Below are 55,593 nucleotides of genomic sequence, written 5' to 3' on the forward strand. Positions count from 1 at the left end.
GCCAGTTCGGTGAACGTCCCGTTCTGCGTCACGACATGCGGCGCACCGGGAGCGTGGTCGGGCTTGGCTGAAGGGGCCTGTGGTCCGGCATTGCCGGTCAAGGCCAGCAGGAAGCTGGTCGGCAGGATCACGTCGCCGGTCGCGAATTTGAGGCTGGTCGTGACCGGGACGACGCTGTCCGTGAAGTTCGTCGTGAGCTTGGTGTTGGGATTGTTGTTGTCGGTAAACTTCAGCGCGAAGACGTCCGAGATCAGCTTCTGCGCATCGGTCGACAGCTGCGCCGACGAGACGAAGCTGACGCTGCCCTGGCCGTTCACGATCGTCTGGGTGCCGGCCTGATCGACGGTTGCGATCGGATTGAGCGTCGTCTTGTCGAACAGGATGTAGGAGCCGGTGGTGCCGTCAGGCTCGACAAGCACCTGGAATTTGGCGGGCGGCACGCCACCCGAGCCCTGCACGTCGAAATCAATTTCGACCAGCACGGCGGTGCCGCGAATGCCCATGGTGGCGACCGGCGTATCGACCTTCATGTCGCCATGCTTGGCGGTCGCGCCGGCAACGAACGAGATGGTGCCCGAGACGAGGCTCATCAGCGACGAATTGCTCGACCCGTTCGGGTCGTAGATCATCTCGTTCAGCACCATCTTGGCGTTCGGCCCGAGACCGAACACGGTGCCGTCGACGAAGGTGATGCCGAGCGTCGAGTCGCTGCCGGACTGCACCACGTCACCCTTGTTGACGTTGTCGCCCTGGTTGAGGACGATCGCAACGCCGTTACGGACGGCGGTGGCGCTGCCCGTCAGCTTGGTGACGTGGCCGATGACCTTGGCCGGCTCCGCAGCACCGCCGGCCTGGGCATATTGGGTGTAGCCGGTGAGCGCGTTGACGAGGTCGCCGGTGAGATGCGCGCCTTCAGGCGATGCCAGGGCTGCGCGTTTCTCGCCCTTGAAGTAGTCGTGCAGGACGAGTTCCCGATCGTCCTTCGAGATGACGAGGTCGAGCCCGGTCCGCTTGAAGTCGCCGGTGAACAGCAATTGCCCGTCGTCGACGGTGATTGCGCCGGGCGGCGCATGCGTGGAAACGCTGTCGACGTGTACCGATCCGCGGACATAAGCGTCCACGCTCGGCGAATGGCCGTCGAATTTCCCAACAAAGTTCACTGCGGATCACCGCACGAGGGTTAATATTGGTAAAATATCCGAATGATTACGCCTGCATATCATCGGATAAAGCTTGGCGAAACCATCCTTTGCTTTCGCAAGGTGCTCTGGCCGCGCGGTTTGAGCAGGTGTGACTTGGCTCACGCTCACTACAGAGATGTAGTTCGAATCTACCTGACGGTACCATGAGATGGTATTTTGGCCAAGATGCGTACTGAGCCACGTATTCGTGGTATTCACCGGCATTTCTTTACTTGCCTTTATTTCCCCACAGCCCCGAGAGGGCATTTCACCCGATTTTTCCGGCCAAAGCTGTGACTTGGCTTACAAATCGCAGCAATCCTGTGCCCGGACTGGCTGGGTTAACCAGAAGGCAAACATGAGGCGTTTCGCAGTGGAAAAAGGTTCGCCGGTTCGTTTCACAAACCGGTAAAGTTTTCGGGACCCCGGGCAGGCCCCCTTCAGCCTGCTGTCCGGATTCCCCACATCTTAAGTCGATTCGAAGGGATCGTTGGCCATGCTCACGCATGAAACGATCTGGTCGCGTGTGCGGTGTAGTGTCCACCCGCCGATGAGCGGACAGGGGGTGTCACATGGGAATGTCGCTTCGCTCATTCGCACTGCGCGCCGTGACGCTGGGCATTGGCCTGGCCTTGGCTGCGCCAATTGCCGAGCTCAATGCCGCCTCGCTGCTTTCGCCCGGCCCGGCATCGGTGCTCAGGAAATCAACCGAACCGTTCGGCCTGTCGACCAGCCTGCTTGCCGCAGGCGGCCTGCACGACAAATGGCTCGGCGTGCAGCGCCAGCTCGCCGGCGAATTGGTGCAACTGGCAGCCTGCGAGAGCGACCGCATCGGCTGCGCATCGCCGGAGGCGCTGCGGTTCCTGGCGATCGTCGATGCCGGACGGGCGCGCAATGGCCGCGCCCGGCTCGGCGAGATCAACCGCGCCATCAACCTCGCGATCCGCCCAGGCAGCGATCTCGCGACTTATGGCGAGCCCGACGTCTGGGCCACGCCGCTTGCCACCTTCGCCCGCGGCAGCGGCGATTGCGAAGACTACGCGATCGCGAAATTCGTGGCGCTCGCCAGGGCCGGCGTCGCACCAGAAGATCTGCGGATCGTCGTCATGCATGACCTGCTCGGCGGCGAGGACCATGCCGTGGTCGCGGCCCGGCTCGACGGCCACTGGCTGATGCTCGACAATCGCCGCATGGCGATGATCGAGGACAGCGATATCAGGAGTTTCCGGCCGACCTTCGTGATCGACCAGACCGGCGTCAGCCGCTACGTCGATGCACCGCTGGTCACCGAGGCCGCGTGGCGGCCGGCGGAGCGGCCGGCGGGGCGGGTGAATTGAACCGAGCCTTCAAACACGTTCCGTCATTGCGAGCCACCCGGTCGGCGCGCAGCGCCGCCGGATGACAGGCTCCGCGAAGCAATCCATCTTCCGCGGGGGATGGATTGCTTCGTCGCTTTGCTCCTCGCAATGACGGGAGCTAAGTCGTCCGTCGAACGCTCAGAACATCAAATTGTCCTTCACCAGAACCCAGCGGCCGCCCTTGACCTGCTGCACCTGGGTGATGGTGTTGGCGAGATGATCGGTCTTGGAGAACTTGGTCGGCGGCGAGTTGAAGATGTCGAGGAACTTGTCGCCTGACTCCAGCGCATCCAGCATCTTCTGGCCGGTGAGATCCTTGCCCGCCTTCTGGGCGTAGAAGGCGAAGGTCATCACCGCGTTGTAGCCGATGATCGCCTGCGTGTTGGCTTCGGAGTTGAACATCTTCTTGTAGTTGACCAGCCAATCCTTCACCTTGCCCTTGGCGGTGTCCTCATAGGGAATCTCGAAGCCTGAGGCTGCGTAGAGCCCTTCGACGGCGTCCTTGCCGAGCGCCGGCACTTCGAGCACGTTGGTCGGGGTGGCGCCGAGGAAAGTGACGTCCCAGCCGAGCTTCTTGGCCTCATTCATCGCGCCGATGGTCTCGCGGATCACGGTGCCCAGCACGACGAGGTCGCAGCCGTCGGACTTCATCTTGGCGACCTGCGCCGAGAAATCGGAGGCGCCGCGCTTGTAGCTCGTGATCGAGGCCGGCTGCACCTTCATTGCAGCGAGCTGCTGGGTGAAGCCGTCAAGCACGTTTTTGCCGTACTCGTCGTCCTGATGCATGATGCAGGGCTTCTTGAAGTTCTTCCAGTCCATCATGTATTTGAGCGCGGCACGCGTGCTCTCGACATAGGGCAACAGGTTGTTGAACTTGAGCCGCTCCTGCGGCTTGGCGGGATCGAACTTGAAGGTGAATTCGGCGGCGGTCAGCGGAAACAGCTGCAGCACGCCGGCGTCGAACAGGATGTCCTGCGCGGCAAGCACGGTCGGCGAGCCCATTGGGCCGATCATCGCGAACACCTTGTCGCGCTCGACCATCTTCTGCGAGGCCAGCACGGCCTTCTTCGGATCGTAGCCGTTGTCCTCCAGGATCATCTTGATCTTGCGGCCGTTGATGCCGCCACTGGCGTTGATTTCCTCAACCGCCATCTTCATGCCGTTCGACACCGGGACGCCCCAGACCTTGATCGGGCCGGACAAGTCCTGATGCGTTCCGATCACGATCTCGGTCGGCGAGATGCCTTCATTGGTGACCTTGGTCTGGGCTGCGGCCGGCAGACAGGTCAGCGCCAGCGCGCTCACCGCAAGGCCCAGCGCCTTCAGCGATTTCGACATTGCAGTCTCCTCCTCAACATGGCCCATGGTGCGCGAAGGGTCGGGCCTGCTCGCTCCTTCGCCTATTCCTGCTTCGGCTAAGCGACCGCGCGTTCGCCATACATGGCGTCGATCTCGGCCGCGTAGCGCTTGTTCACAAAGCTGCGCTTCAGCTTCATGGTCGGCGTCAGCTCCTCGTCCTCGGGCGTCAGCTGGCGCTCGATCAGATAGAATTTCTTGATGGTCTCGACGCGCGCAAACTTCGCGTTGACCGCCTCGACCTCGCGGTGGATCAGGTCCTGGATCTCGCGGGCCCGGCACAGGCTCGCGTAGTTGGTGAAGGGGATGTCCTGGTCCTGGGCGTATTTCTCGACATTCTCCTGATCGATCATGATCAGGCAGGTGAGATACGGTCGCTTGTCGCCGACCACGACCGCGTCAGAGACATAGGGCGAAAACTTCAGCTGGTTCTCGATCTCGGACGGCGTCACGTTCTTGCCGCCTGACGTGATGATGATGTCCTTCATCCGGTCGGTGATCTTGACATAGCCTTCATTGTCGATCGCGCCGACATCGCCGGTGTGCAGCCAGCCCTTGGCGTCGATCGTCTCGGCGGTCTTCTCCGGCTGGTTGAGATAGCCCATGAACAGGAAGTCGCCCTTGATCAGGATCTCGCCCTTCGGGCAGATCATCACCTCGCCCCAGGGCGCGGCCTTGCCGACCGAGCCGAGCTTGATGCGGTCCGCCGGCATCAGGGTCGCGACGCCGCAATTCTCGGTCTGGCCGTAGACCTCGCGCATATCGATGCCGAGTGCGAGGTACCAGCGGATCAGATCCGGTGAGATCGGCGCGGCGCCAGTCAATGCGATCCGGCAGCGATCGAGCCCGAGCATGCGGCGGATGTTGCGGAACACCAGCCAGTAGGCGGCGCTGTTGGCAAGCCGCAGCGACAGCGGCGGCGTCTCGCCCTCCAACCGGCACTCGGTCATCCGGTTGCCGATCGCAAGCGCGCGGGCATACATCCAGTTCTGGAACGGAGTCGCGTCCTTCAACGCGATGGTGATGCCGGAATAGAACTTCTCCCAGATCCGCGGCACCGCGAGGAACGCGGTCGGCTGCACCTCGCGCAGATTGTCCGGCACCGTTTCCGGGCTCTCGGCGAAATTCATCACCGAACCCAGCGCGAGCGAGATGTAGTAGCCGCCGACCCGCTCGGCGACATGGCAGAGCGGCAGGAACACCAGCCGCTCCTCGCTGTCGGTCGAGGGGTAGAGATCATTGGCGTGGCGCATCTGGTGCGTCACGCTGCGGTTGGAGTGCATCGCGCCCTTGGGCGGCCCCGTGGTCCCCGAGGTGTAGACCAGGATCGCGAGATCGGAAGCGGTGCGGCTGCCGGTCATTTCATCCCACAAGGCGTCGTTGCCCTGCGCATGATTGCGGCCGAGCGCGGTGAATTCGGCGAGCGACAGCACCATCGGATCGGAGAAGCCGGAGAGCCCCTCCATGTCGAACACGACGACCTTTTCCAGCGTCGGGCAGCGCGAGCGGCAGGCCAGCACCTTGTCGAGCTGTTCCTCGTCCTCGACGAAGATCATCCGGGTGCGCGAGTCATTGACGAGATATTCGACCTGCGCCGCGGAGTCGGTCGGATAGATGCCGGACGAGACGCCGCCGGCGCACAGAATGCCCATGTCGGCATAGACCCATTCCGGCACCGCGTTGGCGATGATCGAGGCGACGTCGCCGGGGCGGAAGCCGGTCGCGTGCAGGCCGAAGGCGATATCCCTGGAGATCTGCAGCCATTCGCGCCAGCTGGTCGGCTGCCAGATACCGAACTTCTTCTCGCGGATCGCGGGCCTGTCGCCACGCGTTTGCACCGCGAGCAGAAAGCTCCGCGCGATCGTGTCGGCAACTGTCAGCACCACTGGTCCTGCCATCCGCGCTCCCTCCTCTGCCGCCTGCCTCACGCGCCGGGTTGTTGTGCCGGTCTTGTTCGCGAGCCAAGCTTGAAATCTAGCTCCAACCCTCTTTCAAAGCAGCGTCGACTTTCGTCGACGCCAACCCTCTGCAACGCCAACCTTCAACGCCACGTCTTCTTCTTTTTCCAGCGCCGCTCGCCCCGCGCGCCCGCTTCCTTGGCGCCGAGATAGAACTCCTGGATATCGGGTGAATTCATCAGCCGCTCGCAGGTGTCGTTCATGACGACGCGACCGATCTCCAGCACATAGCCGTAATGCGCCGTCTCCAGCGCGATCTTGGCATTCTGCTCGACCAGCAGGATCGACATGCCCTGCTCCTCATTGACGCGGCGGATGATGGTGAAGATCTCCTTCACCAGGATCGGCGACAGCCCGAGCGACGGCTCGTCCAGCAGCAAGAGCGTCGGCCGGTTCATCAATGCGCGTCCGATCGCAAGCATCTGCTGCTCGCCGCCGGAAAGCTGGCCGGCCGGCTGGCCAAGCCGCTCCCGCAGCCGTGGAAAATAGCCGTAGACGCGTTCGAGGTCCTGCGCCACACCGTCGCGGTCCTTGCGCAGATAGGCGCCCATCATCAGGTTCTCGCGCACCGAGAGGAACGGAAACACCTCGCGCCCCTCCGGCACATGGCTGAGGCCGAGCCGCACGATCCGGTCGGCCTCCATGCGCTGGATCGGCTTGCCGAGGAATTCGATCGTGCCCTTCTGCGGGTCGAGGATGCCGGAGATGGTCTTCAGCACCGTGGTCTTGCCGGCGCCGTTGGCGCCGAGCAGCGTCACGATCTGGCCGCGCGGCACCTCGAGGCTGATGCCGCGGATCGCCATGATCGGCCCGTAATAGCTTTCGATGTTGGAGAGCTTCAGGATGATGTCCGATGTGCTCATGCCATCACCCTCATGCGCCGAGATAGGCTGCGACGACGTCGGGATGGTGCTGCACCTCCGAAGGCGAGCCCATCGCCAGCACGCGGCCGTAGTTCAGCGCGATGACGCGGTCCGAGACCCGGTTGACCAGCGTCATGTCGTGCTCGACCATCAAGACGGTGATGCCGAGCTCGCTCTTCATGTCGCGGATCCAGAACGACATGTCGTCGGTCTCCTCGACATTGAGGCCCGACGACGGCTCGTCGAGCAGGATCAGCTTCGGCTCCGAGCACAGCGCCCGCGCCAGCTCGATCACCTTGCGCACGCCGTAAGGTAGGCCCGAGATCAGCTTGTCGCGGTAAGGCTCGAGATCGAGAAATTCGATCACCTGCTCGACCCGGCGGCGATGCGCCTTCTCGCCGGCGCGGACGCTCGGCAGGAACAGCAGCTCCTGCCAGAGCTGCGTATTGGAATGCCGATGCCGGCCGACCAGGAGATTACTCAGCACGGTCGCGTTCTCGAACAGCTCGATGTTCTGGAAGGTGCGCGCGATGCCGAGCCTGGCGATATCGTAGGCCGGCTGCTGGGTGATGTCCTGATCCTCGAAGAAGATCTTGCCCGAGGTCGGCGGATAGATCCGCGAGATCAGATTGAAGATCGAGCTCTTGCCGGCGCCGTTCGGTCCGATGATCGAGAGGATCTCGCCCTTCTCGACCGCGAAGCTGACGGCATCGACCGCTTTGAGGCCGCCGAAATGCAGCGACAGGTTCTCGGCGCGGAAATAGCTCATCGGTTCCGCTCCGATTTCACATAGATCTTCTGTCGCTTGAACGTTGCGCGCTTGTAGAGCGGGAACAGTTGAAAGAAGAGCTTGATCTTGAGCCAGCGGCCGTAGAGGCCCAAGGGCTCAAACAGCACGAACACCACGATGATGACGCCGTAGATCGCACCCTTCAGCCCGTTGGCGGAGGCAAACGCCGCGACCGCATCCTGAATATGTCCCGCGCGCTCGGTACCGGCGCCCAAGGTGGCCGCAACGCCCGCAATCACGCCGGGCATGTCATCCTTCAGATAGGTCAGAAACGGATCGATCATGACCAGGAAGATCGCGCCCAGCACCGCGCCGTGCAGGCTGAAGGTGCCGCCGATCAGGATCACGATGATGAACTCGATCGAGAGCTGCAAGGTGAACATCTCGGGCGAGATGAAGGACAGCTTGTGGGCGAACAGCACGCCGGCGAAGCCGGTGATACCAGCCGAGATCGCGAACGACTTCACCTTGTAGAGCGCGACATTGATGCCCATGCTGCGCGCCGCGGTCTCGCTATCGCGGATCGCGACGAAGGCGCGCCCGGTCGGCGAGCGCAGCAGATTGAGCGTGCCGACGATGGTCAGCACCAGCACCGCAAGGCAGAGGTAATAGAAGGTCGGGCCATCACGCGACACCGTGGTGCCGAATAGCTGCATGGTCTTGACCCGCATGCCTTCATTGCCGTGGGTCACGCTTTCCCAGCGCGCCATGATTTCCTCGACGATGAAGGCAAACGAGATCGTCGCGATCACGAGATAGATGCCCTGCAGCCGCAGCGCCGGAAATCCGACCAGCGCGCCGACCAAGCCGGTCAACAGCCCCGCGGCGAGGAAATAGACCGGGAACGGCACGTTGAATTGCTGCAGATAGGCCGCGGTGTAGGCGCCGATCGCCAGAAATGCGGCGTGTCCCAGCGAGGCCTGCCCGGTGAAACCGGTCAGGATCAACAGGCCCACGCCGACAGTCGCATAGATGCAGACGAAGACCAGCTGGCTCATCAGATAACTTGAGAGCACGTAAGGCGCGATCAGCAGCACCGCGAGCAGCAGGCCATAGGAATAGACGTAGCCGGAATGCGGAAACAGCCTGATGTCGTCTTCATAGTCGGTCTTGAAGAGAAACCGCATGCGTCCTCCCTAGATCATGATGCGATTAAATCGCATCATGATCTCGTCCTCTCGGTTGAGCATGATCTTGTCGGAAAACCGGCCTCCACTTTTCCGGATCATGCCCTAGACCTTCTTGCGGACGTGAAGGCCGAACAGGCCCTCGGGTTTGAGCAGCAGCACCGCAAGCAGCACGATGTAAGGCGCGACGTCCTTCCATCCCTGCGGCAGGTAGAAGCCGGCCATGCTCTCGATCACGCCGATCAGCACGCCGCCGACCACCGCGCCGGGAATCGAGCCGAAGCCACCGAGCACTGCGGCCGGAAACGCCTTCAGCCCCAGCACCAGGCCGACATTGGAATGGATGAAGGTGATCGGCGCCAGCAGCACGCCGGCGCAGGTCGCCACCGCCGCCGAGATCGCCCAGACGATCGAGACCACGCGCTTCACCGGGATGCCCATGTAATAGGCAGCCAGCATGTTCTCCGAACTGGCCCGCATCGCGGTGCCGAGCGTGGTGCGGTTGAAGAACAGATAGAGCAGCGCACACAGGATGATGGTCGCCGCGATCACCGAGAGCTTGTCATAGGCGAGCACCAGGCTGCCGATCCGCAGGACGCCCTGGCTGAACGGGGTATCGATCTTGAAGTCGTCGGTGCCCCAGATCATGCCAGCCACCGAGCGCAGGAAATAGCCGAGCCCGATCGTCGCCATGATGATGGAGAATTGCGGATAACCGAGGATCGGCCGCACCACGATCCGCTCGGCCAGCATGCCGAACAACGCCATGCAGATCACTGCGCCGGCGAAGCCGACCCAGTAATTCAGTCCCAGCATGCCGATGAATGTGAAGGCGAAAAAGCCGCCCAGCATCATCAAATCGCCTTGCGCGAAATTGACGACCTCGGTTGCCTTGTAGACCAGCACGAAGCCGAGCGCGATCAGGCCGTAAACGCAGCCGAGCGCAATGCCGCTGACGAGCTGCTGAACAAAGTCCAGCATCGTTCCCTCCCCGATGCCCGGCGATTCTTATCCGATCGCTCGTCGCATCCCGCCTTCACGCCCTTGTGTCGGAAGCGCTGAAAGCCGCCTATGTCCGCCTGGGATTGAGCCAAAACACCCGATCCCTGTCAACAAACCGCTGATCCGGCTGTATCATCACATTTACGGAGATATGCCGCAGCACGGACTAATACGGATATCGCGTTCGATTTGCCCCGTGCGATTCACTGCACCGAAACGGTTTTTGTCCAAGTTTGCGCAACCGACGAGCGAAATCCCGGATCGCCACCGCATCATGACATCGGAATTGTCCGCACTCGCCCTGCGAGGGTTAACCAAGCGTTTTGACCGCCCGGCGGTCGACGCGCTCGATCTCACCATCCGGGTCGGCGAGTTCTACGCGCTGCTCGGGCCGAACGGCGCCGGCAAGACCACGACGTTGCGCATGGTGGCAGGACTGTTGCGTCCCGACGCCGGCTCGGTGTCGATCCTCGGCATCGACGCGCTGGCCGATCCGGTCTCAGCCAAGCAGATCATGGCCTGGGTGTCCGACGAGCCGATGATCTATGACAAGCTGACGCCGCTGGAATATCTCGAATTCGTCGCCGGCCTGTGGGGCATCGATCCCCGCACCTCGGAGAAGTCGGCGCGCGACCTCCTGGTGTCGCTCGGGCTCGAACCGCATCTCAACGAGCGCTGCGAGGGCTTCTCCAAAGGCATGCGCCAGAAGGTGGCGCTCGCCGGCGCGCTGGTGCACGATCCCCGCCTGATCATCCTCGACGAACCGCTGACCGGGCTCGACGCGCTGTCGGCGCGTCACGTCAAGGGGCTGTTGCAGGAGCGCGTTCGCACCGGCTGCACCGTGATCATGACGACTCACATCCTCGAAGTCGCCGAGCGCATGGCCGACCGCATCGGCGTGATCGCGGCCGGCAGGCTGATCGCCGAGGGCACGCTCGGCGAGCTGCGCGAGCAGAACGGCCGCAACGACACCACGCTCGAGGACATGTTCATCGCGCTGGTCGATACCGAAGCGGCGGCCGCGTGAGCTCGGTCGCCCATCTCAGCTGGTTCGCCCGCCATGAATTCCGCCTGGCGTGGCGCGAATGGCTGGCGATGATGACCGGCGGTCGGCGAAGGCGCAATCGCGCCGTGATCGGACTTTTGATCTTCGCGGCGATCCTGCATCTGCCGGCCTATGCCGTGGTCAACCGCTATGCGGACTTAAGGTTTCCGCTCGATCCGTCGTCGCTGATCGTGCTGACAGCAACCGTCTTCCTGGCCTGGGCGCTGATGCTGTCGCAGGCCATCGAATCGGTGACGCGCGTATTCTACGCCCGCGCCGATCTCGATCTGATCATGTCGTCGCCGGCCAAGCTCACCAACATCTTCTCGATCCGGATCGCCGCGATCGCGATGACGGTGAGCAGCATGGCGCTGTTGCTGTCGACACCGTTCATCGACGTGCTGGTGTATCTCGGCGGCCCGCGCTGGCTCGCCGGATTCGGCGTCGTACTTGCGATCGGGCTGTCGGCGGCCGCCACCGCAATCGCGGTCACCGCGTTCCTGTTTCGCCTGATCGGGCCGATCCGGACCCGGCTGGTGGCGCAGGTCGTCTCGGCGGTCATCGGCGCGGGCTTCGTGATCGCGCTGCAGGTCGTCGCCGTGCTGTCCTACGGCACGCTGTCGCGCTTTGCCTTCCTGACCTCGGACACCGCGGCACACATTGCCCCCGCGCTCGACAGCCTGCTGTGGTGGCCGGCGCGCGCCTCACTCGGCGATCTCGACATTATGATGCTGCTGCTCGCGGCAAGCCTGGTGCTGCTCGGCGTTGTGATGGCGGCCTTCGCGCCGCGCTTCGCGGACACGGTTGCAAGCGTCGCCGCCAATCCGACAGCGGTCACGCGGGGACGCGCCCGCGCATTCCGCCCCGGCTCGCGGCAACAGGCGTTGCGGCGCAAGGAGCTCGTGTTACTGCGCCGCGATCCATGGCTGTTGTCGCAGAGCCTGATGCAGATGCTCTATCTGCTGCCGCCGGCGCTGATGCTGTGGCGAAGCTTTTCCGGCACGTCGACCGCGATCGTGCTGATCACGCCTGTCATCGTGATGGCCGCGGGCCAGCTGGCCGGCGGCCTCGCCTGGCTGACCATCTCGGGTGAGGACGCGCCCGATCTGGTGGCGACCGCGCCACTGCCGCCGTCACGCGTGACCCGCGCCAAGATCGAGGTCGTGCTGCTCGCAATCGCCGTGGTGTTCACGCCGCTGGTGGCCGCGCTGGCGTTCGCCTCGCTGGCGCAGGCCGCGGTCACGGCGATCGCGATCCTCACCGCGACCGCATCCGCCGCCGCGGTCCAGCTCTGGTTCCGCGCACAGGCCAAGCGCAGCCAGTTCCGCCGGCGCCAGACCTCCTCCCGCATCGCGACCTTCGCCGAAGCGTTCTCCTCGATCGGCTGGGCCGCGACCGCGGCGCTGGCCCTGACGATACCGGCAGCCGCACTCGTCAGTGGCATGATGACCCTGTTGACGCTCGCCATCGCCTGGAAGATCAGCCCGCGGCAGGGCTGAGACCGCGCTTAAGCCTTCATCACCTCGATCACCGCCGCGGCAAATGCCTCCGGCGCTTCCTGCGGCAGATTGTGGCCCGAGCCCGGAATCACGCGATGGTCCAGGCGGTTGGCGTACTTTGCCGCGGTGCGACTGCCGTCGGTCACGAACGTCACGCCATCGTCGGCGCCGTCGAGCGAGATGGCGGGGACGGTGATCACAGGCAATGCGTCGAGCCGCCGCTGCACATCCGCGTATTGCGGGTCGCCTTCGACTACGCCGTAACGATGCCGGTAGCTGTGGATCACGACGTCGACATAATCAGGATTGTCGAACGCGACCGCCGTCCGCTCGAAGCAGGCCTCGTCGAACGTCCAGGTCGGTGACCATTGCGACCACAGGATCCTTGCGATGCCGCGCCGGTTGGCGGCGAGCCCGGCGCGACCGCGCTCGAGCTGAAAGTAATATTGATACCAGAGCGGCACTTCGCGCTCCGGCGGCGCCGGCACCATCGCATGCGCGATGTCCTGGATCATGTAGCCATTGGTGCAGACGAGCCCGATGCAGCGCTCCGGCCACAGCGCGGCGCCGATCGATGCGGCGCGGCCGCCCCAATCATAGCCGGCGAATACCGCACGCTTGATGCCGAGCGCATTCATCAGCGCCATCAAATCGGCCCCGACCGCCGCCTGCTCGCCCGAGCGCGGCGTCGCCTTGTCGCGGAACAGCGTCGGCCCGTAGCCGCGCAGATACGGCACGATGACCCGGCAACCCTGCGCGACCAGGATCGGCGCGACGTCGACAAAGGCATGGATGTCATAGGGAAAGCCGTGCATCAGCATCACGACCGGACCATCCGCCGGGCCGGCCTCGTAATAGGCGATGTTGAGCACACCTGCGTCGACGTGGCGCAACGGCTCGAGCCGCTTGGTCGATGACGCGCGCGGCGTAGGGGCAGTGTCAGTCACGCAGAACTCCCTGATCTCTCATATCTGCGCGGCATGGTAGCGCGTTCCGGCGCAGGAATCGCCTGGATCGTGTTGCAGTCAGCGCCTTGGAGCGATGCGCCGGCCTCATCATGACGGCAAGCCGATTGCGCGATAGTCTCGTATCGGCGGATATCGCCGAAGACGGAACAGGTCATGCTGAGATTGCTCGCCGCGCTCGTCTTGCTGGGATCATTGACCGGCCACGCCGTCGCGCAGGACGCCCAGCGCAGCGAATGCCTGGCAATGGCCAATGCGCCGCCGCGGGCCGTGCCGGTGAACTACCGGCGCATCGCGGCCAAAGCCGACGAGGTCGCGATCACCTATGCCGGCCATTCGACCTATTACATCGACACGCCCGGCGGCGTCCGGATCGCGACCGACTACAACGGCGTCTATCAGACCGGGCGATTGCCTGACGTCGCGACCATGAACCGGGCCCATGCGACACACTACACGCTGTTTCCCGATCCCGGGATTGCCCACGTGCTGCATGGCTGGGGCGAGAACGGCCAGGCCGCGCATTACGCGGAGCGCATCGGCGACGTCTATATCCGCAACGTCACGACCGACATCCGGCGCTATTGGGGCGAAGATGCCGGCGGCGAGATGATCAAGGACGGCAATTCGATCTTCATCTTCGAGGTCGCCGGCCTCTGTATCGGCCATCTCGGCCACCTCCACGTCAAGCTCGACGACAGCCAGTTCGCGGCGATCGGCCGACTCGACATCGTGATGGTGCCGATCGACGGCACCTATACGATGTCGCTCGACGGCATCTCCGAAATCACCAAGCGGCTGCGCGCATCGGTGGTGCTGCCGATGCACCGCTTCGCCACCCCGCTCGACGAGTTCATGCGCTTGATCGGCCAGCAATTCGAGATCGACCGCCGCGACGGCGAGCGTACGTTACGGATTTCGCGCGACACGCTGCCGGCAACGCCGACGGTGATCATCCTCGACGGCGTGTAAAGGCTCTGTTCAAGAAGAAGCAAAACCAACGGGAGTGAAAATCGATGGCCAGTACGTTACCCGCCTCAGCCAGCGGGCTCTATGCCAATCCGCGAGAAGACTGGCTCGCCCAATACACGGAAGAAATCATCGACCCGGCCCGTCCGATCGTCGATCCGCATCACCATCTCTGGGACCGCGGGGGCTTGCGCTATCTGATCGAGGAGATGCGCGACGACATCGCCTCCGGCCACAACATCGTCGCGACCGTCTATGTCGATTGCCGGTCGATGTATCGCGCCGACGGGCCCGAGGCGTTCCGCCCGGTCGGCGAGGTCGAGTTCGCCAACGGCGTCGCGGCGATGGCGGCGAGCGGCGGCTACGGCAAGGCGGCGATCTGTGCCGGCATCGTCAGCCACGTCAACCTACTGATCGGCGACCAGGCCAAGGCCGTGCTGGAGGCCGAGATTGCCGCCGGCAACGGCCGGTTCCGCGGCATCCGCCACTCCTCGGCCTGGGACGAGGACCCCAACGTCGCTCACATGTACGCGAACCGGCCGAAGGGCATTCTGCTCGATTCCACCTTCCGCAAGGGATTCGCCTGCCTGGCGCCGCTCGGCCTCAGCTTCGATGCCTGGCTGTTCCATCCACAGATCGGCGAGCTCACCGACCTCGCCCGCGCCTTTCCCGACACCAGGATCGTGCTCGACCATTGCGGTGGCCCGGTCGGCACCGGCCGCTTCGCCGGCAAACGCGAGGAGACCTTTCCGCTCTGGAAGGCGTCGATCCAGGAGATCGCCAGATGCCCCAATGTCGTGGTCAAGCTCGGCGGGCTGGCGATGTGCCTGCTTGGCTATGACTTCCACCTCCGGGCCCGGCCGCCATCGTCGGAGGAACTCGCCGCCGCCTGGCGGCCCTATGTCGAGACCTGCATCGAGGCGTTCGGCCCGAACCGTTGCATGTTCGAGAGCAACTTCCCACCTGACAAGGGACAGTGCAGCTATCAGGTGATCTTCAACACCTTTAAACGGCTTGCATCACAATATAGCGAAGTCGAGAAGACGGCGTTGTTCTTGAAGACGGCAAAGGATGTCTATCGGCTCGATATCGGGTAAACTTCCGACTCATGGATGACGGCATCACCATCCGGCCGCTCCGAGAGGCTGATGCGGAAGCGGTGGTCGCACTTTACGCAAAGGCAGCTGCGGTGGAACCGCGGCTAGGCCCTGTCACGTTGCCACAGTGGGACCAATTCTTGAAGCTGCCGCAGAACCGCGGCGGCCGCGACTTTCGTGTTGCCGAGCGAGACGGGCAGCTTGTCGGCCTCGCCGAGTCCTCGCTGCGCGACCACGGCGCAGGCCATTCCCGGTTCCTCAAGATCGTCGTGACGCCCGAAATGCGGCGGCGCCGGATTGGGCTCGCGCTGGTCGACGACGTGCTGGCGATCGACACCGACCCCGATCTCACCGTGCAGACGCTGGTGAGCAGCGACTGGCCGGCCGGCATGGCTTTCGTCGCCGCCTTCGGCTTCGTTCATGTCGAGTCGGAGATCGGGATGAAGTGCGTCGAGCCGTTGCAGCCGGCACGCACGCTTGCCGCCGCCCGCGCCACCATCGAGCAGGTCTCGGACGTCACCGCCTGTGCCGGCGAGGTCGCGCGGATCCATAACGCCGCCTACGCCTCCGACGCCGCCTTCCGCCTGTACTCGCCGGAGGAGATGGCGCAGGTCCTGACCGAGACCGGGGTCTGGATCGCATCGGAGGATGGACAGATGTCGGGCTTCTGCCTGACCGAGCCGGAGCGCAACTCGATGTGGATCGAGTCGGTCGCCGTCGACCCGGCGCGGCAGGGACGCGGCCTCGGCCAGCTGCTGGTCTATCGCGTGCTGGCCGCGCACGACGTATCGGTCGATCATCCCTGCTGGCTCAATGTCTCGAGCCGCAACGCTCCCGCACTGAAAATCTACCGCCGCCTCGGCTTCCGGCCCCAGCACGAAAGCTGCCGCTTCCTGGCGATGCGCGGCGACCTGATCGCCGCGCGTGAGCGTCGGTTCAGCTAACGGCGGCCCTTACGCCCACTCGCCCTTGCGGAACACCGGCACGCTGCGACCGTCGGCATGGATGCCGTCGATGTCGGTGTGGGCGGAGCCGATCATCCAGTCGATATGGATCAGGCTCTTGTTGCCGCCCTGCTCGGCGATCTGCTGCGGCGTCAGCTTGTCGCCATTGACGAAGCACTTCGAGTAGCACTGGCCGAGCGCGATGTGCGAGGCGGCGTTCTCGTCGAACAGCGTGTTGAAGAACAACAGCCCGCTCTTGGAAATCGGCGAAGAGTGCGGCACCAGCGCGACTTCACCAAGGCGGCGCGCGCCCTCGTCGGTGTCGAGCACCTTCTTCAAGACTTCCTCGCCGCGCGAGGCCTTGGCGTCGACGATACGGCCATCCTCGAACTTGACCGAAATATTGTCGATCAGCGTGCCCTGATAGGACAGCGGCTTGGAACTGACGACGTGGCCGCTGACGCGGCGGCAGTGCGGCGTCGTGAACACCTCCTCGGTGGGGATATTGGCATTGCAGACGATGCCGTTCTTGGCGGTCGAGGCGCCACCTTCCCATTCATGGCCGTCGGCGAGCCCGATCGTGAGGTCCATGCCCGGGCCGGAGTATTTCAGCGCGTGGAAGCGCTGGCCGTTCAGCCATTCGGTGCGCTCGCGCAGCTTCGCATTGTGCTTGTCCCAGGCCGCGACGGCGCCGTCCTGATCGACCCGCGACGCGGAGAAGATCGCATCCGCAAGCTTCGCCACCGCAACATCCTCGGCATCGTCCGGGAACATCTGCTTGGCCCAGGCCGCGCTCGGATAGGCGATGATGTTCCAGTTGGTGTCGAAATTGACGATCTTCTCCAGCGCCGGCTGGTAGGCGATCGAATTGGCCTTGCTGGCGCGCGCGACCTTGGTCGGATCCTCGCCCGACAGCAGCATCGGATTGTCGCCGACGATCGCCAGCCGCGCGGTGTTGGCGCCGAACGCCTTCGCCATGCCCTCGTACAGCCAACCCGCTGCGCGATCGAAACTCGCGTCGTTGGCGTAGCGGTAGCGCGCCAGCGTGAGCTCTTCGTCCGAGAAGAATGGAGTCACGATACCGGCGCCGGCCTTGTAGGCATGCTCCACCACCCGCCGCACCAGCGGCATCGCCGCCGACGGCGCCGTCAGCAGCAGATCCTGTCCCGGCTGCAGCTGCAGGCCGACCTTGATCGCGACTTCGGCGAGTCGATCGAGCTTTACCGGATCGATCGAGGCGGAAAGATTGCGTTGATGTGCGGTCATGAAGCGCCGTGTCGTTGGAGGAACTCTCTAGGATTCGTAGTCCAATTCGATCCGCATTCGCAAGGTTCCAGCCCGCCGCGTCCGATCACGCGGCAGCGAGCAATTGCCTCGAATTTTACCGCTTCGGCGCGCGTCCGCCTGTTCGGCCTCGGCGCGAACCCTACGCCTCCGGCGGCGCTTCACCGAACACCTCGGCTGCGATCTTGCTGGTCTCGATCGCGGCCGGAATGCCGCAATACATCGCGACCAGCAGCAGCACGTCCTGCACCTGCGCGGCAGTGCAGCCATTGGCCAGCGCGCCCTTGGCATGCACGCGGAACTCGGCGGGTTTGCTGCTTGCCGCGGTGATGCCGAGCATCACGAGGCTGCGGATCTGGTCGGACAGGCCAGAGCGCTCCCAGACGTCACCATAGACATAGGCATTGATGATGTTTTGCAGCGGCGTACCGAAATCGCCCGCAGCCGCCATCCGCTTGGCGACATCGCCCTCGCCGAACATCTTCTGACGCCGGCGCAGCCCGCGCGCATGGAGATCGCTGATGTCCACCATCGTCGTCTGGCTCCCCTGTATGGGCTATTTATACGGATAAATGAGTCGCACCTCAATATTTCGATGGACCAGATGCTTGCGCATCTCGCGCATTTGTCCGTATAAATTCATCAAAACAGACACGGAGGGGACCGGGATGAAGTTACGGCTGGCGCTGCTTGTCGTCCTGCTCGCGGCATTTCCGGTCCTGCCGGCATACGCTGCGGATGACTTCCCGCAACGGGCGATCAAGATCATCGTGCCCTTTCCGGCTGGGGCAGGCCCCGACAATGTCGCGCGGCTGGTCGGCCAGCATCTGCAGGACGCGTTCGGCCAGACCGTGCTGATCGAGAATCGCGCCGGCGCGCTCGGCAGCATCGGCGCCCAGGAAGTCGCCCGCAGCGCGCCCGACGGCTACACGCTGCTGATGGGCACCAACACCACCCATGCCAGCAATGTCGCGACGCTGAAGAGCCTGCCCTACGATCCGGTGAAGGACTTCGCGCCCGTGATCCGCACCACCACGACGGCGATGGTGCTGCTGGTCAACCCGAAGCTTGCGGCGAAGGATCTGCCGCAGTTCCTCAGCTACGCCAAGGCCAACCCCAACCTGACCGCGGGCTACGGCTCCGGCGCATCGCAGATCTCGATCGCGCAGCTGCAATCGCGCGGCGGCCTGTCGCTCATCGCGGCCTCCTACCGCGGCGTACCGCAGGCGATGACCGACGTGATGGCGGGGGTGATCGACCTGACCTTCGGCGATTTCTCGGTCGCGATCCCGCAGATGCAGGGCGGCACCCTGCGCGGCATCGCCGTGACATCCGCGGCCCGCAACGAGCTCACCCCCGGCCTGCCCGCGCTGTCAGAAGCGATGCCCGGCTTCGAGGCCACGATCTGGTACGGACTGTTCGCGCCGGCCGGCACGCCGGAGCCGGTGGTCAACAAGCTTTACGCCGAGTGCGCCAGCTATCTCGCGATGCCGGAGACGAAGAAGAAGCTCGCCGATGTCGGCGTCATCGTGGCGCCGCTGGCGCCAGCGGAGTTCGGCGCCTTCGTCAAGAGCGAGGTCGTGCGCTGGTCGGCCGAAGTCAAGGCGGCCGGCATCCAGCCGCAATAGCGCGAAGTGACGTCGCATCATGGCTCGCGAGACACCTGTTGGCATGATCGGCCTGGGGCTGATGGGATCCGCGCTCTCCGCGCGGCTGATCGACGCCGGCGTCGGCGTCATCGGCTTCGACGTCGATGCGGCGAAGTCGGATGGCTTACGAGCCAGCGGCGCCGAGTTCGCCGCCTTCGCCGCCGACGTCGCGGTGCGCTGCCGGACCATCGTCATCGCGGTGTACGACGCGGCCCAGGTCAAGGGGCTGCTGCCGGACCTCGCCAACGGCGCGCTGCCGCCACTCGTGATCTGCACCACCACCTGCGCGCCGGGCGAGATCAAGGCGATCGCCGAATTCGCGGCGCGTGCGAATCTCGGCTTCATCGAAGCGCCGATCTCGGGCACCAGCGCCGAGGTCCGCACCGGCACCGCCACCGCGCTGGTCGCCGGCGATGCCGACATCATCGCGTCAGCCGCGACGACGCTCGACATCCTCTGCCCGCAGCGGATCAATGTCGGCGCGATCGGCAATGCCAGCCGCACCAAGCTTGCCATCAACCTGATCCTGCAGATCAACCGCGCCGCGCTCGCCGAGGGCCTCGCACTTGCCGAGGCGCTCGGCCTCGACGGCGCGGCCTTCCTTGCAGCTGCGCGGCAATCGGCGGCATATTCTGCCGTGATGGACAGCAAGGGACCGAAGATGCTGGCGCGGGATTTCTCGCCGCAATCGCATATCGCGCAGACCTTGAAGGATGCCGAACTGATCCTGCAGGAGGCCGCCCGGCACAGCCTGCCCTTGCCGCTGACCTCGGCGCAGGCCGAGCTGCTGCGCGCGACGATCGCACTCAAAGGCCCGGACAGCGACAGCGCCGCCGTGATCGAGGCGATCCGGGCCGGCCGCGATCGGGACAAGGAACCCTCATGATCAACTGTGCGATCGCGGGTCTCGGCCGCTGGGGCCGCGCGCTGGTCGAGGCTGCGCAGAACGAGCCGCGACTCAGGATAACAAGCGCCGTGGAACCCGACATCGCCGGCGCCGCGGACTTCTGCGCGGCGCGCGGCCTGTCGCCCGCGCCGAGCCTCGAGGCCGTGCTTGCCGACCCTGAGATCGATGCCGTGCTGCTGGCCACGCCGCATTCGCTGCACAAGGACCAGGTGATCGCGGCAGCCAGAGCCGGCAAGCAGGTGTTTTGCGAGAAGCCGCTGGCGCTCCGGCGCGACGATGCCGCCGAGATGTTCGCGGCCTGCCGCGATGCCGGCGTGCTGCTCGCGGTCGGGCATAACCGCCGGTTCTGGCCGTCGATGCAGGCGCTGCGCGCGATCACCGCCTCCGGCGAGCTCGGCACGATCCTGCATGTCGAGGGCCACAACAGCAACGAGAACTCGCAGGCCATCACCCAGGGCTGGCGGCTATCGCCCGAGGAGTCACCGGGCGGCGGGTTGACCGGCGCGGGGCTGCACGTGCTCGACGGCTTCGTCAGCCTGCTCGGTCCAGCACGACAGCTTTATGCCACGTTGAATGAACGGGCGGTGGGCCCGCCGCCGCTCGATACTGCAACTTTAGCGTTTGAATTTGTGAATGGCGTGAGTGCAACCCTTGCGACAATCCGCGCAACACCGTTCTATTGGCGCGTGCATGTGTTCGGAACGAAGGGATCCGCTGAGGTGCTCGACGAGACGACGATGGTGCTGCGGACATCCGGCAAGGCGCCTGCGACGACACGCTATCCGGCGGTCAACACGCTTACCGCGGAACTTGCTGCCTTTGCCGATGCGGTCGAAGGCCGGCAGCCGTTCCCGGTGCTCGAGGCAGAGGTGCTCGCGACGCTCGCCGCGTTCGAGGCCGCGCTGCAATCGATGCAGTCAGGACATCCGGTCGCCTGCCATACGGCATACCAGTGATCCGCCATGTCTGAACAACCGGACCGAGCGAGATCGTCCCGCTACCGCGACATCGCCACCGGACTGCAGAAGGACATCCGGCTCGGCACCTATGCGGTCGGCAACCTGCTGCCAACCGAAACCGAGCTGATGGCAAGCTATCAGGCGAGCCGCCAGACCGTGCGCGAGGCGCTGCGCATCCTGATCGACCAGGGCCTGATCGTGCGCCGCGCCGGGCTCGGCTCGGTGGTGATCGCAGCCGAGCCGCCGGTGCTGTTCACCCACAGCGTCAAATCGCTCGGCGAGTGGCTGCGCTATTCCAACGAAACCTACCGCGACGTGGTTGCGAGCGGCGACATCGTCGCCGACCGCAAGCTGGCCGGACTGCTGAAATGCGAACCCGGCAAAAGCTGGTTCCTGATCGAGGCGGTGCGCCGCTCCGACCAGTTCGCCGCCCCACTCGGCTGGACCGAGATCTATGTGCTGCGCCGATTCGCCGATGTCGTGACCCGCAGCGACCACGGCCGCACCCCGGTGCATGAGCAGATCGCCAAGATGTACGGTCAGGTCACCGAACGCGCGCAGATGGAGATCTTCGTGCGCGGCATGCCGGCGCCGATCGCCAAGGCGCTCGGCGTCAAGACCGGCTCGCCGGCGCTCACCGTGATCCGCCGCTATTACGGCGTGCGCGAGGAACTGTTCGAGGTCACCATCACCACGCACCCCGAAGGGCGCTATACCTACACGATGGATATGCAACGCTCGCTGCGGCCGAAGCTCTAGCCAACCGGGCTTACCGCGCCCGGGCCAGATGCGTGCTGGCAGAGGTGTGCGCCATCTGCGGAGTGCCGCTCACCCCCCAAATCGCGACCGCAATCAACGCGGCCGCCCAGACATATGGCACAGCATTCGGCTTCTTCATTTCAGAGATCATCCCCAACGTGTCAGGAGGACCGACTGACCTCACAACCCGGATCGTGAATCTCACGACCACGGCCATCAGCGTCTCACCAGGCACCGTCCTTCACAACGCTACTAAGGTTAGACCTTGTCGGTTTCAGGACGCCTTCGTGCGAATCCGGAAATGATTTCGTGGGAACCGGGCTCTCTCATCCGAATTGATGAGACCCTGGGCCGACCGGCTTCGGCGCCGTGCGAGGTCCAGGAGAATTTTCTGCTTAAATTTGAGTCAGACACACAACAAACCTGCCAAAGGGCGTCCGCTGAATTCTTTTTGATTGTCCGTCGGACTCAGGTCGTGCCATCAGGACCTGTGACACTGTGATGACAAGGGTTTCTCCCGTGACTGCCGAACCGGCCAAACCGCACGGCGGCTCGCGCCGCCACTCCAAGGAAACCCAGGACGAGGTCGCGCGGTCGCTGGACCGGGAGCTCAGGTTCCTGACCGAGGAGCGCCAGGAGCGCGCGCTCCGGCTCGGCTTCGACGTCGCGACCAAGGGACCGATCAAGGCGCCGAAGACGGACCATTAGGCCCGCCGCGCCGCGAACCCGGGGCGCACAGTTTCCGGGTGGCCCTCGCTGGCCCCGTTGATACAAGCTCCGCCCCGCCGATTTCCGTCGTCTCGCTGCAGCGTGGTCGAGGGACAAGCGGTTCGATCATCCCTCCACCGCTGGTCGAGTAGCTGCAACGTCGGCCGGATGTGAACGAGAGATGCCGTGCGATTGCGCCGGCAGCGCAATGACCATCGGATTTGAAGAGACGCCTCAAGCGCGACCAAAAGCGGCGGGCTAGGCCCGCCGCCTCCGGTGTCATTTCGGCTCGATGCCCTCGATCCCGATTGCGCGGAAGCTTGCGTATTTGTTGCCCACGTCCGCCTCGATCTGACGCTGCTTGGCACCGAACGCCTTGAGCGCGTCCATATCGGGAAACTGGAGCAGCACCACGCGATTGGGTGGCGGCGCGCCATTCATGGTGATCGTCTTGTTCAGGCCGCCCGCGAGATATTTGCCGCCGTGCTCCCTGATGTTGGCCTGCGCCTTCGGTAGAAACTCTTTCGCGTAGCCGTCCTGATCCCTGACATCGATTTCCGCCACCGAGTAGGCGGGTATCTTGGCCTGCGCATGCAGGACGCTGCCGGCGCCAACGCCCAGAACAAAGCTGGCGATTGCAGCCGTCGCAACCTTCGAAGCAGACTTCATTGCCATGTCCTCCCTCGTCGCGTGCGCGGACGCCGGGGCGCACGCCGCCCGGTTCGAAAAATCGGCAGCGTCACAGCAGGATGAAAGCGCGTTCTTATCGCAAGCGATCTAGATTGTTTCATACGGTCATACGTAGTGCAGAACGTATGACCACAATCACCGTCAATAGGGGCAGATGGTTCGGCATTCCAAGACGAATGGCGAGGTACCAAAAAAGGGACTGATCCAAATCCAGGATGACACGGCTTTCGCCGTTCAACCGAGCAAGCAAACCGCACTCGACGCGCGAGACCTCAACGGTATCGCTCCCAACTCGCGTTTGGAAGATGCCGAACCCAGCCGAATCGTTTCCAGAAATTTCCACGGCCCGCGCTCGCGCGCCATGCCCCGGCAATGCGACGATTGCGACAAGGATTTGTATGGCCCGTTGCGGTCACGCCCCGACGGCTTCCGTCCCGCTCCGTATCGAAGCAACTCAGAACATCACGCGGCGCTGTAGCCGCCGTCGACCACGTGCGAGGCGCCCGTCATGAAGGAGGCCTTGTCCGAGCACATCCAGACCACGGCTTCGGCGATTTCCTCGGGCACGCCCAACCGACGCACCGGCACCTTGGCGATGATCTCGTCGTAACGTTCGTCCATCGTTTCCTTGGTCATCGGCGTCTTGATGTATCCGGGATTGACGCAATTCACCCGGATGCCGTCCTGGGCATATTCGATCGCGGCTGACTTGGTCAGCCCGACCACCCCATGCTTGGTCGCGACATAGTGGCCCGACGTGGCGAGGCCGATCAGGCCTGCGATCGAGGCCGTGTTGACGATGGCCCCGCCACCACCCTGCCTCAGCATCTGCGCGACTTCATATTTGAGGCACAGGAACACGCCCATCAGGTTCACCGAGAGCATCTTCGCCACTGAGGCTTGCGTGAGTTCATGAATGCGCTGGCCGGGCGGCCCGACCGAGCGTCCGGCCACGCCAGCATTGTTGAACGCGCAATCGATGCGGCCGAACGCCGAAACCGTGCGCGCCACCATGTTTGCGACGTCGGCCTCGTCGGTGACATCGCCCTGGATCGCGATCGACTGACCGCCGGCGGCGTTGATCAGCGCGACGGTCTCCTCGATGCCATCTTTCGAGAGGTCGGATACCGCCACGCGCGCGCCTTCGCGCGCCATCGCAATCGCGGTTGCCCGGCCGATGCCGGAGCCGCCCCCCGTCACCAATGCAGCCTTGCCGTCCAGAATGCCTGCCATGAAACTGCTCCGGTGGTCAGCGTTTGCCTTCGATTGCGATCTCGACGAGATACGGCCGCTGGGCCGCGACGGCCTTTGCGACGGCGCCGGCGATGTCGTCGGCCTTCTCGACCCTCACAGCCTCGACACCCATGCCGGCCGCGAGATGCACGAAGTCGAGCGCGGGGCCGGTGATATCCATGTTCTGATAGGGATGCTGGGTGCCGGCTTCGAAATTCTGCCGCCAGACATCGACATTGTGCTTGAGGATGCGGTACTCGCGGTTCGCAAGCACCACGAACACGATCGCAAGTCTGTGGTGCGCGGCGGTCCACAGCGCCTGGATCGCATACATCGCGGAGCCGTCGCCGGAGATGGCGACCACCGGACGATCGGGCATCGCGACCTTGACGCCGATCGCGCCGGCAAGGCCCTGGCCGATGCCGCCGCCACGGCCGCCGAAATAATCGCCGAAGCCGCGGTAGTCGAAGGCGCGCGCGAGATCGAGGCTCGCCGTGATGCTTTCATCGACAATGACGACGTCATCGGGCAGGCCGCGGCGCAGTTCCGCGGCGACCCGCGGCATCGAGCTCGGCTCCCGGTTCCAGCTCTTCTCGACGCGCGCGCGATAGGCTTCCTGCTCCTTCGCCTGCAATTCAGCAAGCCGGACATTGCGGTTCTGCGCGGCTTGCCTGAACTCCGGGCTCGCCTTGGCGCGCACCGCGTCGGCCAATGCACCGATACTGACGGCGATATCGCCGACGATGCCGGCATCGAGCCGGTTGTTGAGCGCAAGGCGCTCGGCCGAGGCTTCGATTTGCAGCACGGATGCGCCGTCAGGGATATGGCCGCCGGGCGCAAACCAGATGTCCTCGAAGAACGGACCGCCGATCAGCAGCACGAGATCGCTTTCACCGAGCGCCTTGCGCACCTGTCGGGCGTCGCCCGGTAGCGACTGACGATAGCTCGGATGGCCAGTCGGGAACGGCGCGTGGTGCCGCAACCCCTCGAACCACACCGTGGCGCCGAGCGTCTCCGTGAGCGCCACCAGCGCCTGCTCGCCGCCGGATCGCGCCACGTCGTCGCCGGCGATGATGGCCGGATTGTTCGACTTGAGCAGCAGCGCAGAGAGGGCGTCGATGCCAGCCGGATCGGGGCGCGTCGATCGCCACAAACGATCCGGCGTCGATGCATCGACCGCGGTCTCCTGCTCCAGGACGTCGATCGGCAGCGAGACGAACACCGGCCCCTGCGGCGCATCGGTCGCCACCTTGAACGCGCGCCGCATGATCGGCGCGATCTCGTCGGCGCGCTCGATCTGCACGCTCCACTTGGTGACGGGAGCGGCCATCGCAACTAGGTCATGGCCAAGCAGCGGATTGTTGAGCCGCATCCGGGTGTCCTGCTGGCCGGCGGTCGCAACCACGGGCGAACCTGCCTTCAGCGCGCCGTAGAGCGAGCCGATGCCGTTGCCAAGGCCGGGAGCGACATGCAGGTTGGCGACGGTGACGCGTCCCGACGCCTGCGCGTAGAAGCTTGCCGCGCTGACGGCGACACCTTCATGCAGCGCCATGATGTAGTCGAGCTGCGGAAAGGCCGGCAGGCTGTCGAGCAGCGGCGTCTCCGTCGTGCCAGGATTGCCGAAGATGTGCCGCACGCCGTGCGACACGAACGATTCCATCAGCACACGACGCCCGCGCATTCGCTCCCTCTCGATCGGCTTTGATCCGTTTTGTCCATCATCAGCCGGGGAGCGGCACATGGCAACCATGCGAGCCGGCCAGCGTCCGCGCGGCCGGCTGCGTCTTCCGCATGGCTTCAACGCGCGAACGCGGCGGCGCGAGGTGCTCCTCCGCAGCTAGTCCGGCCACAGATCAAAGGGGCCACCGCGGTGGTGGCCCTTCTGCTCACTTCTTGAGGTTTGCGGCAAACAGCTTGGCTGCCTCGGCCTTCGATTCCTGATCAGCCTTGGCGTCGTATCTGAGCGGCAAATTGAACTTCTTGCCGAGCTCGGTGGCTTCCGGGTTCGTGAACGCGTGCACCGCGCCGGGATATTCGATGATCCGGTAATCGGCCTTCGCGGCGTCGAAATCCTTCTTCAGTGCATCGTACTGCTCGCGCTTGACGAACGGATCGTCGGCGCCGTTCAGGATCAGGATCTTCGCCTTGACGGTTCCTGGCGCCGGCGCCGGCGTGTTGAGACCAAGTGTTGCGTGAAAGCCCGCAACGGCGGCGAGATCGGCACCGGCGCGCGCCATGTTCAGCACCACCGCACCACCGAAGCAGTAGCCGACGGCACCGATCCGCTGCGGATTGACCGAGGCCTGCTTGGCGAGCTGCTCGCGCGCGGCGTTGAAGCGCTGCTCCATCACCTTCGGATCCTTCATCACCGAGCCCGCCAGTGCGCCGGCGTCCTTCGGGTTGTCGGCGGTCTTGGCGTCGCCGTACATATCCGCGATGAATGCGGTGTAACCCTGCTCCGCGAACTTGCGCGCCTCGTTATGGATATGCGGGGTGATGCCCCACCATTCGTGCACCATGACGATGCCGGGCCGCTTGGCCTGCGTCGCGTCGTCATAGACCACGAAGCCCTTCATCGTGGTCTCGCCGTCGGTATAGGTGACCGGCTCTTCTTTCACCGCTGCGTGTGCGCTCGCGATCATCGCGATGGCGCAGAGTGCACCCACTATGTTCGTTATGTACGTTTGCATCCTGACCTCCCGCGGTTTGGCACAACGCCACATTGGCATGCCAGCAATCCCTCCGCTAGTCGGATGCGCTCACAGGCAGAACGTCATCTTTCAAATGTTCGCGCGTCCAGCTTGAGGCCGGGCGCGCCAACATTGCGCGGCAGCGTGACTCCGTGCTTGCAAATCGATTCGTAACTCCGCCAAATCCGGGAGAGCCGCGATTCAATTCGCGCACGCTTCTGAAAGTGCATTCGCAGAGTCAACGGACCACTCGGGACCAGGCCCAATGCGGAAGCCTAGCAAGGACAAGGCGACCCAACAGCTCGAATATGAACGCCTGTCGCTCTCGTTCAAGGCAATGGGTGGTGGCCTGTGGGACTACGATATCGATGCCGACATCCTGTTCTGCAACGAACGCTGGTACGAGATCTTGGGGTTGGATCAGGCAACCCACCCGATCACCTCGATCGAAGCCTTCAAGCCCTATATTCATCCTGACGATCTGGAGATCGCGACAAGAATCGATGACACCGAAGTCGCTGAGCTGCTGGCGAAAAATGAAAACTACCGCGTGGAGTTCAGGATCGTGCGGCCATCCGGAGAAACGCGATGGCTGCGTTCGGTCGCCTGTCTGATCCTGGATTCTTCCAGCCATCACCGGCGTGCAATCGGCTGCGTCACCGACATTACCGAATTTCGGACGGCCGGGCCGGGACATGCCTCGCGATGGCCCGAAACCCCGAGCAATCCAGTGCCCGCCGGCAATGCCGTGGTTGGCCAGCGCGGCGAACGCGATCTCACCGACAAGGAGCGTGAGTGCTTGAAATGGGTCAGCGCTGGTAAGACCGCGGGAGAAACCGCAGCAATCTTAGGCAGAAGCGCCAGAACAGTTGAATTCCACTTGCGCAACGCGACGCGCAAGCTGAATGCAACGAACAAGGTGCACGCCGCGACCATCGCCATCCGCTTGAACTTGCTCTAGCAGCGCTTCTGTCACCAAGCTCGGATTCACATTGCGCAGAACTAGTAAAGTTACGAGGTGAATTACACACCCGAGACATTACGCTCTTTGCGATATTTCCGATTCTACGATCGGCCTCGCGCACGTTCCGAGCTCTCGGCGCCGATCACAACTTGGTGCTTCCGTGCTGAGATATTCAGCGCATCGCATTGGCCATGCTCTCTTTTTGTGAGCGAACGAGCAGGATCTGCTTTGGATGGGACGCATCATCGATCTCCAGCAATCCCGCAATCGTGCACGCTCGCTCAAGAGGACAGCGCCATCGGCGGCCGGACCACAGGGAGATCTTGCTGCGGCTTCGTCAGCCTGCCTGGCGGTCCGGCGCCAGATCGGCATCATTCTCGAAGTCACGATTGCAATCGAGGAGTTGATCGAGCGGCAGGCCGACGCCAAATTGCGGCACGCATTCAACGAGAGGCTGCAAATCTCCCGCAACGAGTTCATCGCCGCATTCAAGAGCATATCGACGACGATTGAAATGCTCTCAACGGCGACCTCCTCCCGTGCACGTCGGGCAACGACGCCACCGGACGATCCATAGATGAAGGCGGAGCCGGAGGAGAATCTGATTAGCGGAACGGCGCGCAGGATTTGTCCGCGAAGCCTCGTCAGCGGTTGCGGAGAATCCTCGTCCGGATGCCGTTGTTGCTGATGTCAATATGCCGAACGGGACTAACGGCCTCGCGCTTGCTGCGACCTGCTACGAATTTTCGGAGACTTGAATGCTCGGACGGCCCGACGACAAGGAAGCCCTCAGACTCACGCTGGCGTTCTATTGCATCATGGAGCCGGAGAAGCGCGCCATCGTTCTAAGCCTCGCCGAACAGTTCGCCCGCACATCGCAAACCGTCGAGGGCTGCGTGCACTTCCTGTTGCTGGACGACAGCCTGCCTGCGAGCCACGATGGGATGCAGGAATTCCTTAACCGCAAGCGCCCAACGTAGATCGCTCTCGTTCCCAGCGTCTGTCGAGCGATCGCGCGATCTCCGCGACCGTCACGTCCCGGCATTGCCGGCGGTCCGCGGTAGCCGCGATCGCCCGCAAGGCCGAGGCGGCCCGAAACGCGGCTGGATCGGCCGCCGGCCGTGCGCGCAAGCGGCCCGCGCTCCTGCTCGGGAACAACTCGCCAGGTGCCGCTCGGCAAAGCGCGGCCGGCCGTCGTTACGGTCAGGGCGAGGTCCACCAAGGGCCGCGCCGTCCGCATGGCCTCACACGCGCGTTCGTCGAGCTGAGGCCGGCCAACGCGTGCACCGCGGCAAGCGCGAGCCGGCTACATTTCCGCTCAAGGAAATGCACGCGCGGGTGTATGTTGCCGATCGTTTTCAGATCGGTTTGCTTGCAATTCATTTTCCAGTGGGCGCTGTCATGACATTCATCGATGGCTTGGGATATCTGGCGTCGGCGCTTGTGTTGCTGACGTTCTGCATGAGCACCATGTTGAGCCTGCGCTCGGTCGCGATATGCAGCAATCTCGCATTCATCAGCTACGGGTTGGGCGCGCGGATTTATCCAGTGCTCGCCCTGCACGTCGTTCTGCTTCCGCTGAACGTGCTGTTGCTGTTCCAGATGGTCCGGCTGCTGCGCAAGGCCAAGCTTGCCGCGTCGACCGATTTGTCACCGAACTGGCTGCAACCGTTCATGCGGCCGAGGTACGTCAAGGCGGGAGAAACCATCTTCAGGAAAGGCGACGACGCCGACCTGCTCTACATGGTCGTGTCGGGCGAGGTCAGATTTCCGGAGATCGAACGAAGCGTATCGGCAGGCGAATTGTTCGGCGAGATCGGGCTGTTCTCGCTCGAGCGCCGCCGCACGCAAACTGCGCTGGCGGCAACCGATGTGGATCTATTGTGGATCAGCGACGGCGCGCTACGGAAACTGTGCGAGCGCAATCCGGGTCTGTCGCTGTATTTCCTGCGGCTGACGGCGACGCGGATGACGGAGAACGCGGCCCGCGCGATCGGAGTGGCCGCAGTCGCGCGTTGAGTGCGTCGCTTGCCGGTGCTACGGCGCGGACGAAATCGCCGCGCTCGGCAGCGGAGCAAACTGCATCTCCGCGACGGCGGAGCCGGCAAAGGCGCTGGCGATCAGGATCATAACGCGAATGGCGACGAACATGGAGCCTCCTGAGCTTCTTGTGTTTGCACCAGGATAGGCGGGACTTCTTTCCCTCCGGTGAGGAAAGCTGGTTGCCGCAACCTTGAAGGCATTGGTAAGCGAGCCCTTTACACGTCCACGTTCATCAGTTGGGAACCGTATCGGCCGATCGACCGCCGCGCTCAACGCGCGGTTCACCGTCGCCGGGCATTGTTCGCCTCAATCAAGAAGGCGTAATCACAATGCCGATTTTCAGGACGATCCTTGTTGTCGTATCGATTTTTCTTGCCGGTTTGTACGTCTACGATGCCTGCCGCCGCAGCGCGCTCGCCATGCCGCCGGGTTCGGTAAACGAAATCCTTGCACGGCGATGGCCGGCGCCGGATGCGTTTAGTCCCATGGCAGCCGCGGCTCCCGCGGCCGTTGCCAGCGCGACGCCGGCAGCGCGCGTTAGGGAAACGTTTGCGATGTTCATCCCGAGGGACGCGCGGCGCCATTTGACGCAGCGGAGCCTGTGACGGCTTCGGTCAGCCCAGCGACACGCCGGCCTTGGCGCGACTGATTCCGAGCGTCAGGATCCGGTTCAGCAGACCGGGGTAATCCAGTCCGTCATGCCCAGCGGCGGTCGCGAACTCCTGGCTCTTGGCGATTTCCGGATTGGGGTTGGCCTCGATGAAATACGGCACGCCGTTGGTCGACAGGCGGAAGTCGATGCGCGCATAGCCGTCGAGCCCCAGGGTGCGATAGATGCGCTTCGCCAGCCGCTGAATGTGTGCGGATAATTCGGGCGTTAGATCTTCCGCCGGGCCGTCCACGATTCCGACGCGCTCCTGATAGCTGGTGTCGTGCTTGACCTTCTCGGTTGCGATCTGCCGCGCAGCCGGGCCACCCATGCTGCCGAATTTGAGTTCCCACACCGGCAGCACCCGCAGCCGGTTGTTACCGAGCACGCCGACATAGAGTTCGCGTCCCTCGATGAACTGCTCGGCGATCGCAGCCGTTCCGATCCGCTCGTGGATGAAGGCGACGCGCTCCACGAGCTTCTCGTCGGTATCGACGATCGAGGCCTGCGAGATACCGAGCGATCCATCGCTGCTCAGGCTCTTGACGATCAGCGGCAGCTCGAGACGCGGCGGCCGTTTGACCTTGCGGCGCATCGGGAACACGGCGAAGGCCGGCACCGGAATCCGGCGATGATGCACCAGCGTCTTGGAGAGATCCTTGCCGCGCGCCAGGATCAGGCCGCGCGGGTTGCACCCGGTATAGGGGATCTTCATCAGCTCGAGATAGCTCGCGATGTGCTGGTCATACACGACATCGTAGTGAAACTCCTCCAGCAACGTGAACACGACGTGCGGCTTGAAGTCCTCGATCGCGTCGCGCACCGGCTTGATTTCCTCCTGCACGCCGAGCGGACGAACGTCATGGCCGGCCGCGCGCAAGGTGCTCACGACATCGTATTCGGTTTTCCATTCGTTGATCTCCCGCGCGGAATATCCGTCGCTGGAGTCCGGCGGCACACAGTCCGGGTGCATCAGCACCAGAATGCGAGAGTGTTTCATAGCGCGATCCATTTCCGGCGCGAGGGGCCGAACAGCGCGTGCATGGTCTTGGCGGTCAGCAGGATAATGAAGTTGGTCACGAGCTTCTGCTCGGAGCCGACGGCACGCAGATTGAGCTCGCGGCAGCGCGAGATCATATCATCAAGCACCGCATCGAGCGTCAGCTGGTTCTCGCCGGTCCAGCGCGCGACCAGCTGCCTGATCTGGGCGCGGTGCCGCCTGATGAAGGAAGCGGCCGGCGGATGCCGGTAATGCCGGGGATCGGCGGAGAACAGTTTTGACAGGTCGCGATCGTAGGTCTTGGGTGGGTTGAAGGCGTAGAACGCCTGCTTCTTCTTGTAGTGCTCGCTGAGCGTCTGCTTGAGCTTGTACAGCGGATCGACCCGCTCGCGGTTGGCGAGCGGCGGCCGCTTCCCCGCGATCTCACCCATCAGTTCGTCGACATATTCGAGCTTCTTCATCGCCGGCCAGCCGGCATAGCGCGTCCGCCAATTCGACCGCGGCCGCAGCCACACCGCGAAGGTCTCGGCGAAATCCTCGTCCGGATGGCTCTGCGCATACCAGAGCCTGAGATGCTGGACATAATTCCGGCTGGCCGGATTGGGCCGGTAGTAGCGCGGGTAGTGCTTCGACGACGGGCCGAACAGCTGCTGCCAGCGCCGGCGGCGCTGCAGCTGGTAGCCGTGCTGCACGGCGTGGCCAGCCTCGTGACGGAGAATGGCCATGCATTCGGACCAGGTGCCGCCCTCGACGTCGAGCATCATCTTCTTCTCGAGCTTCATCAGCCGGGGATGGGCGAGATAGAAGGGAATGGCGATGCCGGGCACATCAGCCGGACTGAACCATTCGCTCGAGATCCAGGTGTGCGGCCGCAGCCGCAAGCCGCGCTCCTCCATCTCCTCATAGAGCGTGCTGACGCAATCCGCGAGCCAGGTGCCCTCGACCCCAACCCTCAGGCTGCTGAGACGTTGCTCCAGCAATTCCTCATCCGACAGCTCCTCCCAGGCAAATTTCCGGCGCGGCATGGGCTTCCAAAAATCAAAAACAAATCGGAATCAGGATGGTGTCATAGGTTGCCGCCGGCAACAACCGGCGAGCCTTCGCGCAGGAGGCCAGCCCGCGACGGACCCCGGCCTCTGCTTCCGCCATGGGCACCCAGATCCCGGTCGCGGGGTCATGTCGCAGGCCGGGGCCTCCGCGCTTTCTGCTATGATCGGTCATTTCCGGGCAAGGCTATTTGAGGGGGCGCAAGATGGATTATCGAAGGCGGCTGCTGTTTCACGGTATGGCCCTGTTCCTGATCGGGCTGTTGACCGGCCTCGTCGAACAGCACTTCAGCAATGTGCGGATGGCGCTCGCGGCGCATCTCGAGGGCGTGATGAATGGCACTTTCCTGCTCGCGGTCGGTGCGATCTGGGGCGAGATCAGGCTGTCGTCGCGCGCGAGCGGCGCAGCCTATTGGGCGCTGCTGTGCGGAACCTATGGCAACTGGGCCGTGACGACGCTGGCCGCGATGCTCGGGACCGGTGCACTCTCGCCGGTCACCGCCGCCGGGCGGAGTGCCGCGCAGTGGCAGGAAACGCTGGTGACCGCCGGGTTCATCTCGATCGGCCTGGCGATCATCGCGGCCTCGGTCCTGCTGCTGTGGGGGCTGCGCGGCAAGGCTGCGCCCATTGCGCCTAAGGCTTGACCCAGCGCTGCACGGCCGCCGCGGTGTCAGCCGGATTGGTGTTGAAGCAGATGGCGGCGCCAGGCGCGAGCCGGTGCACCAGGTTGAGAATCCTTTCGAACAGCAACAGCCGCTCCGGCGGCTCGCGCAGCCCGGCGCCGATCACCACGCAATCATAGCGGCGCGCGCCGAGGGCCGCCGCCGCCACCGCTTCGGCGGTCTCGCCGAGATCGACGAGGCAGCTCTCGACATCATAGCCGAGCGTTCGCAAGCCCTCGATCTGCGCGTCGATATAGCTGCGCACCAGTTCGGGCGTGAATTGCGGGACGACGGAAAGATCGACAAAGGTCGGGTCGAGGCCGAGCGCCAGCACGGATGGCTTCGTCATGGCGGCAGTTCCCAGTTCGCTACATCTTGCGCGAACCTGCCAGAGGTTTGAGTCGAAATCGCGGAGCCGTCAGTGACGGCCTTGGTCCTGCGCGGCGCGCGCGGAGGCCGCGGCACGGCGCTTGAGGAACTCGCGCTCGCGCGCATTGCCGGCCAATGCGGCAGCGGCCTCGAACGCGGCATGCGCCTCGGCAAAGCGACTCAGCCGGTGCAGGAGATCGCCGCGCACGCTCGGGAGCAGGTGATAGGATTTCAGCGCCGGCTCATCCGCCAGACCATCGACGATCGCAAGCGCCGCCTGCGGCCCTTCGGCCATGCCGATCGCGACCGCGCGATTGAGCTCGATCACGGGCGAGTCCAGCAGCGCCGCGAGATCGCCGTACAGCGCGGCGATGCGGCGCCAGTCGGTCGCATCAGGTGCATCTGCCTCGGCGTGGCAGGCGGCGATCGCGGCCTGCAGCACATAGAAGCCGCCGGCGCCGCCGAGCTCGCGGGCTCGCGCCAGCGCCAATTGCCCGCGGCGGATTTGCAGCCGATCCCACAGCGTGCGGTTCTGCTCCATCAGCAGGATCGGCTCGCCGGCCGCATCGGTGCGCGCCGCCATCCGCGAGGCGTTGAACTCCATCAGCGCCAGCAGACCGTGCGCTTCCGGCTCGGACGGTGCGATCGACGTCAGCACGCGGCCGATGCGCAGCGCCTCGTTGCAGAGCTGCGGCCGCAGCCATTCGTCGCCGCGTGCCGCGGTATAGCCCTCGTTGAAGATCAAATAGACCACCTCGAGCACAGAGGCGAGCCGCTCGGACAGCTCCGCGCCGCGCGGCGTCTCGTAGGCGAGGCCTGAGTCCGACAGCGTGCGCTTGGCGCGCACGATGCGCTGGGCGATAGCCGCCTCGCTCTGCAGGAAGGCGCGCGCGATTTCCTCGGTGGTGAGGCCGCAGATCATCCGCAGCGCCAGCGCGGCGCGGGCCTCGCGCGACAGCCGCGGATGGCAGGCGGTGAAGATCAGCCGCAGCAGCTCGTCGCCGATGTCGTCGTCGAGCGCGGAATCGAAATCGGGCATGGTCTCCTGCTCCCGCGCCAGATCATGCGCAAGCATGCCGTGCCGCTGGCTGAGCATGCGATTGCGCCTGATATGATCGAGCGCGCGGCGCTTGGCGGTCGCCATCAGCCAGGCGCCCGGCTTTTCCGGCACGCCATCGGCCGGCCAGTGCTCGAGCGCGGCGATCAGCGCTTCCTGGGTTAGATCCTCGGCGAGCGGCACGTCGCGCAGCATCCGCGACAGGCTGGTGATCAGCCGCGGCTGCTCGATGCGCCACACACCGAGGATGGTGCGCTTGACGTCGTCCTCCGTCACGCCGGCCACCGGCATGCGGCCGAGGCGACCGTCAGCACTCCATGAAGGGACGAACCTCGCATGACAGTTCCCAATCCGGCATGTGGTCGAGGTGGAGTTGCATGAACTCGACCGCGCGCGCCACGGCCTCCTCCTTGTCCTTCAGCTCGAACACCGCGTAGCCGCCGACCACTTCCTTGGCCTCCATGAAGGGGCCGTCGGTGACGGTGAGCTTGCGATCCTTGATCTTCACTTCCGCACCCGCCGTGCGCGGCAGCAGCGCGCCGGTATCGAGCATGCGGCCGGCCGCGATCTCGCGTTCGGCGAGCTTGCCGATCGCCTCCCGCAACGGCGGGTTCGGCAGCATCGGCTTCTCGGCCACCAGGACATACATGAAGCGCATCGCCTGTCCTCCTCTTGGTCTTCCCCTTGGCCTACTCGGGACACTGGCCGGCAAAGCCCGCGAAGGCGCGGACCTCGCAGGTGCCTTCCCAGCCGGGCATGTGATCCTTGTGCAGCTGCATGAACTCGACGGCGAGCGCCACGGCCTCTTCCTTGCTGCGCAGCTCGAAGATCGCGTAACCGCCGATCACTTCCTTGGCCTCGACAAAGGGACCGTCGACGACGTTGAGATTGCCATCGGTAATCCGGACCTGCGCGCCGGTCGCGAGCGGCATCAGCCCGCCGGTATCGACCATGCGGCCGGCCTTGATCTCGCGGTCGGCGAGCGTATGCATGGCCTCCAGCAGCGCCGGGGTCGGCTTTGCCGCCGGCTGGGGCGAGGTGACGATCGACATAAAGCGCATGAAATGTTCCCTTTTCCGGCGAGCCGCGGGGTGATCGCGGTGAAAACCGGCTCGCTATGGGAGACGACGATCCGGCAGCCGCCGGATCGACAGGGGCTGGGAAATTATTTTGGGGGTGCAATCCAGACGCAGGATCGCCCCTTCGTCGTCCCTGCGAAAGCAGGGACGACACGCGGTTTGTGGCAACGCCGCCGCTTACTGCTCCCGCAGCATGATCAGCGGGTCGGCGCTGTCGGGGACGCGGCGCCACTGGGCGTTGTCGTCGGCCTCGAATTGCCAGGTCTCGCCCTTGGCCGACATCAGGATGATCTGGCCGTGGTCGAGCCGCCATTGCGTCGGGTTGAAGGCGGCGACGGCGGGATCGCATTTGCCCTTCAGGAACACCTGGAAATTATCGTTGCCGGCGTCGGTGTTGGTCAGCACCAGGCCGCAGATCGCCTGGCCGTTGCCGCGAACCATCGACCAGTCGCCGATCATCTGGTCCATTGACTTGGCGAGCGAACGGGCCGCTGCGAGGTTTTGCAGGATGTAGACGCCCTCGTTGGTGCGCATGCCCTCGAAGATGCCGGTCTCGACCTCGGTGAAATCGATTACGGCCTCGCCGGTCGCATTTTGCAGCCGCACGATGTCACCGAGGCCCTTGATGCTCCAGCCGGCGATGTCCTTCGTGAAGGGCAGCGCGGCGGCGCAGGCCGGCTCGAGCTCGAGCTTGAAGCCTTGTGGCGTCGTATCGCTCTTCAGCGTCACGACGCAGGTCTTGCTGCGCTCGGTGGTGGCGAGCTCCCACTGCCCGATCATGTCCTTCTGCAACGTCTTGACGTCCTGCGCGGCTGCCGGACCGGATGCGGCCAGCAGCACGAGCAGGACGACGTTGCAGCGGGACAAGGGCATCAGCGATCCCTGACGGGCGTTTCGGCAACCGGCGTCAGCGGCGGCTTGCCGGCGAACCAGTTCTTGATGTTGTCGACCACGAGCTGGTCCATCGCATTGCGCGTGACCACCGAGGCCGAGCCGATATGCGGCAGCAGCACGACGTTCTGCATCGCCTTCAATTCGTCCGGCACGTTCGGCTCGGCCGCGAACACGTCGAGGCCGGCAGCCAGGATGGTGCCGGATTTCAGCGCCGCGACCAGCGCCGGCTCGTCGACCACGGAGCCGCGCGCGACATTGATCAGCACGCCGCGGGGCCCAAGCGCCTTCAGGACGTCGGCATTGATCATCTTGGCGGTCGAGGCGCCGCCCGGCACGATGACGATCAGGGTGTCGACCGCCTTCGCCATCTCGATCAGATCGGGATAGTGCTTGTAGGAAACGTCCTTGGACGGATTGCGCGAGTGATACGACACCGGCACCCGCGAGGCTTCGAGACGCCGCCCGATCGCCTGGCCGATCCGGCCCATGCCGACGATGCCGATCTTGCGGTCACGCAACGAGCCGACGCTGAGCGGATAATTCTGGGTCTGCCACAGGCCGGAGCGCACATAGCGGTCGGCCTTGACGAATTCACGCAGCGTCGCGATCAACAGTCCCATCGCGACGTCGGCGACCTCCTCGGTCAGCACGTCAGGCGTGTTGGTGACCACGATATTGTGATCGCGCGCATAGGCGGAATCGACGTGGTCGTACCCGACGCCGAAGCTGCCGACGATCTCGAGCTTCGGAAACTGTGCCATCGCGGTCTTGTCGGTCGCCATCGTGTGGTAGGTGACGGCGATGCCGCGGATCTTGGCCATGGTGTCGGGCGTCAAGCGCTCGAGGTCGCCGCGGCTTTCGGCCTTGTGCAGCACATACTGATCGGAAAAGCCGTTTTCGAGGATTGGCCTGACAGGTCCATAGATCAACAGATCGATCTTTTCGGAAGAAATCGGGGCCATCAACTGTCCTTTCCTAACGCGCTTTCATGCCAACGCCGCAACAAGAGGTGCGAAACTAGCGCCAGCACCCCATAGATGACAATCCCGGCCAGCGATAGCAGCAGAAGGGCTGCGAACATGCGGGGAATATTCAGCCGGTAGCCGGATTCAGCGATCCGGAAGGCAAGGCCCGAGCCGGCGCCGGCGCTGCCCGCCGCGATCTCCGCCACCACGGCGCCGATCAACGACAATCCTCCGGCGATACGCAGGCCGCCGAGGATATAGGGCAGCGCCGCCGGCAGCTTCAGGAACAGCAGCGTCTGCAGCTTCGAGGCGCCATACAATTGAAACAATCCGGCGAGGTTGCGGTCGACCGAGCTGAGGCCGAGCGTGGTGTTCGACAGCACTGGAAAGAACGCCACGATCCAGGCGCAGACGATCACCGCGGTCTGCTGCTGCAGATAAATCAAAAGCAGCGGCGCGATCGCGATCACCGGCGTGACCTGCAGCACCACGGCATAGGGAAACAGCGAATATTCCAGCCATTTCGACTGGTTGAACAGCAACGCCAGCACGACGCCGCCGATCGCGGCCGCCACAAAACCTTCGAGCGTGGTCAGCAGCGTGACGCCGAGCGACTGCGACAGGATCGGCCAGTCCGCGACCAGGGTCTTCAGCACCAATAGCGGGCTCGGCAGCACGTAGGGCTGGATGCCATAGGCGCGGACGATCGCTTCCCAGAGCAGGAGCCCCGCGGCGAACACCGCGATCGGCAACACGAAGCGAACGAGGTCCTGCGGAGACTTCATGCGCCCGCCTGCCCTGCATAAGACGGCGCCAACGCGCCGGAAACTTCGCGGCAGAACGCGGCATATTCGGCAGAGGTACGAAACTCCTCGCCGCGCGGCTCTGATGAAGTGATGCGAAACTCGGCACCGATCCGGCCCGGACGCGCCGTCATCACGATCACGCGCTCCGAGAGATAGACCGACTCGAACACCGAGTGCGTCACGAAGATGACGGTCTTGTGCAGATTGCGCCACAGCGACAACAGATCGTTGTTGAGGCGAAAGCGCGTGATCTCATCGAGCGCCGCGAACGGCTCGTCCATCAAGAGAATATCCGGATCGGTGACCAGCGCGCGCGCCAGCGACACCCGCATCTTCATGCCGCCGGACAATTCGCGCGGATAGGCGCTGGCGAACTCCGCAAGCCCGACCTGGTCCAGCGCAGCATCGATGCGCGCATCGGCAGCGGCGGCAGGCAGACGGGCAAGCTTCAGCGGCAGGCGGACATTGTCGTGCACATTGGCCCACGGCATCAGGGTCGGCTCCTGAAACACGAAGCCGATCGTGTGGCTGCCGCGCTGCGCCGCGCCGTGGTGGGCCAGCTCGACCGTGCCGGTGCTCGGCGCGGCAAGGCCTGCGATGATTCGGAGCGCGGTGGATTTGCCGCAACCGGAGGGCCCGAGCAATGAGACGAACTCGCCACGCCCCACATCGAGGTCGAGCGGGCCCAGCGCCGTCACGCCGCTGTCATAGGTCTTGGTCACGCCGCGCAGGCGCACGGCCGACCCGCTATCCGATCCTGACAACCCAGGCTCCGCCATCGCGATTCCGCAGCCGTCAGTTCTTCGGCCGGAGCTCGACGCCGACCGCCTTGTTGACGAAGCGCAGCGTGTAGCCCTGGCGATAGTCGATGGTGCTCTTCACCACGCCGGCGCGCACCATCTTGTCGAAGAAGCTCGCCATCCGCTCGTCGGTCATGGCGCCGATGCCGTTCTTGATGGAATCTCCGGAGTCGACGATGCCATACTCGCGCATCTTGGCGACGCAATAGGCCAGCAGCTCGTCGTTCATGTCAGGGTTGAGCTTCTTGATCATCGCATTGCCGGCCGAGTTGTCGCCGTAGACGTAAGTGTACCAGCCGACGATTGAGGCATCGACAAAGCGCTGCACCAGGTCAGGCTTCTTGTCGACCAGGTCGCGGCGGGTTTCGATCAGCGTCGAGTAGGAGTTGAAGCCGTAATCGGCAATCAGGAGAACATTTGGCTTGAAGCCCGCGGCCTTCTCGACCGCAAAGGGTTCCGAGGTGACGTAGCCCTGCATCGCGGTCTGCTTGTTCACGATGAAGGGCTGCGGATTGAACGTGTAGGGCTTCACCTTGTTTTCATCGAAGCCGTATTCCGACTTCAGCCACTGGAAGTAGCTGGTGATGCCTTCCTTCGAGATCAGCAAGGTCAGCGGCTTCAGATCCTCGATCTTGGCGACCTTGGCCTCGGGATGGGTGAGGAAGACCTGCGGGTCTTTCTGGAACATGGCGGCGACCGCGACCAGCGGCACGTTGTTGGTGACGGCGTCGAAAGTCTGCAACGAGTTCGCGCTCATGAAGAAGTCGAGCTTGCCCGCGATCAAGAGCATGCGGTTGTTCTCGTTGGGACCACCGGGCACGATGGTGACGTCGAGGCCGTATTTCTTGTAGGTGCCGTCGGCCAGCGCCTGGAAGAACCCGCCATGCTCGCCCTCGGCGACCCAATTGGTGCCGAACGAGACCTTGTCCAGAGTCTGCGCTCGTGCCGGGACAAGGGCCACGGCGAGGCCGAAGGCGGCGGCCAGCAGGCTCGTGGTTAACGCTCGCGGCAAAAAGGCCCGGATCATGGTTGGACTCCGTCTGATATTATGGCCCATGATGGAAGGCGGGACACGTGGACCGCGCCCGGAGACGCGAACGCCTCGAATGATGTTAGACAAACTAGCCTGCAAATCCATCCAATGAAACGCTTGTATTGAGACGACCGGCTCGATGACTTCTCAGCTCCCGCCCCGTGACTGGACCGCCATCCACTGGCCCGACCTCGCCAAGGGGGCGGCGGCGCGCTGGATCGCGGTGCTGCCGCTGGCTGCGACCGAGCAGCACGGGCCGCATCTGCCGCTTGGAACCGACGTCATGATCGGCGAGGCGTATCTGGCGCGGGTGCGCGAGCTGCTGCCGGCGGCGATCCCGGCCACGTTCCTGCCAGTGCAGCCGGTCGGCATCTCCACCGAGCACATCGACTTTCCCGGCACCCTGACGCTGCCGACCTCGGTCGCACTGAAGAGCTGGATGGCGCTCGGCGAGAGTGTGGCGCGCGCCGGGATCAGGAAGCTCGTGATCGTGACCAGCCATGGCGGCAATTCCGCCGCGATGCAGCTGGTGGCGCAGGATCTGCGCGCGCAGCACAAGATGCTGGTGGTGACCACGAGCTGGTCGCGCTTCGGCACGCCGGACGGGGTGTTCGATGCCGACGAACTGCGCCACGGCATCCATGGCGGCGCGGTCGAGACCTCGATCATGCTGGCGAAGTATCCGCAACATGTGCGCAAGGATGCGATCGCGGACTTCAAACCCGCGAGCGTGCAAATTGAGAAAGATTACCGCTTGCTGTCGACGCAGCGGCCGGCGCCGTTCGCCTGGCAGGCGCAGGACCTCAATCCGAGCGGCGCGATCGGCGATGCGACCAAGGCCTCTGCCGACAAGGGAGACAAGCTGATCGACCACGGCGCACGCGCGTTCTGCGAACTGCTCGCCGACGTCGACAGGTTCGATCCCGGCGTATTTCGCGGCAACTGACCGGGAAATCCTTCGCCCCGGCGGCCGCGACGAAACAATTCACGAAACCATATTTCCTGGATCGTCTTCGAACCGGAACCGGAAAGCCTCCGTCCAACGGGCATGCGGACCACACCGGCGCCGCCCTCAAACAGGATGGAGTTCTCCATGTCGATCAAGACCAAGTTTGCCGCCCTCGCCCTCACCGCGCTCGCCGTGACCGGCACCATCGCAACCACCACCTCGCAGGCCGAAGCCAAGCCCTACGGCTGGGACTGGGGCGTTGGCGCGGGCCTCGTCGGCGCCGCCATCGTCGGCAGCGCGATTGCCGTCAATGACGGTTACTACAGCGGCTATCGGCGCTGCGCCTGGGTGCGCCAGTTCGACGCCTACGGCAACTACATCGGCCGCGTGCGCTCCTGCTATTGATCGACGGGCTTCCCTCAAGGTTGCGGATCCTGCGTTCGGCACGGGTCCTCATCCACCCCGTGTCGCAACCGACCCGTCCGGCAATCCCCCGGACGGGTCAACCCGCGTCAGCCAGGCTCCGGTCACAGATACTTTGCGATCAACCGGAAATCGCGCAGCACATTGCGGCCCTTCGGGCCTGATGCCTTCAGCGTCTCCTCCAGGCTGTGGCCGATGTGATCGTGGATCAGCGCCTTCTTCGCACTCTCGATCGCACTCTCCACCGCCTGCAATTGCTGGGCGATCTGCGCACAGGGCCGGCCCTGCTCGATCATCTCGACGATGGTTTCGAGATGGCCGTTGGCGCGCTTCAGGCGCCGGGCGATCGCAGCGTGCGGATGGTCGTCGGGCATATGCTTCTCCTATCCTCCAGGGAGGATAATCATGATCCTCCCTGGAGGATAGGAGAATCGGGTTGACAGGCCGCCGTGACGGGCGTAGTGCCCGATTGTCGGAACATTCGTTCCGCACCGGGGTTTACCCCCGGACATCAACCCGACCACGAGCCAACACAGAAGGCACATGGGCAGTAGCAACTCAGGCGACAGTAGACCCACGACGGGACTGTTGACGCCGCAACACAGCAAGACTGTCGCGCAGATTGCCTGCGTGGATGGGTGGTTGCGCCTGACGTAACCGCCTGCTCCTCACCGGCCTGCCGCGCGACAGCGGAAGTGGAGGTGAGCGATGTTCGAAAAGCTCGCAAAATTCCGATCGTTCGAGCCGCGGCGCCTGCCGCGGCCGGCGGCCAGCTATTCCAATGACAACCTGCCGGGTTTTCGCCGCCCGGCAGACCGCCAGCGTCCAACCCCGGCCTGTCATTGGGTCCTGATCGACGGCCGGCTGGAGTGCCGGTGGATCGTCGATGCCACCACGGAATCATCAGTGGATGATCTCAATCGACAGCGACGCGCGGACCGGCGTTCCGGCCCGCGTGCAACCATCCTGCGCGCCGTCGCATTGAAGCTGACGGCAAGCTGAAGGACCGACATGGACGAAGGACCTAGTTGTCCCGTTGCGCGCCATCGCGGCGCCGCAACGGGGCTCCCCTCGGGGAACGACATCACGTTTGAACTGACCGCTGCTCACGGCAGCGGAGGTCGCGCGCGCGCGTAAAGCCGCTCCGCGTCTCTCGCGCCGTGCCCGACAGGCAGCGCGGAGACGATCGGAGCAGGCACATGACCGAGACCGCAAGACATTCCGCAACAGCATCGTCGCGCCGGGAGAGGCGCTTTGTCCGGGATCCACTCGACCCGGTGATGCAGAGCCTTGCCGGCATCATCGGCGAAGGCGTCGGTCTCATCGGCCACCTCGCGGCACTCGGCATCGGGCTCGTTTCCGATACCATGGGATCGACGCGCCAGCCGGCGGCAACGCCACGGCCGGCCCTCGATGCGCCCAACATCATCCGTTTCCCAACCCGCCGAAACGCCAAACACCACAACTGAAAAAGGAATGAGTCATGACCGTCGTCAATGACTTGAAGATGCACGCCTCCGATCGCGAGGCCACCGCCAATCCGGCCGGCACCGCCGTGCTGGACCGGGCTCATCTCGGCGATATCCGCGGCGCGCTCGGCAGCATCGCCGAGGGGGATACCGCACCGCGTGCGACTTTCCTTGCGCGCCTCAAGACGCTGATGGCGATCGTCGGCCCTGGCCTGATCGTGATGGTCGGCGACAATGACGCCGGTGCGTTCGGCACCTACACCCAGGCCGGACAGAACTACGGCACCACGCTGCTGTGGACGCTGTTGCTGCTGATCCCGGTTCTGTACGTCAACCAGGAGATGGTGGTGCGGCTCGGCGCCGTCACCGGCGTCGGCCATGCGCGGCTGATCTTCGAACGCTTCGGCAAATTCTGGGGCGCCTTCAGCGTCATCGACCTCCTGGTGCTGAACGCGTTGACCATCGTCACCGAATTCATCGGCATCACCTTCGCGCTGAGCTTTCTCGGCGTCTCGCAGTTCTGGGGCGTGCTGGCCTCGGCCGTCATCGTGATGCTCGCGGTCTCGACCGGCGATTTCCGCCGCTTCGAGCGCTTCGGCATCGTGCTGGTGGTCGGCAGCCTGCTGCTGGTGCCGGTGATCCTGATGGTGCATCCGCCGATCGGGCAGATCGCGGCCGACTTCTTCGTGCCGAAGATGCCGCAAGACGCCAAGCTGAGCGAGGTGATGCTGCTGATCGTCGCCATCGTCGGCACGACGGTGGCGCCGTGGCAATTGTTCTTCCAGCAGAGCTACATCGTCGACAAGCGGATCACGCCGCGCTTCATCCGCTATGAGCGGATGGACCTGTGCCTCGGCATCGTGCTGGTCGTGGTCGGCGCGATCGCGATGATCTCGTTCTGCGCGGAGGTGTTCGCCGGCAAGCCCGAATTCGGCAACTACACCGACGCGCTGGGGACCGCGGTCGGGCTCGAGAAATACGCCGGCCGGCTGCCGGCGGTGCTGTTCGCGCTCGCGCTGCTGGATGCCTGCATCATCGGCGCCGCCGCGGTCTCGCTCGCAACGGCCTACGCGATCGGCGACGTATTCGCGGTCAAGCACTCGCTGCACCGCAAGCCATGGGATGCAAAAGGCTTCTACAGCGTCTATTGCGGGCTGATCGTGCTCGCCGCGGTGCTGGTGCTGACGCCGGGCACGCCGCTCGGGCTGCTCACCAATGCAGTGCAGACGCTGGCCGGCGTGCTGCTGCCGAGCGCGACCGTGTTCCTGCTGTTGCTGTGCAACGACCGCCACATCCTGGGACCCTGGATCAATTCGACCCGGCTGAACCTGTTCACCGGCGCCGTGGTGGCGGGCCTGGTGATGCTGTCGGTGATCCTGACCGCTTCGGTGCTGTACCCCGATCTCGGCGAGGAATGGATCATCGGCATCCTGGTCGGTGGCAGCGTGCTTGCGCTGGTGGTGACCGCCGCCGTCAAGTTCTACGAGATGTCGTCGCGGCGTCACGCGTCGTTCCGCTTCAAGCGCAAGCCGCCGCTGTTCGACCGCGACAGCTGGCGGATGCCGCCGCTCGACCGGCTGCCGCCGGCGCGGCTCGGCCCGCTGAGCCGGATCTGGATGATCGTGCTGCGCGGCTATCTGGTCGTCGCTGCCGGGTTGGTGCTGCTGCGGATCGTCCAGCTCGCCACGGTCGGGGCGTGACCGCGCTCGGTCGCAGCCGGCGATGGGGCGCGATCGTGTTGTTCAGGCTGGCAAGCGCCATCCTGCGCGGCGCGGCTGCGCTCCATCAACGGCGCATGATTTCGCCCGCCGGCTTGAGGACGGTGCTGTCGATGGCGCGATCGGTCGAACGGGCCGGGGCGCGGGTCGTGCTCGGCAGCGCATCGCGGCCGGCATTCATCGCAACAACGGAAGAGGACAATGGTGACGTCGATTGAACGGTCGGGTCTCGACCGATTTGCCACAGCTGCGCGGCCGAACGCGGCCGGCCAGGCGTGCGGCCCTGCGGTGTTGCGTGACTGTCATAGTGGCGTGCAAATCGGAGAGGTATCCGGAGCGCCTCAGTTGCTATTGCGAATGATTTGCAATAAAAAATTGGGGATGCTAGGTGCTGATCTGGCTTTGGATGGGACGATACGGATCGGACCGGGGACGGCGGGCAATGAATTCAAATCTCGGGTGGCACGCGGCCGCCAAATCTGTGATGACGAGCGAAACCGCCAACCGTTCGCGGAACGCCGCGTCATGACCTGCGTCCGTCTCTTCCGGGTTCAGATCGCCGCCGGCGCAGCGCTCGGTGCGGCTGCCTTCGGCGCACCCGCGACCGCGGCCGATCTGCCGCTCAAGTCCCCCGCCGCCAAGGCGGTCTACAGCTGGACCGGCTTCTATGTCGGCACCCATGTCGGCTATGGCGACGGCACGCTGGGTCCGGGCACCAACCCGATCCTGGAGCAGGGGGTGGTGTTTCCGCCCACGATCACCGGCGGGATCGGCGGCTTCCAGACCGGCTACAACAAGGAATTCGCCAACCGCTTCGTGCTCGGCGTCGAGGCGGACGCGACCTTCACCGGCCCGACCGACACGGTGCGGCGTCCGCCGGGCCCCTTCAACGCCTCGATCGACTATGTCGGCACCGTGCGCGGCCGCGCCGGCTACAGCTTCGGCACCTGGATGCCCTACGTCACCGGCGGCTTCGCCTGGGGCCACACCCAGGTCAGGGTCAATGATGCCGCCGACAACGTAATCTCGGAACCTGGCCAGTATCAGACCGGTTGGACCGTCGGTGTCGGCGCCGAATTTGCGCTGAGCGGCAACTGGACCGCCAAGCTCGAATACGAGTACATCGACCTGTCGCGGCGCACGCTCGGCCTCAACGATTTCGGCATGCCCGGCGTCAGCATCGACCCGCGCATCCATTTGCTGAAATTCGGCCTGAACTACCAGCTCGGCGACTCGCCGTGGTCGGCGACGCCGACGCGGAACGCGCTCCCCGACTCCAGCGACTGGAGCGTGCACGCACAGACGACACTGCTCGGCCAGGGCTATCCGTCGTTCCGTGCGCCCTATTCCGGCACCAACAGCCTGCCGGGCGTGAGCCAGGTGCAGCAGACCTGGACCACGACGGCGTTTCTCGGCGTGCGGCTCTGGGAAGGTGGCGAGCTCTACTTCAATCCGGAAACGGCGCAGGGCTTCGGTCTCAACGGCACGCTCGGTCTTGCCGGCTTCTCGAACGGCGAGGCGCAGAAGGCCGGCGCCGAATTCCCGAAGATCCGGCCGCAGCGCTACTACCTCAAGCAGACCTTCGGCTTCGGCGGCGAACAGGAAGACGTCCCCGACGGTCCCAACCAGATCGCCGGCAAGCGCGACATCGATCGCCTCACGATCGTGGTCGGCCGCTTTGCGGTGGGCGATTTCTTCGACGGCAATTCCTACGCCAAGGACCCGCGCGCCGACTTCATGAACTGGGCGATGTGGGCCTCCGCCGCCTACGACTTCCCGGCCGATCTGCCCGGCTACACCCGCGGCGCGGTGGTCGAGCTCAACCGCAAGGACTGGGCGGTGCGCGCCGGCCTGTTCCAGGTGCCCAATGCGCCGAACAGCGACGTGCTGGTCTCCAACGGCAGCACCGGCGGCGCGGTGGTGGAATTCGAAGGCCGCTATTCAATCTTCGATCAGCCCGGCAAGTTGCGCGTCGGCGTGTTCGGCAATCGTGGCAACACCGGCAATTACGCCCAGGCGCTCGCGATCGAGGATGCCAACCCCGCGCTCGACATCAACGACGTGATGGCCGGTATCCGCAAGGACAACACCAAATACGGCTTCTACCTCAACGGCGAGCAGCAGATCGTCGCCGATGTCGGCCTGTTCGGCCGCCTCAGCTGGAACGACGGCCAGAACGAGATCCTGTCGTTCACCGACATCGATCGCAGCGTCTCGGGCGGCCTCTCGATCAAAGGCAGCTCCTGGGGCCGGGCCAACGACACGATCGGCATCGGCGGCGCGATCAACGGGCTCTCCGCCGCACATCGCGACTACCTCGCTGCCGGAGGCCTCGGCCTACTGATCGGCGACGGTGCGTTGAACTACAGCCCGGAGCGGATCTTCGAGACCTACTATGCCTATCAGGTGAACAAGAACCTGACCGTGACCGCGGACTATCAGTTCATCACCAACCCCGCCTACAACGCCGACCGCGGCCCGGTGCACATCTTCTCCGGCCGCATCCACGGCGAGTTTTGAGGGCCGCTCTCTCCCACCGTCGTCCGGCCTAGTGCGCAATTGCGCACGGAGCCGGGACCCATAACCATCGCTGTATGAGGTTATGGCAGGAGGCAAACAACACCACCCTGTGGTTATGGGTCCCGGCTTTCGCCGGGACGACAGTGAGTTTGCATCGCTAGCGTGCGGATGTTGAATGGTTGGTCGAGGCGCGGCTAAGCCAAATGCCCTCTCCCCACTCAGATATATGTAGACCCCCCGGGCTTGCCGCAAGCCCGGGGTGATCCCGTAGAACGCGCGCCCAATCGAACGGAGGAGTGCGCGATGCGGGAACATGATGTGGTGATTGCCGGCGGTGGACCGACCGGGTTGATGCTGGCTTGCGAGCTGATGCTGGGTGGGATCGACGTTGCGATCGTCGAGCGGCGCGCGAGCCAGGAACTTGCAGGCTCGCGCGCTGGCGGATTGCACGCGCGCACCCTCGAGGTGCTCGACCAGCGCGGCATCGTGGATCGCTTCGTCTCGGAAGGGCAGCGCCATCCGGTCGTGCACGTCCACCCGATACCGCTCGATCTCAGCGACTTTCCCACCCGGCACAATTACACGCTCGCGCTGTGGCAAAACCATATCGAGCGCATCCTGGCCGAATGGGCCGGCGAGCTCGGCGTGCCGATCTATCGCGGGCATGACGTGACCGGTTTTACGCAAGATGACAGCGGCGTCGATGTCGTGCTGTCCGACGGCGATCCGCTGCGGGCACAGTATCTCGTCGGCTGCGATGGCGGACGCAGCCTGGTGCGCAAGACGGCCGGCATCGATTTCCCCGGCTTCGATCCGACCACCAGCTGGCTGATCGCGGAGGTGCAGATGGCGGAGGAGCCGCCCCTCGGCTTTCGCCACGATGCCGTCGGGATCCACGGGATCGGTAAAATAGAGGACGGTCGCGGTATGCGGCTGGTGCTGACCGAGCGGCAGTTGCAGTCCGCCGAACCTGGCTTGAATGATGTGCGCGAGGCGCTCATCGCGATCTATGGCTCCGACTTCGGCATCCACAGTCCCGGCTGGATCTCACGCTTCACCGATATGACCCGTCAGGCAGACGCCTATCGCGAGCGGCGCGTGCTGCTCGCCGGCGACGCCGCGCATGTGCACCCGCCGATGGGCGGACAGGGCCTCAACATCGGCGTGCAGGACGCGGTCAATCTTGGATGGAAGCTGGCGCAGGTGATCAAGGGAATCGCGCCGGACAGTCTGCTCGACAGCTACCACACCGAGCGCCACCCGATCGGCGCCCGGGTGCTGCGCAATACGATGGCGCAGGTCGCGCTGCGCCGCACCGACGACCGCTCCAAGGCGCTGGATGAATTCGTGCGCGAACTGCTCGGCATGGACGAGCCGCGCAAGCGCTTTGCCGCGATCCTGTCCGGCCTAGACGTTCGATACGATTTCGGCGATGGCCATCCACTGCTCGGACGCCGGCTGCCCGATCTCGATCTCGTCGCCGCCGGCGGCCCGATGCAGGCCTTCACGCTGCTGCACCTGGCGCGTCCGGTGCTGCTCAATTTCGGCGAGCCCGGCAGCATCGACATCGCGGGATGGGCCGACCGGGTTCAGCTGGTCGACGCCGCGTATGGCGGCGAATGGGAGCTTCCCGCGATTGGCATTGTTGCGGCCCCGACCGCGGTGCTGGTCCGGCCCGACGGTTACGTGGCCTGGGTCGGAGAGCAAACGCAGGCGGGGCTCACTGAGGCGCTGACGCAATGGTTCGGCGCCCCCGCCTAGCAAGTGCGCCCTACCCCGCCGGCTGGAACGAGTCCGCGCGCGCCATCGCCCAGGCGTCGCGGAAGCGGGGATCCTGGGTGCCTTCGAGCAGTTCGCCCGGGCGCAGCGTCGGATAGAGCTGTGCGAAGGTGCGGACGTCGGTGGTCGAGGTCCGCTGCGAGAAGTGGATCGGGCGCAGCTCCTTGGTGTGCTCGAGGCCGGCGGCGGCGAGCAGCTCGGTCAGCGCGTGCAGGGTCGAGTGGTGATAGTTGTACACGCGCTCGATCTTGTCCGGCACGTAGAGCGCGCGGTTGCGGATCGGATCCTGCGAGGTGACGCCGGTCGGGCAGCGATCAGTGTGGCAGCTCAGCGACTGGATGCAGCCGAGCGCGAACATGAAGCCGCGCGCCGAATTGCACCAGTCAGCCCCGATCGCCATCGCGCGCGCCATGTCGAACGCGGTCGCGATCTTGCCGGAGGCGCCGATCTTGATGCGATCGCGCGCGCCGATGCCGATCAGCGCGTTATGGACGAAATTGACGCCCTCGCGCATCGGCATGCCCAGATGATCCATGAACTCGAGCGGCGCCGCGCCGGTGCCGCCTTCATTGCCGTCGACCACGATGAAGTCGGGATACAGCCCGCTCTCCTTCATCGCCTTGCAGATCGCGAGGAACTCCCAGGGATGGCCGATGCACATCTTGAAGCCGGCCGGCTTGCCGCCGGACAGTTTTCGCATGTTCGCGACGAATTCCATCATCTGGATCGGCGTCGAGAACGCCTTGTGATAGGCCGGCGAGATGCAGTCCTCGCCCATCGGCACGCCGCGGATCTTGGAAATCTCCTCGGAGACCTTCGCCGCCGGCAGCACGCCGCCATGGCCGGGCTTGGCGCCCTGGCTGATCTTGAGCTCGACCATCTTGATCTGGTCGTCGCCCGCGACGCTGGCGAACAGCTCCGGGTTGAAGGTGCCGTCGCGGTTGCGGCAGCCGAAATAGCCGGAGCCGACCTCCCAGATGATATCGCCGCCCATCTCGCGGTGATAGGGGCTGACGCCGCCTTCGCCGGTGTCGTGGGCGAAGCCGCCCTTCTTGGCGCCGGCATTGAGCGCTCGCACCGCGTTCGGGCTGAGCGCGCCGAAACTCATCGCCGAGATGTTGAAGACCGAGGCCGAATACGGTCTGGCGCAATCGGGGCCGCCGATGGTGATGCGGAATTTCTCATCGGCTTTCGGCTTCGGCGCCACCGAGTGGTGCATCCACTCATAGCCTTCGCGATAGACATCCTCCTGGGTGCCGAACGGCCGCTTGTCGAGCACCATCTTGGCGCGCTGATAGACCACCGCGCGGGTGTCGCGCGAGAATGGCATGCCGTCCTTCTCGCTCTCGAAGAAATACTGCCGCATCTCTGGGCGGATTTCCTCGAGCAGGAAGCGAACATGCGCCGAGATCGGGTAGTTGCGCAGCACCGCATGATTCTTCTGCGTCAGGTCGCGGATGCCGAGGAACGTCAGCGCGCCGAAGATGACCAGCGGGATCAGGACGATCTTGAAGACCTTATGGTCGAAAATTCCAACCAGCAGCAGCAGCGTGGTGACGACGGCGCAGATCGTCAGCACGATGAAGCGCGGCGAGAACGGAAGCAGCATCGTATCCATCAGAATCCCCTCCGGTCTGCCCTGACTACCCTGTCGATCGTGAGCCTAATCCAACTCGCGGAACAAGTGCACTACGGTTATACGGCCGAGCAGTCACAGATGTGACAACCGCCCGGATGGGCGGGTGCCGCGGTCCGTCAAATTGAAACGAAGTCGCCTTTTGCAGTGCAACGAAGAAGAACGCGGTGTCTGCACTCCCTCTCCCGCTTGCGGGCAGGGCTATCGCACATAGCCTGCCTCCGCATCGGAGCACTGCCAAAACATTGAAAACAACCCCATGCAAAGTAGCCGGCGGCGTTCCGGCATTCGACATGGCGACTTGACATGTCGGGCAAATCGGCGGCATTATTCTATTATCCAGAAAATATGCAGACGCGCCGCGCGTGGGACGTGGCCGTAGCCATATGCGACTGCCCTGCGCCTGCGGGGGAGAGCTGAAAAGGTGGAGCGCCGCCGCCTCAATGGTCGTGCGGCTGCAATTCGTGCGGGATGTGGCCCGGCCTCAGGCCGTCGCTGGCAAGCCACGCATTGGTGGTGTCCAGCGCGCGGGCGATGTGATCGGAGGTCCGCGAGAAATCGTAGGGCGAACCGACCAGCGGGCAAAGCGGCGGCACCACGAAATACTCGACGTCGGGCCCGATATTCTCGAGCTCGTTGACGAGCTGTCGCGCGATCAACAGCGTCAGCGCATGCAGCGCGTTGGCTAGCGCGCCGACCGGCGGCGCCTGGTTGGCGCAGGCATGCCCGGTCGGCAGCACGATCAGGCGTTTTGCCCCGTGCTTCACGGCAACCCGGACCGGCGTGTTGCTGGAGATCGCGCCATCGGCGAGGTAGTGATCGCGGTAATGCACCGGCGTGAACGCGCCGGGGATCGCGGTCGATGCGACGATCGCCTCTGCCGCCGAGCCTTCCGACAGCACCACGCTGTCGCCGCTGATGATGTCGGTGGTGACGATGTGGATCGGGATCCGCGCATCCTCGAGATTGCGGAACGGGATGTAGTCGTCGATCAGCCTGCGCACGCCGTCATGCGGGATCAGGAAATCGCGCCGCCACAGGAAGCTCACCAGCGTCCGCCAGGTCACCGGAAACACGTCCTGCCGGTTCAGTCCGCGCCAGATCTCGGCGAGCCGCGCCACGCCCGCGACCGTCGGGTCGCCGGCATAGAAGGCGCCATTCAGGGCGCCGACGCTGGAGCCGACCACCATGTCGGCCATGACGCCATGCCCGGCCAGCGCCTGCAACATGCCGACCTGGACCGCACCAAAGCTGCCGCCGCCGGCAAACACAAAGGCGGTCTTCGGTGCATCCGGATCGGTGATGGACAAGGTGCTGCTCCCTGATCGCCGCGTTCGGGAAACGGCGCGCGGCGTTGCGGAGGGTTATAGCAGCGAGGGAATGGACGGCGCCACATACACCGATGTCGTCCTGGCCTAGTGCGCAATTGCGCACTAGGCCAGGACGACAACCTTAACGCTCGACAGCCTCAGCGCTCGACGAACGCCTTCTCGATCACGAAGTGACCGGGGGTGTTGCCGCTGCCTTCCTTGAAGCCGCGGGTCTCGAACAGCTGCTTCAGCTCGTCCAGCATCGCCGGGCTGCCGCACATCATGATGCGGTCGGTCTCGATATCGAGCGGGCCCTGATGCAGGTCGGTGAACAGCTGGTTGGAGGTGATCAGGTCGGTGATGCGGCCGCGGTTGCGGAACGGCTCGCGCGTCACGGTCGGATAGTACGACAGCTTCTCGGACAGCAGCGGCCCGAACAGCTCGTCGTCACGCAGCTTGGCGACCAGCTCCTCGCCATAGGCGAGCTCGGAGACCTGGCGGCAGCCATGCACCAGCAGGATCTGGTCGTAGCGATCGTAGACCTCGGGGTCCTTGATCAGGCTGGCGAACGGCGCGAGACCGGTGCCGGTCGACAACAGCATCAGCCGCTTGCCGGGAATCAGATTGTCGGTGATCAGCGTGCCGGTGGCCTTGCGGCCGACCAGGATGGTGTCACCCTCGCGGATCTTCTGCAGCTTGGAGGTGAGCGGACCGTCCTGCACCTTGATCGAGAAGAACTCGAGCTCTTCCTCGTGATTGGCGCTCGCCATCGAATAGGCGCGCAGCAGCGGCCGGCCGTCGACCTCGAGGCCGATCATGGCAAACTGCCCATTCTGGAAGCGGAAACCGGAATCGCGGGTCGCCCGGAAGCTGAAAAGCGTATCGGTCCAGTGCTGAACGGAAAGAACCTTCTCTCGATAGAACGCGCTCATGTGTTTTCGTTTTCTCGACTGACCAGATTTAGAATGATTTGATTTCTAGACTGCTCGCGACGGCGCAGAAGTGGCCGAAATCATTGAAGATCTCGCGTGTCCATCGCGCTTGCGCATGAGATAGTCAAGATCAACTGGCGTGCAATTGCGATCTCAGAATGGCAGTCGTTCGATTTCGCGCAGGGGTTCAACCACGACATCGTTAACACGTGGCGCTGCACGTAATTTACTTGCTGAGATCGATGCCGATCTGGCAATTAATTGCTACGGAAACCGCGGTGAAGGGAAAATGATCTCGTGGTCCTGATCAGCCAGCGAATCTTCCTGGAAACCATCAAAAAATATTGTTTGGCGCACGAAATCGCGATCGAGGTGCGGTCCGGTGGCTGGCTGGTCATCATGACCAGGGATACCACGCGGCGGCTCGCGATCGGTTACGACGTCGGGCTGAACAGCGCGGTCGCGCATCAGGTCGCCAACGACAAATCGGCCTGCGCGGACGTGCTGGCTCTGGCCGGTGTCGCCGCGATTCCGCACACGCTGTTTCTCGGCGCCAAGCTCAGCAAGCATATCCCGGGATCGGACTCGCTGGAGGCGATGCAGCGTCTCCTCGACCAGAATCCGCACGGGCTCGTCGTCAAACCGAATGAGGGGACATCCGGCGAGTTCGTCATCCGCGTGACGACGCGGGCCCAGCTCGAGACCGCGGTCGCGCGCATTCTTGCCGCGCATCCAAGTCTTGCGATCTCGCCCTATGTCGAGATCGCCGACGAGGTGCGCGTCGTGTTGCTCGATGCGCGCGCGCTGATCGTCTACGGCAAGACGCGCCCGTCGGTGGTCGGCGACGGCGTCCAGTCGTTGCGCGCGCTGGCGCAGGCGAGCGCAACGGCAGAGCAACTCAAGACCATCACCGAAGATTTCGACGCCGCAGCGCTCGACGCCATTCCCCTCGCCGGGGAGCGGCGGCTGCTGAACTGGCGGCACAACCTCGATGCCGGCGCGGAGCCCGTGCTGCTCGCTGATGGCGCAACGCGCGACGCCTGCGTCGCGCTCGCGATCAGCGCCGCGCAGGCCACAGGCATCCGCTTCGCATCGATCGACGTCGTGTGCGCTGACGGCGCGTGGCAGGTCCTCGAGGTCAATTCGGGAGTGAAGATGGAGGCGCTGGGCCGTCACCATCCCGCACTGGTCGAGGCGGCATATTCGGCCGCGCTGGACGCTTTGTTCACGTAGGCGGCGCGCCGCGCACTCCCCCTGCGGCCCGATCATTCCCGCAGGTGCTCCTTTTCGTAGGCTGCGACGATCAATTCCGATTGCTCGATCTGTGCCGTGAGACGGTCGATCTCGGCCTGTGTTTCGGGAAAGACCTCGGCACCCGCTGTATTTCCGGATTGCAGCTCCGCGATCAGCTCACGATTCTTGCTGATCTGCTCGCGATGCCAATCGATTTCGGGATCCTCTTGCATGGCGCTCCGATCCGCGAGACCTACGACGCCAGCTCGCGCAGCAGGACGGGTGGATAAACCGGCTTCTCGAAAAACTTGACGCCGTCAGGCAGCGCGCCGGCCGGAGGCTGGCCGGAGGCTGGCCGGAGATCACCAGGACGCGCACCGCTGGGTCGCAATTGACTGCCAGATGCGCAAGCTCGATCCCGTCCATCTTGCCCGTGAGCTTGATGTCGGTGACAACAAGCGACGGGTGACACCGCTTGATCGCCAGCACGGCTGTCTCTGCGTCTTCGCACTGGATGACGTCAAAATGACCTTGCTCCAGCAACAGCGCGATCATGTCGCGCTGGATGATATCGTCTTCGACCACCACCGCAGTTTTGCGATTCGACCTCGCGTAACCCTTTGCGTAAACCATGGCTCCCTCCAAACTGGCTCCCGCTAAACGATCAACCACGGTCAACGATTGAAGAGGCCGATGGTTCGGGTTCCGAACTCAGCGACCGCTGGTTCCGGCAGACCTTTGCAAGTTCCAACCGGAACAACTTTCGAGGTGTCGGAGTCATCGATAGTGACGAGCCGAACGGCTCGGACCTGCGGAAAGGACGTCGAGCCAGGAGGCAAATTGCATGAAGAACGCCGTGCATTCGGATCAGGATTTTCGCGAAGCCTATGGGGCCGATGCTGCACCCAGCCCGCCGGGCTTTCAGTCGTCGCCGCGACTGGTTGAAGACGAGGTTCGCGAACAACGCGCCAACGTCATGCGTTTCAAGACGATGGAGCAAGAGACGACCGATCCGCTCGGCGCCCGGCTGTTGCACGACATCATTTCCGACATGGAAGCGGAGCTATCGCAGGTGGTCGATCGAATTGTCGCGGAGCGGCATTAGCCGGCGAAGCGACGAGTTCTCAGATCCCAACATAGAACTTTGCCTGCCGATGATGCCCAAGCGATCGCGGCGCGTGGAAACTCGAAGCAAGATCCCGCCGGATCGATGGAGCGTTGATG

Annotated in this window: 58 protein-coding genes (1 of these 58 cut by a window edge); 27 read left to right on the forward strand and 31 right to left on the reverse strand. The window is 64.3% G+C overall.

The features are described from left to right. A protein-coding gene (locus JQ616_RS05170; RefSeq protein WP_212012711.1) for a VCBS domain-containing protein crosses the window boundary here: on the reverse strand, positions 1-1,160 show its 5' portion. The gene continues 3,013 nt to the left of window position 1, outside the view; 1,160 of the gene's 4,173 nt are visible here — the first part of the coding sequence; its start codon is at positions 1,158-1,160; its stop codon lies beyond the left edge, outside the window. 593 nt (positions 1,161-1,753) lie between these two features. Between JQ616_RS05170 and JQ616_RS05175 the strand changes: the two genes are divergently transcribed. Next, the gene (locus JQ616_RS05175; RefSeq protein WP_212012712.1) at positions 1,754-2,518 is read left to right on the forward strand and encodes a transglutaminase-like cysteine peptidase; all 765 of its coding nucleotides are present in this window, start codon (positions 1,754-1,756) and stop codon (positions 2,516-2,518) included. A 159-nt stretch (positions 2,519-2,677) separates the two neighbouring features. Here JQ616_RS05175 and JQ616_RS05180 read toward each other — a convergent pair whose 3' ends face one another. The 6 genes from JQ616_RS05180 to JQ616_RS05205 form a co-directional block, all read right to left on the reverse strand. Then, on the reverse strand, positions 2,678-3,877 hold the full coding sequence (locus tag JQ616_RS05180; RefSeq protein WP_212012713.1) for an ABC transporter substrate-binding protein: 1,200 nt from the start codon (positions 3,875-3,877) through the stop codon (positions 2,678-2,680). Positions 3,878-3,954: 77 nt separating this feature from the next. Further along, entirely contained in the window at positions 3,955-5,793 is a 1,839-nt protein-coding gene (locus JQ616_RS05185) for an AMP-dependent synthetase/ligase (protein ID WP_212012714.1), read from the reverse strand. Between the two features lie 143 nt (positions 5,794-5,936). Further along, positions 5,937-6,716 (reverse strand): ABC transporter ATP-binding protein, encoded by a 780-nt coding sequence (locus JQ616_RS05190; RefSeq protein ID WP_212012716.1) that lies wholly within the window; start codon positions 6,714-6,716, stop codon positions 5,937-5,939. 10 nt (positions 6,717-6,726) lie between these two features. Further along, on the reverse strand, positions 6,727-7,485 hold the full coding sequence (locus tag JQ616_RS05195; protein WP_212012719.1) for an ABC transporter ATP-binding protein: 759 nt from the start codon (positions 7,483-7,485) through the stop codon (positions 6,727-6,729). After that, positions 7,482-8,633 (reverse strand): branched-chain amino acid ABC transporter permease, encoded by a 1,152-nt coding sequence (locus tag JQ616_RS05200; protein WP_212012721.1) that lies wholly within the window; start codon positions 8,631-8,633, stop codon positions 7,482-7,484. The genes JQ616_RS05195 and JQ616_RS05200 overlap by 4 nt, the downstream gene beginning before the upstream one ends. A gap of 105 nt (positions 8,634-8,738) precedes the next feature. Beyond that, positions 8,739-9,614 carry a branched-chain amino acid ABC transporter permease gene (locus tag JQ616_RS05205; RefSeq protein WP_212012723.1) on the reverse strand — a complete coding sequence of 292 codons (876 nt, stop codon included), beginning with the start codon at positions 9,612-9,614 and terminating at the stop codon, positions 8,739-8,741. Positions 9,615-9,909: 295 nt separating this feature from the next. Here JQ616_RS05205 and JQ616_RS05210 point away from each other — a divergent pair, with 295 nt between their 5' ends. Both JQ616_RS05210 and JQ616_RS05215 read left to right on the forward strand, forming a co-directional pair. Then, positions 9,910-10,662: an ABC transporter ATP-binding protein gene (locus JQ616_RS05210; RefSeq protein ID WP_212012725.1), complete on the forward strand. Its 753-nt coding sequence runs from the start codon at positions 9,910-9,912 to the stop codon at positions 10,660-10,662. After that, on the forward strand, positions 10,659-12,179 hold the full coding sequence (locus tag JQ616_RS05215) for a permease (RefSeq protein WP_212012726.1): 1,521 nt from the start codon (positions 10,659-10,661) through the stop codon (positions 12,177-12,179). The genes JQ616_RS05210 and JQ616_RS05215 overlap by 4 nt, the downstream gene beginning before the upstream one ends. Positions 12,180-12,187: 8 nt before the next feature. On the opposite strand, the gene JQ616_RS05220 is transcribed toward JQ616_RS05215, so the two are convergent. Then, positions 12,188-13,126: an alpha/beta fold hydrolase gene (locus JQ616_RS05220; RefSeq protein WP_349629955.1), complete on the reverse strand. Its 939-nt coding sequence runs from the start codon at positions 13,124-13,126 to the stop codon at positions 12,188-12,190. Positions 13,127-13,300: 174 nt separating this feature from the next. On the opposite strand from JQ616_RS05220, the gene JQ616_RS05225 reads away from it, so the two are divergent. The 3 genes from JQ616_RS05225 to JQ616_RS05235 all read left to right on the forward strand — a co-directional run bounded on the left by JQ616_RS05225 (position 13,301) and on the right by JQ616_RS05235 (position 16,154). Beyond that, complete coding sequence (locus tag JQ616_RS05225) at positions 13,301-14,116, forward strand: MBL fold metallo-hydrolase (RefSeq protein ID WP_212012727.1); 816 nt, start codon at positions 13,301-13,303, stop codon at positions 14,114-14,116. Between the two features lie 44 nt (positions 14,117-14,160). Further along, positions 14,161-15,210: an amidohydrolase family protein gene (locus JQ616_RS05230; RefSeq protein WP_212012728.1), complete on the forward strand. Its 1,050-nt coding sequence runs from the start codon at positions 14,161-14,163 to the stop codon at positions 15,208-15,210. Between the two features lie 140 nt (positions 15,211-15,350). Then, positions 15,351-16,154 (forward strand): GNAT family N-acetyltransferase, encoded by an 804-nt coding sequence (locus tag JQ616_RS05235; RefSeq protein WP_212012729.1) that lies wholly within the window; start codon positions 15,351-15,353, stop codon positions 16,152-16,154. A gap of 9 nt (positions 16,155-16,163) precedes the next feature. Here JQ616_RS05235 and JQ616_RS05240 read toward each other — a convergent pair whose 3' ends face one another. Then, positions 16,164-17,420 (reverse strand): aminopeptidase, encoded by a 1,257-nt coding sequence (locus JQ616_RS05240; RefSeq protein ID WP_212012730.1) that lies wholly within the window; start codon positions 17,418-17,420, stop codon positions 16,164-16,166. A gap of 160 nt (positions 17,421-17,580) precedes the next feature. After that, positions 17,581-17,970 carry a carboxymuconolactone decarboxylase family protein gene (locus JQ616_RS05245; RefSeq protein ID WP_212012731.1) on the reverse strand — a complete coding sequence of 130 codons (390 nt, stop codon included), beginning with the start codon at positions 17,968-17,970 and terminating at the stop codon, positions 17,581-17,583. 136 nt (positions 17,971-18,106) lie between these two features. On the opposite strand from JQ616_RS05245, the gene JQ616_RS05250 reads away from it, so the two are divergent. The 5 genes from JQ616_RS05250 (at position 18,107) to JQ616_RS05270 (ending at position 22,420) form a co-directional block, all read left to right on the forward strand. Next, complete coding sequence (locus tag JQ616_RS05250) at positions 18,107-19,066, forward strand: Bug family tripartite tricarboxylate transporter substrate binding protein (RefSeq protein WP_212012733.1); 960 nt, start codon at positions 18,107-18,109, stop codon at positions 19,064-19,066. Positions 19,067-19,085: 19 nt separating this feature from the next. Further along, entirely contained in the window at positions 19,086-19,973 is an 888-nt protein-coding gene (locus tag JQ616_RS05255; RefSeq protein WP_212012735.1) for an NAD(P)-dependent oxidoreductase, read from the forward strand. Next, the gene (locus tag JQ616_RS05260; RefSeq protein ID WP_212012738.1) at positions 19,970-20,950 is read left to right on the forward strand and encodes a Gfo/Idh/MocA family protein; all 981 of its coding nucleotides are present in this window, start codon (positions 19,970-19,972) and stop codon (positions 20,948-20,950) included. The genes JQ616_RS05255 and JQ616_RS05260 overlap by 4 nt, the downstream gene beginning before the upstream one ends. Positions 20,951-20,956: 6 nt before the next feature. Then, positions 20,957-21,712, forward strand: coding sequence for a GntR family transcriptional regulator (locus JQ616_RS05265; protein WP_212012740.1), 756 nt, complete (start codon positions 20,957-20,959; stop codon positions 21,710-21,712). Positions 21,713-22,231: 519 nt separating this feature from the next. Continuing rightward, the gene (locus JQ616_RS05270) at positions 22,232-22,420 is read left to right on the forward strand and encodes a hypothetical protein (protein WP_212012742.1); all 189 of its coding nucleotides are present in this window, start codon (positions 22,232-22,234) and stop codon (positions 22,418-22,420) included. A gap of 279 nt (positions 22,421-22,699) precedes the next feature. On the opposite strand, the gene JQ616_RS05275 is transcribed toward JQ616_RS05270, so the two are convergent. The 4 genes from JQ616_RS05275 to JQ616_RS05290 form a co-directional block, all read right to left on the reverse strand. Then, complete coding sequence (locus JQ616_RS05275) at positions 22,700-23,089, reverse strand: DUF1330 domain-containing protein (RefSeq protein ID WP_212012744.1); 390 nt, start codon at positions 23,087-23,089, stop codon at positions 22,700-22,702. A 483-nt stretch (positions 23,090-23,572) separates the two neighbouring features. After that, a complete protein-coding gene (locus JQ616_RS05280) occupies positions 23,573-24,343 on the reverse strand; it encodes an SDR family NAD(P)-dependent oxidoreductase (protein ID WP_212012746.1) in 771 nt (256 codons plus the stop codon). 16 nt (positions 24,344-24,359) lie between these two features. Then, the gene (locus JQ616_RS05285) at positions 24,360-26,024 is read right to left on the reverse strand and encodes a thiamine pyrophosphate-binding protein (protein WP_212012748.1); all 1,665 of its coding nucleotides are present in this window, start codon (positions 26,022-26,024) and stop codon (positions 24,360-24,362) included. Positions 26,025-26,229: 205 nt separating this feature from the next. Continuing rightward, on the reverse strand, positions 26,230-27,033 hold the full coding sequence (locus JQ616_RS05290) for a dienelactone hydrolase family protein (RefSeq protein ID WP_249136397.1): 804 nt from the start codon (positions 27,031-27,033) through the stop codon (positions 26,230-26,232). 265 nt (positions 27,034-27,298) lie between these two features. On the opposite strand from JQ616_RS05290, the gene JQ616_RS39220 reads away from it, so the two are divergent. The 5 genes from JQ616_RS39220 (at position 27,299) to JQ616_RS05315 (ending at position 30,645) form a co-directional block, all read left to right on the forward strand. Continuing rightward, complete coding sequence (locus JQ616_RS39220; protein ID WP_249136398.1) at positions 27,299-27,994, forward strand: helix-turn-helix domain-containing protein; 696 nt, start codon at positions 27,299-27,301, stop codon at positions 27,992-27,994. Between the two features lie 235 nt (positions 27,995-28,229). Then, complete coding sequence (locus JQ616_RS05300; protein WP_212012750.1) at positions 28,230-28,574, forward strand: hypothetical protein; 345 nt, start codon at positions 28,230-28,232, stop codon at positions 28,572-28,574. A gap of 181 nt (positions 28,575-28,755) precedes the next feature. Then, a complete protein-coding gene (locus JQ616_RS05305) occupies positions 28,756-28,977 on the forward strand; it encodes a hypothetical protein (protein WP_212012752.1) in 222 nt (73 codons plus the stop codon). Between the two features lie 301 nt (positions 28,978-29,278). Continuing rightward, positions 29,279-30,016 (forward strand): cyclic nucleotide-binding domain-containing protein, encoded by a 738-nt coding sequence (locus JQ616_RS05310; protein WP_349629957.1) that lies wholly within the window; start codon positions 29,279-29,281, stop codon positions 30,014-30,016. 353 nt (positions 30,017-30,369) lie between these two features. Further along, positions 30,370-30,645, forward strand: a complete 276-nt coding sequence (locus tag JQ616_RS05315; RefSeq protein ID WP_212012754.1) for a hypothetical protein — start codon at positions 30,370-30,372, stop codon at positions 30,643-30,645. Positions 30,646-30,654: 9 nt separating this feature from the next. Here JQ616_RS05315 and JQ616_RS05320 read toward each other — a convergent pair whose 3' ends face one another. Next, positions 30,655-31,689 (reverse strand): D-alanine--D-alanine ligase family protein, encoded by a 1,035-nt coding sequence (locus JQ616_RS05320; protein WP_212012756.1) that lies wholly within the window; start codon positions 31,687-31,689, stop codon positions 30,655-30,657. Continuing rightward, a complete protein-coding gene (locus JQ616_RS05325) occupies positions 31,686-32,714 on the reverse strand; it encodes a putative zinc-binding metallopeptidase (RefSeq protein ID WP_212012758.1) in 1,029 nt (342 codons plus the stop codon). The genes JQ616_RS05320 and JQ616_RS05325 overlap by 4 nt, the downstream gene beginning before the upstream one ends. Before the next feature lie 227 nt (positions 32,715-32,941). On the opposite strand from JQ616_RS05325, the gene JQ616_RS05330 reads away from it, so the two are divergent. Then, positions 32,942-33,379: a hydrogenase gene (locus JQ616_RS05330; protein WP_212012760.1), complete on the forward strand. Its 438-nt coding sequence runs from the start codon at positions 32,942-32,944 to the stop codon at positions 33,377-33,379. Here JQ616_RS05330 and JQ616_RS05335 read toward each other — a convergent pair. From JQ616_RS05335 to JQ616_RS05375, 9 genes are all read right to left on the reverse strand, one after another. After that, positions 33,369-33,746, reverse strand: a complete 378-nt coding sequence (locus JQ616_RS05335) for a hypothetical protein (RefSeq protein ID WP_212012762.1) — start codon at positions 33,744-33,746, stop codon at positions 33,369-33,371. The genes JQ616_RS05330 and JQ616_RS05335 overlap by 11 nt on opposite strands. A gap of 69 nt (positions 33,747-33,815) precedes the next feature. After that, positions 33,816-35,114, reverse strand: a complete 1,299-nt coding sequence (locus JQ616_RS05340) for a sigma-70 family RNA polymerase sigma factor (RefSeq protein ID WP_212012764.1) — start codon at positions 35,112-35,114, stop codon at positions 33,816-33,818. 16 nt (positions 35,115-35,130) lie between these two features. After that, on the reverse strand, positions 35,131-35,481 hold the full coding sequence (locus JQ616_RS05345) for a YciI family protein (protein WP_028341793.1): 351 nt from the start codon (positions 35,479-35,481) through the stop codon (positions 35,131-35,133). A 31-nt stretch (positions 35,482-35,512) separates the two neighbouring features. After that, on the reverse strand, positions 35,513-35,884 hold the full coding sequence (locus JQ616_RS05350) for a YciI family protein (protein ID WP_212012766.1): 372 nt from the start codon (positions 35,882-35,884) through the stop codon (positions 35,513-35,515). Between the two features lie 195 nt (positions 35,885-36,079). Next, complete coding sequence (locus tag JQ616_RS05355; protein WP_212012768.1) at positions 36,080-36,775, reverse strand: AprI/Inh family metalloprotease inhibitor; 696 nt, start codon at positions 36,773-36,775, stop codon at positions 36,080-36,082. Continuing rightward, the gene (locus JQ616_RS05360; protein ID WP_212012769.1) at positions 36,775-37,758 is read right to left on the reverse strand and encodes a 2-hydroxyacid dehydrogenase; all 984 of its coding nucleotides are present in this window, start codon (positions 37,756-37,758) and stop codon (positions 36,775-36,777) included. Before JQ616_RS05360 ends, JQ616_RS05355 begins: the two co-directional genes overlap by 1 nt. Then, positions 37,758-38,546 carry an ABC transporter permease gene (locus tag JQ616_RS05365; protein ID WP_212012770.1) on the reverse strand — a complete coding sequence of 263 codons (789 nt, stop codon included), beginning with the start codon at positions 38,544-38,546 and terminating at the stop codon, positions 37,758-37,760. The genes JQ616_RS05360 and JQ616_RS05365 overlap by 1 nt, the downstream gene beginning before the upstream one ends. Then, positions 38,543-39,346 carry an ABC transporter ATP-binding protein gene (locus JQ616_RS05370; protein ID WP_212012771.1) on the reverse strand — a complete coding sequence of 268 codons (804 nt, stop codon included), beginning with the start codon at positions 39,344-39,346 and terminating at the stop codon, positions 38,543-38,545. The genes JQ616_RS05365 and JQ616_RS05370 overlap by 4 nt, the downstream gene beginning before the upstream one ends. Before the next feature lie 16 nt (positions 39,347-39,362). Continuing rightward, positions 39,363-40,394: an ABC transporter substrate-binding protein gene (locus JQ616_RS05375; protein WP_212012772.1), complete on the reverse strand. Its 1,032-nt coding sequence runs from the start codon at positions 40,392-40,394 to the stop codon at positions 39,363-39,365. 145 nt (positions 40,395-40,539) lie between these two features. On the opposite strand from JQ616_RS05375, the gene JQ616_RS05380 reads away from it, so the two are divergent. After that, on the forward strand, positions 40,540-41,346 hold the full coding sequence (locus JQ616_RS05380; RefSeq protein ID WP_212012773.1) for a creatininase family protein: 807 nt from the start codon (positions 40,540-40,542) through the stop codon (positions 41,344-41,346). 147 nt (positions 41,347-41,493) lie between these two features. Then, positions 41,494-41,754 carry a hypothetical protein gene (locus JQ616_RS05385; RefSeq protein WP_212012774.1) on the forward strand — a complete coding sequence of 87 codons (261 nt, stop codon included), beginning with the start codon at positions 41,494-41,496 and terminating at the stop codon, positions 41,752-41,754. 122 nt (positions 41,755-41,876) lie between these two features. On the opposite strand, the gene JQ616_RS05390 is transcribed toward JQ616_RS05385, so the two are convergent. Continuing rightward, positions 41,877-42,146 carry a metal-sensing transcriptional repressor gene (locus JQ616_RS05390; RefSeq protein WP_212012775.1) on the reverse strand — a complete coding sequence of 90 codons (270 nt, stop codon included), beginning with the start codon at positions 42,144-42,146 and terminating at the stop codon, positions 41,877-41,879. Between the two features lie 334 nt (positions 42,147-42,480). On the opposite strand from JQ616_RS05390, the gene JQ616_RS05395 reads away from it, so the two are divergent. The 6 genes from JQ616_RS05395 to JQ616_RS05420 all read left to right on the forward strand — a co-directional run bounded on the left by JQ616_RS05395 (position 42,481) and on the right by JQ616_RS05420 (position 49,240). Then, positions 42,481-42,774 (forward strand): hypothetical protein, encoded by a 294-nt coding sequence (locus JQ616_RS05395; RefSeq protein ID WP_212012776.1) that lies wholly within the window; start codon positions 42,481-42,483, stop codon positions 42,772-42,774. Between the two features lie 197 nt (positions 42,775-42,971). Continuing rightward, positions 42,972-43,241, forward strand: a complete 270-nt coding sequence (locus tag JQ616_RS05400) for a hypothetical protein (RefSeq protein WP_212012778.1) — start codon at positions 42,972-42,974, stop codon at positions 43,239-43,241. A 38-nt stretch (positions 43,242-43,279) separates the two neighbouring features. After that, the gene (locus JQ616_RS05405; protein ID WP_212013152.1) at positions 43,280-44,941 is read left to right on the forward strand and encodes an NRAMP family divalent metal transporter; all 1,662 of its coding nucleotides are present in this window, start codon (positions 43,280-43,282) and stop codon (positions 44,939-44,941) included. Next, the gene (locus tag JQ616_RS05410; RefSeq protein WP_212012780.1) at positions 44,938-45,177 is read left to right on the forward strand and encodes a hypothetical protein; all 240 of its coding nucleotides are present in this window, start codon (positions 44,938-44,940) and stop codon (positions 45,175-45,177) included. The genes JQ616_RS05405 and JQ616_RS05410 overlap by 4 nt, the downstream gene beginning before the upstream one ends. 307 nt (positions 45,178-45,484) lie before the next feature. Continuing rightward, the gene (locus JQ616_RS05415) at positions 45,485-47,479 is read left to right on the forward strand and encodes a carbohydrate porin (RefSeq protein WP_212012782.1); all 1,995 of its coding nucleotides are present in this window, start codon (positions 45,485-45,487) and stop codon (positions 47,477-47,479) included. Positions 47,480-47,782: 303 nt separating this feature from the next. Further along, entirely contained in the window at positions 47,783-49,240 is a 1,458-nt protein-coding gene (locus tag JQ616_RS05420; protein ID WP_212012784.1) for an FAD-dependent monooxygenase, read from the forward strand. A gap of 10 nt (positions 49,241-49,250) precedes the next feature. Here the strand turns inward: JQ616_RS05420 and JQ616_RS05425 are convergent, their stop codons facing one another. The 3 genes from JQ616_RS05425 to JQ616_RS05435 all read right to left on the reverse strand — a co-directional run bounded on the left by JQ616_RS05425 (position 49,251) and on the right by JQ616_RS05435 (position 53,136). Beyond that, entirely contained in the window at positions 49,251-50,876 is a 1,626-nt protein-coding gene (locus JQ616_RS05425) for an FMN-binding glutamate synthase family protein (RefSeq protein WP_212012786.1), read from the reverse strand. A gap of 458 nt (positions 50,877-51,334) precedes the next feature. After that, positions 51,335-52,204 (reverse strand): patatin-like phospholipase family protein, encoded by an 870-nt coding sequence (locus JQ616_RS05430; protein ID WP_212012788.1) that lies wholly within the window; start codon positions 52,202-52,204, stop codon positions 51,335-51,337. 158 nt (positions 52,205-52,362) lie between these two features. Beyond that, positions 52,363-53,136: a ferredoxin--NADP reductase gene (locus JQ616_RS05435; RefSeq protein WP_092119813.1), complete on the reverse strand. Its 774-nt coding sequence runs from the start codon at positions 53,134-53,136 to the stop codon at positions 52,363-52,365. A gap of 297 nt (positions 53,137-53,433) precedes the next feature. Between JQ616_RS05435 and JQ616_RS05440 the strand changes: the two genes are divergently transcribed. After that, positions 53,434-54,369, forward strand: a complete 936-nt coding sequence (locus JQ616_RS05440; protein WP_212012790.1) for an ATP-grasp domain-containing protein — start codon at positions 53,434-53,436, stop codon at positions 54,367-54,369. A gap of 32 nt (positions 54,370-54,401) precedes the next feature. Here JQ616_RS05440 and JQ616_RS05445 read toward each other — a convergent pair whose 3' ends face one another. Both JQ616_RS05445 and JQ616_RS05450 read right to left on the reverse strand, forming a co-directional pair. Continuing rightward, positions 54,402-54,602 (reverse strand): hypothetical protein, encoded by a 201-nt coding sequence (locus JQ616_RS05445; RefSeq protein ID WP_212012792.1) that lies wholly within the window; start codon positions 54,600-54,602, stop codon positions 54,402-54,404. After that, positions 54,547-55,002 carry a response regulator transcription factor gene (locus JQ616_RS05450; RefSeq protein ID WP_349629960.1) on the reverse strand — a complete coding sequence of 152 codons (456 nt, stop codon included), beginning with the start codon at positions 55,000-55,002 and terminating at the stop codon, positions 54,547-54,549. The genes JQ616_RS05445 and JQ616_RS05450 overlap by 56 nt, the downstream gene beginning before the upstream one ends. Positions 55,003-55,213: 211 nt before the next feature. Here JQ616_RS05450 and JQ616_RS05455 point away from each other — a divergent pair, with 211 nt between their 5' ends. Continuing rightward, a complete protein-coding gene (locus JQ616_RS05455; RefSeq protein WP_212013175.1) occupies positions 55,214-55,474 on the forward strand; it encodes a hypothetical protein in 261 nt (86 codons plus the stop codon). Positions 55,475-55,593 lie beyond the last annotated feature (119 nt).

The organism is Bradyrhizobium tropiciagri (genome assembly GCF_018130545.1).
GTDB lineage: Bacteria > Pseudomonadota > Alphaproteobacteria > Rhizobiales > Xanthobacteraceae > Bradyrhizobium > Bradyrhizobium tropiciagri_A.

Bases quoted from the DNA above. Each gene is read 5' to 3' on its own strand.
- JQ616_RS05175 (WP_212012712.1), top strand. From the start codon at position 1,754: ATGGGAATGTCGCTTCGCTCATTCGCACTGCGCGCCGTGACGCTGGGC.
- JQ616_RS05180 (WP_212012713.1), bottom strand. From the start codon at position 3,877: ATGTCGAAATCGCTGAAGGCGCTGGGCCTTGCGGTGAGCGCGCTGGCG.
- JQ616_RS05185 (WP_212012714.1), bottom strand. From the start codon at position 5,793: ATGGCAGGACCAGTGGTGCTGACAGTTGCCGACACGATCGCGCGGAGC.
- JQ616_RS05190 (WP_212012716.1), bottom strand. From the start codon at position 6,716: ATGAGCACATCGGACATCATCCTGAAGCTCTCCAACATCGAAAGCTAT.
- JQ616_RS05195 (WP_212012719.1), bottom strand. From the start codon at position 7,485: ATGAGCTATTTCCGCGCCGAGAACCTGTCGCTGCATTTCGGCGGCCTC.
- JQ616_RS05200 (WP_212012721.1), bottom strand. From the start codon at position 8,633: ATGCGGTTTCTCTTCAAGACCGACTATGAAGACGACATCAGGCTGTTT.
- JQ616_RS05205 (WP_212012723.1), bottom strand. From the start codon at position 9,614: ATGCTGGACTTTGTTCAGCAGCTCGTCAGCGGCATTGCGCTCGGCTGC.
- JQ616_RS05210 (WP_212012725.1), top strand. From the start codon at position 9,910: ATGACATCGGAATTGTCCGCACTCGCCCTGCGAGGGTTAACCAAGCGT.
- JQ616_RS05225 (WP_212012727.1), top strand. From the start codon at position 13,301: ATGCTGAGATTGCTCGCCGCGCTCGTCTTGCTGGGATCATTGACCGGC.
- JQ616_RS05230 (WP_212012728.1), top strand. From the start codon at position 14,161: ATGGCCAGTACGTTACCCGCCTCAGCCAGCGGGCTCTATGCCAATCCG.
- JQ616_RS05240 (WP_212012730.1), bottom strand. From the start codon at position 17,420: ATGACCGCACATCAACGCAATCTTTCCGCCTCGATCGATCCGGTAAAG.
- JQ616_RS05245 (WP_212012731.1), bottom strand. From the start codon at position 17,970: ATGGTGGACATCAGCGATCTCCATGCGCGCGGGCTGCGCCGGCGTCAG.
- JQ616_RS05250 (WP_212012733.1), top strand. From the start codon at position 18,107: ATGAAGTTACGGCTGGCGCTGCTTGTCGTCCTGCTCGCGGCATTTCCG.
- JQ616_RS05255 (WP_212012735.1), top strand. From the start codon at position 19,086: ATGGCTCGCGAGACACCTGTTGGCATGATCGGCCTGGGGCTGATGGGA.
- JQ616_RS05260 (WP_212012738.1), top strand. From the start codon at position 19,970: ATGATCAACTGTGCGATCGCGGGTCTCGGCCGCTGGGGCCGCGCGCTG.
- JQ616_RS05265 (WP_212012740.1), top strand. From the start codon at position 20,957: ATGTCTGAACAACCGGACCGAGCGAGATCGTCCCGCTACCGCGACATC.
- JQ616_RS05275 (WP_212012744.1), bottom strand. From the start codon at position 23,089: ATGAAGTCTGCTTCGAAGGTTGCGACGGCTGCAATCGCCAGCTTTGTT.
- JQ616_RS05280 (WP_212012746.1), bottom strand. From the start codon at position 24,343: ATGGCAGGCATTCTGGACGGCAAGGCTGCATTGGTGACGGGGGGCGGC.
- JQ616_RS05285 (WP_212012748.1), bottom strand. From the start codon at position 26,024: ATGCGCGGGCGTCGTGTGCTGATGGAATCGTTCGTGTCGCACGGCGTG.
- JQ616_RS05290 (WP_249136397.1), bottom strand. From the start codon at position 27,033: ATGCAAACGTACATAACGAACATAGTGGGTGCACTCTGCGCCATCGCG.
- JQ616_RS39220 (WP_249136398.1), top strand. From the start codon at position 27,299: ATGCGGAAGCCTAGCAAGGACAAGGCGACCCAACAGCTCGAATATGAA.
- JQ616_RS05300 (WP_212012750.1), top strand. From the start codon at position 28,230: ATGGGACGCATCATCGATCTCCAGCAATCCCGCAATCGTGCACGCTCG.
- JQ616_RS05305 (WP_212012752.1), top strand. From the start codon at position 28,756: ATGCTCGGACGGCCCGACGACAAGGAAGCCCTCAGACTCACGCTGGCG.
- JQ616_RS05315 (WP_212012754.1), top strand. From the start codon at position 30,370: ATGCCGATTTTCAGGACGATCCTTGTTGTCGTATCGATTTTTCTTGCC.
- JQ616_RS05320 (WP_212012756.1), bottom strand. From the start codon at position 31,689: ATGAAACACTCTCGCATTCTGGTGCTGATGCACCCGGACTGTGTGCCG.
- JQ616_RS05325 (WP_212012758.1), bottom strand. From the start codon at position 32,714: ATGCCGCGCCGGAAATTTGCCTGGGAGGAGCTGTCGGATGAGGAATTG.
- JQ616_RS05330 (WP_212012760.1), top strand. From the start codon at position 32,942: ATGGATTATCGAAGGCGGCTGCTGTTTCACGGTATGGCCCTGTTCCTG.
- JQ616_RS05335 (WP_212012762.1), bottom strand. From the start codon at position 33,746: ATGACGAAGCCATCCGTGCTGGCGCTCGGCCTCGACCCGACCTTTGTC.
- JQ616_RS05340 (WP_212012764.1), bottom strand. From the start codon at position 35,114: ATGCCGGTGGCCGGCGTGACGGAGGACGACGTCAAGCGCACCATCCTC.
- JQ616_RS05345 (WP_028341793.1), bottom strand. From the start codon at position 35,481: ATGCGCTTCATGTATGTCCTGGTGGCCGAGAAGCCGATGCTGCCGAAC.
- JQ616_RS05350 (WP_212012766.1), bottom strand. From the start codon at position 35,884: ATGCGCTTTATGTCGATCGTCACCTCGCCCCAGCCGGCGGCAAAGCCG.
- JQ616_RS05355 (WP_212012768.1), bottom strand. From the start codon at position 36,775: ATGCCCTTGTCCCGCTGCAACGTCGTCCTGCTCGTGCTGCTGGCCGCA.
- JQ616_RS05360 (WP_212012769.1), bottom strand. From the start codon at position 37,758: ATGGCCCCGATTTCTTCCGAAAAGATCGATCTGTTGATCTATGGACCT.
- JQ616_RS05365 (WP_212012770.1), bottom strand. From the start codon at position 38,546: ATGAAGTCTCCGCAGGACCTCGTTCGCTTCGTGTTGCCGATCGCGGTG.
- JQ616_RS05370 (WP_212012771.1), bottom strand. From the start codon at position 39,346: ATGGCGGAGCCTGGGTTGTCAGGATCGGATAGCGGGTCGGCCGTGCGC.
- JQ616_RS05375 (WP_212012772.1), bottom strand. From the start codon at position 40,394: ATGATCCGGGCCTTTTTGCCGCGAGCGTTAACCACGAGCCTGCTGGCC.
- JQ616_RS05380 (WP_212012773.1), top strand. From the start codon at position 40,540: ATGACTTCTCAGCTCCCGCCCCGTGACTGGACCGCCATCCACTGGCCC.
- JQ616_RS05385 (WP_212012774.1), top strand. From the start codon at position 41,494: ATGTCGATCAAGACCAAGTTTGCCGCCCTCGCCCTCACCGCGCTCGCC.
- JQ616_RS05390 (WP_212012775.1), bottom strand. From the start codon at position 42,146: ATGCCCGACGACCATCCGCACGCTGCGATCGCCCGGCGCCTGAAGCGC.
- JQ616_RS05395 (WP_212012776.1), top strand. From the start codon at position 42,481: ATGTTCGAAAAGCTCGCAAAATTCCGATCGTTCGAGCCGCGGCGCCTG.
- JQ616_RS05400 (WP_212012778.1), top strand. From the start codon at position 42,972: ATGACCGAGACCGCAAGACATTCCGCAACAGCATCGTCGCGCCGGGAG.
- JQ616_RS05405 (WP_212013152.1), top strand. From the start codon at position 43,280: ATGCACGCCTCCGATCGCGAGGCCACCGCCAATCCGGCCGGCACCGCC.
- JQ616_RS05415 (WP_212012782.1), top strand. From the start codon at position 45,485: ATGACCTGCGTCCGTCTCTTCCGGGTTCAGATCGCCGCCGGCGCAGCG.
- JQ616_RS05420 (WP_212012784.1), top strand. From the start codon at position 47,783: ATGCGGGAACATGATGTGGTGATTGCCGGCGGTGGACCGACCGGGTTG.
- JQ616_RS05425 (WP_212012786.1), bottom strand. From the start codon at position 50,876: ATGGATACGATGCTGCTTCCGTTCTCGCCGCGCTTCATCGTGCTGACG.
- JQ616_RS05435 (WP_092119813.1), bottom strand. From the start codon at position 53,136: ATGAGCGCGTTCTATCGAGAGAAGGTTCTTTCCGTTCAGCACTGGACC.
- JQ616_RS05445 (WP_212012792.1), bottom strand. From the start codon at position 54,602: ATGCAAGAGGATCCCGAAATCGATTGGCATCGCGAGCAGATCAGCAAG.
- JQ616_RS05450 (WP_349629960.1), bottom strand. From the start codon at position 55,002: ATGGTTTACGCAAAGGGTTACGCGAGGTCGAATCGCAAAACTGCGGTG.
- JQ616_RS05455 (WP_212013175.1), top strand. From the start codon at position 55,214: ATGAAGAACGCCGTGCATTCGGATCAGGATTTTCGCGAAGCCTATGGG.